42 protein-coding genes and 2 pseudogenes (1 of these 44 running past the window's edge) are annotated in these 57,671 nt (G+C 40.9%); 30 read left to right on the top strand and 14 right to left on the bottom strand.

From position 1 onward, the window contains the following. The 17 genes from E3K36_00220 to E3K36_00140 form a co-directional block, all read left to right on the top strand. Positions 1–1,505, top strand: the 3' portion of a protein-coding gene (locus E3K36_00220) for an acyltransferase domain-containing protein (GenBank protein MCF6153685.1). Its footprint begins 865 nt before the window's first position; only the last 1,505 of its 2,370 coding nucleotides appear in the window; its start codon lies off the left edge, out of view; it ends in the stop codon at positions 1,503–1,505. 46 nt (positions 1,506–1,551) lie between these two features. Then, a complete protein-coding gene (locus E3K36_00215) occupies positions 1,552–2,175 on the top strand; it encodes a hypothetical protein (protein MCF6153684.1) in 624 nt (207 codons plus the stop codon). Further along, the gene (locus E3K36_00210) at positions 2,081–2,848 is read left to right on the top strand and encodes a radical SAM protein (protein ID MCF6153683.1); all 768 of its coding nucleotides are present in this window, start codon (positions 2,081–2,083) and stop codon (positions 2,846–2,848) included. Before E3K36_00215 ends, E3K36_00210 begins: the two co-directional genes overlap by 95 nt. A 227-nt stretch (positions 2,849–3,075) precedes the next feature. Continuing rightward, positions 3,076–3,378 (top strand): acyl carrier protein, encoded by a 303-nt coding sequence (locus E3K36_00205; GenBank protein ID MCF6153682.1) that lies wholly within the window; start codon positions 3,076–3,078, stop codon positions 3,376–3,378. 194 nt (positions 3,379–3,572) lie between these two features. Continuing rightward, positions 3,573–5,033 (top strand): flippase, encoded by a 1,461-nt coding sequence (locus E3K36_00200; GenBank protein ID MCF6153681.1) that lies wholly within the window; start codon positions 3,573–3,575, stop codon positions 5,031–5,033. Positions 5,034–5,084: 51 nt separating this feature from the next. Then, a complete protein-coding gene (locus E3K36_00195) occupies positions 5,085–6,755 on the top strand; it encodes a hypothetical protein (GenBank protein ID MCF6153680.1) in 1,671 nt (556 codons plus the stop codon). Positions 6,756–6,904: 149 nt separating this feature from the next. After that, positions 6,905–8,413 carry a B12-binding domain-containing radical SAM protein gene (locus E3K36_00190; GenBank protein ID MCF6153679.1) on the top strand — a complete coding sequence of 503 codons (1,509 nt, stop codon included), beginning with the start codon at positions 6,905–6,907 and terminating at the stop codon, positions 8,411–8,413. Continuing rightward, the gene (locus tag E3K36_00185) at positions 8,400–10,070 is read left to right on the top strand and encodes a hypothetical protein (protein ID MCF6153678.1); all 1,671 of its coding nucleotides are present in this window, start codon (positions 8,400–8,402) and stop codon (positions 10,068–10,070) included. Before E3K36_00190 ends, E3K36_00185 begins: the two co-directional genes overlap by 14 nt. Positions 10,071–10,117: 47 nt before the next feature. After that, the gene (locus tag E3K36_00180) at positions 10,118–10,870 is read left to right on the top strand and encodes a PIG-L family deacetylase (protein ID MCF6153677.1); all 753 of its coding nucleotides are present in this window, start codon (positions 10,118–10,120) and stop codon (positions 10,868–10,870) included. After that, positions 10,864–11,928: a GNAT family N-acetyltransferase gene (locus tag E3K36_00175; GenBank protein MCF6153676.1), complete on the top strand. Its 1,065-nt coding sequence runs from the start codon at positions 10,864–10,866 to the stop codon at positions 11,926–11,928. The genes E3K36_00180 and E3K36_00175 overlap by 7 nt, the downstream gene beginning before the upstream one ends. Before the next feature lie 2 nt (positions 11,929–11,930). Continuing rightward, the gene (locus E3K36_00170) at positions 11,931–13,142 is read left to right on the top strand and encodes a glycosyltransferase family 1 protein (protein ID MCF6153675.1); all 1,212 of its coding nucleotides are present in this window, start codon (positions 11,931–11,933) and stop codon (positions 13,140–13,142) included. A 367-nt stretch (positions 13,143–13,509) separates the two neighbouring features. Then, the gene (locus tag E3K36_00165; GenBank protein ID MCF6153674.1) at positions 13,510–14,829 is read left to right on the top strand and encodes a glycosyltransferase family 1 protein; all 1,320 of its coding nucleotides are present in this window, start codon (positions 13,510–13,512) and stop codon (positions 14,827–14,829) included. Next, positions 14,826–16,169: an amine oxidase gene (locus tag E3K36_00160; GenBank protein ID MCF6153673.1), complete on the top strand. Its 1,344-nt coding sequence runs from the start codon at positions 14,826–14,828 to the stop codon at positions 16,167–16,169. The genes E3K36_00165 and E3K36_00160 overlap by 4 nt, the downstream gene beginning before the upstream one ends. Positions 16,170–16,178: 9 nt before the next feature. Further along, positions 16,179–17,330: a radical SAM protein gene (locus E3K36_00155; protein MCF6153672.1), complete on the top strand. Its 1,152-nt coding sequence runs from the start codon at positions 16,179–16,181 to the stop codon at positions 17,328–17,330. Further along, a complete protein-coding gene (locus E3K36_00150; GenBank protein ID MCF6153671.1) occupies positions 17,317–18,504 on the top strand; it encodes a glycosyltransferase family 1 protein in 1,188 nt (395 codons plus the stop codon). Before E3K36_00155 ends, E3K36_00150 begins: the two co-directional genes overlap by 14 nt. Before the next feature lie 455 nt (positions 18,505–18,959). Then, positions 18,960–20,141, top strand: coding sequence for a glycosyltransferase family 9 protein (locus tag E3K36_00145; GenBank protein ID MCF6153670.1), 1,182 nt, complete (start codon positions 18,960–18,962; stop codon positions 20,139–20,141). Positions 20,142–20,161: 20 nt separating this feature from the next. Beyond that, the gene (locus E3K36_00140; GenBank protein MCF6153669.1) at positions 20,162–21,301 is read left to right on the top strand and encodes a glycosyltransferase family 1 protein; all 1,140 of its coding nucleotides are present in this window, start codon (positions 20,162–20,164) and stop codon (positions 21,299–21,301) included. Between the two features lie 5 nt (positions 21,302–21,306). Here E3K36_00140 and E3K36_00135 read toward each other — a convergent pair whose 3' ends face one another. The 7 genes and pseudogenes from E3K36_00135 to E3K36_00105 all read right to left on the bottom strand — a co-directional run bounded on the left by E3K36_00135 (position 21,307) and on the right by E3K36_00105 (position 33,343). Continuing rightward, a complete protein-coding gene (locus tag E3K36_00135) occupies positions 21,307–24,093 on the bottom strand; it encodes a type III restriction endonuclease subunit R (GenBank protein ID MCF6153668.1) in 2,787 nt (928 codons plus the stop codon). Positions 24,094–24,127: 34 nt separating this feature from the next. Next, a complete protein-coding gene (locus E3K36_00130; GenBank protein MCF6153667.1) occupies positions 24,128–24,460 on the bottom strand; it encodes a nucleotidyltransferase domain-containing protein in 333 nt (110 codons plus the stop codon). Between the two features lie 95 nt (positions 24,461–24,555). After that, a pseudogene (locus tag E3K36_00125) lies at positions 24,556–25,013 on the bottom strand (endonuclease domain-containing protein). After that, positions 25,010–26,821 carry a site-specific DNA-methyltransferase gene (locus E3K36_00120; protein MCF6153666.1) on the bottom strand — a complete coding sequence of 604 codons (1,812 nt, stop codon included), beginning with the start codon at positions 26,819–26,821 and terminating at the stop codon, positions 25,010–25,012. Before E3K36_00120 ends, E3K36_00125 begins: the two are co-directional and overlap by 4 nt. Positions 26,822–26,834: 13 nt before the next feature. After that, positions 26,835–28,292, bottom strand: a complete 1,458-nt coding sequence (locus E3K36_00115; protein ID MCF6153665.1) for a transcriptional regulator — start codon at positions 28,290–28,292, stop codon at positions 26,835–26,837. A 178-nt stretch (positions 28,293–28,470) separates the two neighbouring features. Beyond that, positions 28,471–30,093 (bottom strand): hypothetical protein, encoded by a 1,623-nt coding sequence (locus E3K36_00110; protein MCF6153664.1) that lies wholly within the window; start codon positions 30,091–30,093, stop codon positions 28,471–28,473. A gap of 156 nt (positions 30,094–30,249) precedes the next feature. Next, positions 30,250–33,343 (bottom strand): annotated as a pseudogene (locus tag E3K36_00105) (DEAD/DEAH box helicase). Between the two features lie 695 nt (positions 33,344–34,038). Between E3K36_00105 and E3K36_00100 the strand changes: the two are divergent. The 9 genes from E3K36_00100 to E3K36_00060 all read left to right on the top strand — a co-directional run bounded on the left by E3K36_00100 (position 34,039) and on the right by E3K36_00060 (position 47,986). Next, positions 34,039–34,842, top strand: coding sequence for a glycosyltransferase family 2 protein (locus tag E3K36_00100; protein MCF6153663.1), 804 nt, complete (start codon positions 34,039–34,041; stop codon positions 34,840–34,842). Continuing rightward, complete coding sequence (locus E3K36_00095) at positions 34,839–37,070, top strand: hypothetical protein (protein MCF6153662.1); 2,232 nt, start codon at positions 34,839–34,841, stop codon at positions 37,068–37,070. The genes E3K36_00100 and E3K36_00095 overlap by 4 nt, the downstream gene beginning before the upstream one ends. 3 nt (positions 37,071–37,073) lie before the next feature. Continuing rightward, positions 37,074–38,555: a hypothetical protein gene (locus E3K36_00090; protein MCF6153661.1), complete on the top strand. Its 1,482-nt coding sequence runs from the start codon at positions 37,074–37,076 to the stop codon at positions 38,553–38,555. Further along, on the top strand, positions 38,552–40,561 hold the full coding sequence (locus E3K36_00085) for a hypothetical protein (protein ID MCF6153660.1): 2,010 nt from the start codon (positions 38,552–38,554) through the stop codon (positions 40,559–40,561). The genes E3K36_00090 and E3K36_00085 overlap by 4 nt, the downstream gene beginning before the upstream one ends. Before the next feature lie 175 nt (positions 40,562–40,736). Then, entirely contained in the window at positions 40,737–43,151 is a 2,415-nt protein-coding gene (locus tag E3K36_00080; protein MCF6153659.1) for a VCBS repeat-containing protein, read from the top strand. A 199-nt stretch (positions 43,152–43,350) separates the two neighbouring features. Beyond that, the gene (locus tag E3K36_00075; protein MCF6153658.1) at positions 43,351–43,902 is read left to right on the top strand and encodes a hypothetical protein; all 552 of its coding nucleotides are present in this window, start codon (positions 43,351–43,353) and stop codon (positions 43,900–43,902) included. Positions 43,903–44,235: 333 nt separating this feature from the next. Further along, a complete protein-coding gene (locus E3K36_00070; GenBank protein ID MCF6153657.1) occupies positions 44,236–45,954 on the top strand; it encodes a carbamoyltransferase in 1,719 nt (572 codons plus the stop codon). An 11-nt stretch (positions 45,955–45,965) separates the two neighbouring features. Beyond that, positions 45,966–47,345, top strand: coding sequence for a hypothetical protein (locus E3K36_00065; GenBank protein ID MCF6153656.1), 1,380 nt, complete (start codon positions 45,966–45,968; stop codon positions 47,343–47,345). A gap of 350 nt (positions 47,346–47,695) precedes the next feature. Continuing rightward, positions 47,696–47,986 (top strand): hypothetical protein, encoded by a 291-nt coding sequence (locus E3K36_00060; protein MCF6153655.1) that lies wholly within the window; start codon positions 47,696–47,698, stop codon positions 47,984–47,986. A gap of 134 nt (positions 47,987–48,120) precedes the next feature. Here E3K36_00060 and E3K36_00055 read toward each other — a convergent pair whose 3' ends face one another. Beyond that, positions 48,121–48,648: a hypothetical protein gene (locus tag E3K36_00055; protein MCF6153654.1), complete on the bottom strand. Its 528-nt coding sequence runs from the start codon at positions 48,646–48,648 to the stop codon at positions 48,121–48,123. 446 nt (positions 48,649–49,094) lie between these two features. On the opposite strand from E3K36_00055, the gene E3K36_00050 reads away from it, so the two are divergent. Genes E3K36_00050 through E3K36_00040 form a run of 3 tightly spaced genes read left to right on the top strand, consistent with a single transcriptional unit; the run spans position 49,095 to position 51,941 of the window. After that, a complete protein-coding gene (locus tag E3K36_00050) occupies positions 49,095–49,964 on the top strand; it encodes a hypothetical protein (protein MCF6153653.1) in 870 nt (289 codons plus the stop codon). Then, positions 49,951–51,477 carry a methionine--tRNA ligase gene (gene metG / locus E3K36_00045; GenBank protein ID MCF6153652.1) on the top strand — a complete coding sequence of 509 codons (1,527 nt, stop codon included), beginning with the start codon at positions 49,951–49,953 and terminating at the stop codon, positions 51,475–51,477. Before E3K36_00050 ends, metG begins: the two co-directional genes overlap by 14 nt. Positions 51,478–51,506: 29 nt before the next feature. Continuing rightward, positions 51,507–51,941 (top strand): hypothetical protein, encoded by a 435-nt coding sequence (locus E3K36_00040; GenBank protein MCF6153651.1) that lies wholly within the window; start codon positions 51,507–51,509, stop codon positions 51,939–51,941. 5 nt (positions 51,942–51,946) lie between these two features. Here E3K36_00040 and E3K36_00035 read toward each other — a convergent pair whose 3' ends face one another. The 3 genes from E3K36_00035 to E3K36_00025 are packed head-to-tail and all read right to left on the bottom strand — an operon-like array spanning position 51,947 to position 53,780. Further along, a complete protein-coding gene (locus E3K36_00035) occupies positions 51,947–52,594 on the bottom strand; it encodes a formylglycine-generating enzyme family protein (protein ID MCF6153650.1) in 648 nt (215 codons plus the stop codon). A 28-nt stretch (positions 52,595–52,622) separates the two neighbouring features. Beyond that, positions 52,623–53,363, bottom strand: a complete 741-nt coding sequence (locus tag E3K36_00030) for a tetratricopeptide repeat protein (GenBank protein MCF6153649.1) — start codon at positions 53,361–53,363, stop codon at positions 52,623–52,625. Between the two features lie 36 nt (positions 53,364–53,399). Continuing rightward, positions 53,400–53,780, bottom strand: coding sequence for a DUF192 domain-containing protein (locus E3K36_00025; GenBank protein MCF6153648.1), 381 nt, complete (start codon positions 53,778–53,780; stop codon positions 53,400–53,402). Between the two features lie 365 nt (positions 53,781–54,145). On the opposite strand from E3K36_00025, the gene tilS reads away from it, so the two are divergent. Continuing rightward, on the top strand, positions 54,146–55,600 hold the full coding sequence (gene tilS, locus E3K36_00020; GenBank protein MCF6153647.1) for a tRNA lysidine(34) synthetase TilS: 1,455 nt from the start codon (positions 54,146–54,148) through the stop codon (positions 55,598–55,600). Positions 55,601–55,698: 98 nt separating this feature from the next. Here tilS and E3K36_00015 read toward each other — a convergent pair whose 3' ends face one another. From E3K36_00015 to E3K36_00005, 3 genes are all read right to left on the bottom strand, one after another. After that, entirely contained in the window at positions 55,699–55,914 is a 216-nt protein-coding gene (locus tag E3K36_00015) for a hypothetical protein (protein MCF6153646.1), read from the bottom strand. A 228-nt stretch (positions 55,915–56,142) separates the two neighbouring features. After that, positions 56,143–56,394 (bottom strand): hypothetical protein, encoded by a 252-nt coding sequence (locus E3K36_00010; protein ID MCF6153645.1) that lies wholly within the window; start codon positions 56,392–56,394, stop codon positions 56,143–56,145. A 451-nt stretch (positions 56,395–56,845) separates the two neighbouring features. Then, positions 56,846–57,457: a hypothetical protein gene (locus E3K36_00005; protein MCF6153644.1), complete on the bottom strand. Its 612-nt coding sequence runs from the start codon at positions 57,455–57,457 to the stop codon at positions 56,846–56,848. Positions 57,458–57,671 lie beyond the last annotated feature (214 nt).

Genomic DNA, 57,671 nt, shown 5'->3' with positions numbered 1-57,671 from the left:
GCGGTTCCGAAGCAACAATAGCCAGCGTAACGAATCGGCTACAATCTCAGGGGGCCATATGTAACCTGTTACCGTTTCATCGCGCCTATCATACCCCTTCATTCAAGCCAGTCTGTGACCAGTTTTTTCCTTTCTTCCAGACACTCAAAATTGTCTCCCCCCGCATCCCTGTTTACTCCTGTGCGACAGCACAATCGCATCAGGATGATCCGGAGGAAATTCGGCGGCTTGCAGTTGAACAGTGGTGCCGGCCGGTACGTTTTCATGAGACAATAAATGCAATGTACGCTGACGGGGTACGAATATTTGTCGAGGTAGGCCCCAGGGGAAATCTGACCAGTTTTGTTGATGATATCCTGCAAAATCGTCGCTACATAGCTGTACCGTCGAATGTCTCACAGCGTTCAGGTATAACACAGATCAATTATATGATTGGTTTGCTGGCTACTCATGGTGTCCGTATGCGTCTTGATTATCTCTACGCACACCGTGTACCAAAAAGATTATCGCTTTTTGAAACGCAATCCCCATACAAGAGAGATACACCGGATCAAGCATCTCTGCCTTTACCCGTAACAAACAACAAACCTTCTGTTCAAACAACGCAGAAGAATGACCTTCAATCACAGCATGGTACCCGATCCAAGGCCATGCTGGATTACCTGCAAACAATGGAACGGTTCCTGACCGCACAGCAGGAAATCATGAGTGCATTCCTGGCCAGACAAGACAAGACCCCAGATGATACCATGATCAGCGTCCCATGGCCTCAGCTCGTCTCCCATTTACCACCCTCATTGGGGTTCCAGTGCTGCCGTGTCTCTGAAACAGGAGATGAGAGACTGCTTCACCCATTGATTCCCGGCATTCTCAGCCACCGGGAACTGGAGGTTTGGCTTCGTCTTTCTGGGCCGGAAAAACGCCGTAAGGAATGGCTGCTTGGCAGACTGGCTGCAAAGGATGCAGTGCGTCTCTTCCTGAAAGATCAGTACCAGCTGAAAGCAAATCCGGCAGACATAGAAATTACCACGGACAGGCATGGACGGCCCCTTGCTGGCGGGGAACTCATCGGGAGGTTAGACTGCCGTTTAACCATTTCCATTACCCATTCGGAAAGAAGCGCAGCAGCCGTAGCCGGTAAGCGTGGTAACCATCTGGGTGTAGGTGTTGATATGGAGCCAGTTGGCCAGAATCACGAGGGGCTGGAAAGAATAGCCTTATCATCGAAGGAACAGACGCTCCTTTCTGCAGTTCCTGTATCAAAAAGAGAACAATGGCTTTTAAGGCTTTGGTGCGCCAAGGAAGCGGTAGCGAAAGCCCTTGGCCGGGGAATGACAGGAAATCCCCTCAATCTGTTCGTTCAGAAGATTGATGCAGAATCAGGTGAAGTATCATTGGCGCTTTCCGGAGAATTAGCGAGGCAATTGAACGATTACAAGGATATGAGTTTTACTGCCTATACACGGCATGATGGCGATTTCATTTTTGCGATTTCAATTGTGTAAAACAATTCATTAGAGAATTTCTCATTTACTGTTAGGGGCTACATGTATGAGAATCGCACTTTTTAATACTACCGGTGCAATATCTTGCGATGGCTCACGCCTAATTTCGTCTTTGCTGAAACGGGCCGGCCATTCGGTAAGGAATATTTTACTTGCTACACGTGAAAATCTTGCCTATGAACCACATGAGATTGACCGGTTGCACGAGATATTGAAAGACTGCGATCTGGTTATGATTGCGGTTTATACGAGTCATGTCATGAAGGCCGTACAAATTACAGAATTTGTTCATAAAAAATATCCCGGCATGAAAGTAATTTGGGGCGGCCCTCACTGCATTTCTGCGCCAGGAATCAGTCTCCGTTACGCCGATGGTGTTTGTTTTGCCGAGGGTGATGTGGCTGTAGTCGATTTCGTAAACAAGATGGAGAGCGGCGCTGATTATTTCAATACACCGAATATGGCTTTTCATGTAAATGGTTCATATAGGAAAAATGATGTATTGCCGCCGTTACACGATCTGGATAGCCTTCCCTACTATGACTATGATTTAGATAATCAATTTTTATTTGACCATGATATCTCTCAAAGTCAATCGGGTACTAAACGAATTGGAATATACAATCAGGCATCTTGGCTTTTTTCAGGGTGTGGCTTTTGGCGACGATGATTTTCTCCTGAGAGACAAAAAACAGTTAGAGGCTTTCGCCAAGCACTATAAAGAGAAGATAGGACTCCCATTCGTATTTTGTGTGAGTGCAAATACCTTTCGCAAGGAAAAGCTGGAAATATTTTTGGATGCGGGTTTGAAAATTATTCAGATGGGTGTGCAATCAGGAAGTCAGCGGGTTATCGATGAGGTGTCCAATCGAAATATTAAAGTGGTAAAAACAAAGGAAGCTATTCATCAACTCCTGCCATATTGTAAAAAGTATGATTTAAAGGTTATGCTCGATTTTATTATTGATAATCCATACGAAACAAAAGACGATATCATTCAAACCTATAAATACATAATTGATCTTCTTTCAAGGTGGGTAAAATTTAGCGTTTTTGTTCTGGTTTTTTTTCCTGGCAGCCCGATCTATGAAAGGGCAGTCAAAGATGGTATTATTGACTCGTCTTTTGAAAAGATAGTTAGGTTTTTCGGTTCAAGAAGTAAAATTCAATATCAGAAGAATTATGAGACTGCTCTAGTTTTGTTTGCTGCTCAGGTACTGAATCGGCGACCACGAATAAGGCGATATATCCCAAAATTTGTCTTGCGCGTTTTGGGAAGTCGTCCGGCCCGAAAAATTGCATCAATTTTGCCTCCAAATTTTCTTTTACGCATCGTTCAATAAATCATTAGGCAGGCAGCGCAAAAAGAAGGAAATGAAAAGACAAAAGCTCTATGATCAGAATGAATCAATTAAGAATACGTACAATACTGAGAAAATAATCCCTTTAAGGAGAAATGGCGGCGCTAACCTTGCAGTTTTCGGACTAACCAAGCCGCAGACTATGCTGGTGGTGCTGATACCCTGTTTTTTATTCAGTCAATTATGAGTTCCGTCCGGAGATATGTAAGATGAAAAATAACCATTGTTTTGATCGGGACACAATCCTTCACGATCTCATCAAAATTATAGAAGAAATGTCTTGCGACTGGGAAAATGGTCTTTCCGGTACCATCGGGAAGGAGACACGACTTGTAGCAGATCTTGCATTAACGTCTATTCAAATGGTTCAGCTCGTCATCGCCATAGAAAAGCACTTTCAAAGGCAGGGCTTGCCCTTCCAAACGCTCTTTCTGTCCGATAACCGCAACGTTGACGATCTGTGTGTATCAGATGTGGTAGAATTTTTATATACGCATCTCAATACACTATAAATTGCTTTTCTCTGCGATCAATATAGAGATTTACATTTTATTACGCGGTTTTTCTGGGTAGCACGAACAAATAACGTTTGTCCGTGTCCTCATGTAAGTGGGCACCGCCCACCGAAAAACAAAGCAACGCTGACACGTGAGCGGTCTTCTGGTGGGCGGTGCCCACCCTACCCATTTAACTTGGGAGGATACCTTTGGGAATTGGTAGCAGACTCATAAAAAATACGGGATTTGTCTTTCTCTCCGGGATAGCGAATAAGCTTTTTTCCTTCTTTTTCATCGCTTACGCTGCAAGAGTTCTTGGACTGCAGGATTTTGGCTTGTATGCCTTTATCGGTACCGTGCTGTTAATCTTTTCCTCGTTTGGCAACTTTGGTATATTCCCAATGGCGGTAAGAGAAATATCCAGAAACAAAACAAACGTAGAAGTACTGTTTAACCACACCCTTTCCCTCAGGGTATGCATTTTTATACTGCTCTATCCTATCCTTGTGCTCGTAATAAACATGCTGGGATATAGCGGAGAAGTTAAATTCCTTATCTATATAACAGGGCTCTCTGCTATATTTTCTGCATTTTCAAACTCCTTTGGTATTTTATATATGGCCTTTGAGAGGTTTAAGATGCCTGCAGTTACCTCTGTTCTCTTATCCTTTTTCATTAATATGTCCAATATTCTTATTCTCTATTTTGGTTATGGCTTAAAAGGTATTGTTTTGGTTTCTTTTTTTGGAAATATATTGGGTGCAGTCATTACCGGTATCTGGGTATGGAAGAGATTCCTTAAATATCGATTCGCCTTCAATCTGTCAGTTTGGAAAGAGTTGTTGTTACAATCCATGCCCTTTGCACTTCTTTCATTTCTCCAGCAGGCCACGAATAATATGAACATCCTCCTTCTTTCCAAACTCCCGGGACCTTTTTCAGGAGAAGCAGCAATGGGATACTACAACCCCCCCTCTTCTGTATGTAAAAGCGCCCTGATGCTTCCTGAAAGTTTCAGACAGGCCGCCGTTCCGACGGTCTCTTCCCATGCAGAAAATCCCGTGATTGTGAGAAACATTATCGCAGAGTCAACAAAATCACTCCTCGTGTTAATCATATTTCCACTGATCCTTGCCACCACATTCTTTCCTGAAGAAATTATCACCCTTATCTTTGGCAAAGAATATCTCCCATCAACCCTGGCCTTAACAATCCTGGGATGGGCCTATGCCTTGCAGGTCTTTAACTCCCCTGTAAACGTGACCCTTTCAGCCTCACGGGAGATAAAGAAATTTATTCCCTGGGCAATACTGGAATTTGTCATAAACATCATCCTTGCTGTACCGCTGATCATGTACTATAGCTTCGTTGGCGCTGCAATAGCCTTTCTCGTGACAAAGGTGTTTGAAACCCTTTTAAGGAGTTATTTGCTGAAGATCATCTGGGGGATAAAGAGATCAGAGACACAAGGCTCCTTACTGAAGGTCTTGTGGCCAGCAGGAATCATATTTGTCATACTAACCTTAGTTCACCGTGGTTCATTAAGCAATGTTGGACTTTTGATTCTTACTTTGGTATTATATTTCTTTTACATCATTTCCTTTAAAGGTATCCGTCAGCGGATTTTTTCGGTCAGTCATGCCCTGAGGAAAAGGTGCGGTATAAAATAGATGGAAAACAGAGGAAAATTTTCATTGTCTTGATTGAGGTCTGAACACGAAATGCATAAAGGAAAGTTAGTAATAATCGGTATCGATAGCGCCACATTCGATATCATAAACCCACTGTTGAAAGAGGGTAAGTTGCCAAATTTATCCCGAATGATGGAGGGAGGAGCGTCAGGACCGTTAAGATCAACTATCCCTCCTGCGACTCCTTCTGCATGGGTTTCTTTTATGACAGGGAAAAACCCCGGTAAACACGGGGTTTTCAATTTTTATGTCTCTCCTTCGTATGGCTATATAAGGCCCGCATTGAATTCAAAATACATTAAGGCAAAGACTATTTGGAGAATACTCTCTGACATTGGACTAAAGATTGGAGTTATCAACCTGCCGATGACTTACCCGCCTGAGACGGTGAATGGTTTCTTAATTCCCGGAATGCAGCAATCTTTTGACGAGGGGAGTGGAAACTTTGCCTACCCCCCGGAGATCATGCAGGAGATACGGGAGCGATTTGGCAATTATCGCGTCTTGTATGCAGATCTTGAAAGTCTTTATACAAACAACCTGGACAGATTCATCGAGGAGTGGAGACAGATATTCGAGATAAGGAAACAGGCGATCCTCTACCTTCTGGAACAGAAGGAATGGGACGTATTTATGCCGGTATTCTATAGTATCGACGTCATACAGCACCATTTCTGGAGATTTTTTGATAAAAAACACCCCCAATATGATCCTGCCATATCGAGAAAATATGAAAATATTATTCCTGAATTTTATGAAATGACAGACGCAGCCATTGGTGAAATATTAGAGAAAATTGGCGATGATGCCACCGTAATTGTCGTTTCAGATCACGGGGCTGGCCCGGAAAAAGGTGCATTTTACGTGAATAATTGGTTGCACGAGCAGGGATTTCTCGCCTTTCGGAAGATTTTCTCCCCCTTACGGCGGATAAGGTTCCCCCATATCTTCTATAAGGTTTTAAGAAGGCTCGGATTTCGTGGCGTGGCATGGACAGTTCCTTTGGATAAACTCAAGACCCTTGGAAAAGTCATTGATCCGAGAGAAGGGTTTAATATTCCGTTCTTCGTTAACTGGAAAAAGACTACGGCATACTCCGGAAGTCAGTTAGAACAGGGCATCTACATTAACCTGAAGGGCAGGGAGCCATTAGGAATAGTTGAAAGAGGTAAAGAGTATGAGGCAGTCCGGGATTCGATCTTAAAAAAATTGAAGGAGATAAAAGACCCGTCGAATGGAAAGCCTTTAGACATTGAGATCTGCAAAAAGGAAGACGTATACTACGGTCCTTTTGTTGATGAAGCCCCTGACATATTTATAAAAATAAAAGGCATTGAATATCTCATGCAAAAAGAATTATATCACAAAGGACTTTTCGGCTTGCCAAACAAAAGCTCAGGCACACACAGGATGGAAGGTATTCTTATCATGAAAGGGAAGGACATTAAAACAAATTATACGGTAAACACCGCTGATATTATCGATATCGCACCTACAATCCTTTACTGTTTAGGAATACCTGTTCCTGAAGACATGGATGGCAGGGTACTCAATGAAGTATTTACGCAAGAATATTTAGGAAACAATCCTGTCACCCATAGTCCAGCGGCTGAGATTAAGATAAAAAGAGGAGAGGGGGTTTTTGATGAGGAGGAGTCAGAAAAAATCAGAAGGTCTTTGCGAGATCTTGGGTATTTCTGATAAAAGTCTTATTCTGCCCGACTCAGTCGTCACAACTCTGCAGCAACACCCTTAAACCATGAAAATACTTTAGTTGTTTGCAGCGAAAGGGTACACCGAAGCATCCAGGTGACTACTCTATTTTCGGAAACGGAGAAAAAAAGAAGAATATGAGGACATTGTTAGTAAATCCACCCGTCTTTGATCATGGGAAATATCGAAGGATACTTGAAGAAAAACCGATAGAGACGTATACCATGCCTATTGGTATTGGATATATCGCTGCGGTATTGGAGAAAGCGGGTTATGAGGTAAAAGCAGTTGATGCCTATCAAACGTCATGGGACAATCTCGGGAAGATACTGAAGGACTATGCTCCTGATATTGTGGGAATATCATGCCTGACAGACCAAAGGGCAAGTATTTACAGATTTATACGCATGGTGAAATCTCTTAATAAAGAGATCAGGATTGTTCTGGGAGGAACTCATGCAACACTGATGCATGAGCAGTTGTTAAATCACTTTCCTGTAGATGCCGTAGTATTGGGAGAGGGCGAGAATCCCTTTCTGCACCTGGTCAGGGCATGGGAAGCAGGCGAAGATATTGAGAATGTAAAAGGCATCGCCTTTCAAAGAGATGGCAACATTGTGAAAACAAAAAATCAGGAATTAATCAAAGATCTTGATACAATTCCCTTTCCCGCCTATCACTTCTTTGACCTGGACATGTATGCGGGCTGGGAACTTCACACAAAGGTTGCTAGTGTCCTGGGTTACCAGCACTATGCCAGCTACAAAAGCGCTGCAATTATAACTTCAAGAGGTTGTCCGTGGAACTGCTCCTTCTGCTCGGTATCAGCAATGTCGGGACAGAAGTGGAGGGACAGGACGGCTATAAACGTCGTGGATGAGATAGAAATGCTCGTAAATAAATATAATTGCAAGATTATAGATTTTGTTGATGATATTTTTTCTGTAGATCAGAAGAGGGTTATTGCTATATCTGAAGAAATACTAAGGAGAAAGTTAGATATACTTTGGGGATTCGAAACAGGGGTGAGATATGTTTCTGAAGAAATGCTGAGGAAGGCGGCGGAAGCGGGTTGTAAATTTATTATGTACGGCGTTGAATCGGCATCCAGGGAAGTAATGAAAAATGTTTCAAAAAAAACTGATACAGAAAAGATCATAAAAGCATTTGAATTGACAAAAAAGGCTGGCATAGCCACCGGCGCTTTTATCATGGTCGGAAACCCCGGGGAGAACGACAGGTCTATTAACGAAACAATGAAGATTTTGCGGGTGATAAAACCCGATGTTATTGTAAATCAAATATTAATGATCTTTCCCGGAACTGCACAATATGCAAAGGCCAAAGGTGAAGGTTTTATCGATGACAGGTATTGGTTATCGGATTTACCGGCTCCGTATTATGAACAGTACCATAGCCTGCAAAAACTTGTCAGATTGCACAGGAAAATTTTCTATTATACCATGAACAGGTTTTCTGTTTTTGTAAGAACAGCACGGGATAAAATCGAAATACATTACGGAATAAAGTTCACAAAAAGAGGCATTAAGATGGTCCCTAAAATTCCGCCAAAATCACTCTGGCGCACACACCCTGTTGATAAGATACAGGAAATAAGAATTGAGCCGCAAAATGAAAAAAGATAAGATTTTTGTAATAGGAATTGATTCCGGAACATTTGATGTCATAACACCTCTTGCAAAAGAGGGGCATCTTCCTAATTTTACAAGACTGGTGAAAGAAGGGTGTTCCGGGGCATTAGAGTCTACAATTCCTCCGGTAACCCCGCCGGCATGGGTATCTTTTATGACAGGGAAGAATCCGGGTAAACATGGAGTATTTGATTTTTACGCATCCCCTTTCTTTGGCTATGAGAGACCTGTTTTACATTCAGGTTATATAAAAGCCAGGACTATCTGGTCTTTGTTGTCTGAAGCGAATAAAAAAATCGGTGTTATAAATGTTCCGATTACTTATCCTCCTGAAAAAGTAAATGGATTTATTATACCCGGATTACAATTTGGTCTTGATGTAAATTGTGGATTTACTCACCCACCGGAACTTATCAAAGAGATTAAAGAGAACTTTGGGGAATACCATGTAGCCTATGGAAATCTAATGGGGGTCTATTCACATGAATTAGATAATTATATCGATCAGTGGGATCGGATACACAAGAAAAGAGAAGAAATCCTCTTCTATCTTATGGACAAGTATTCCTGGGACTTCTTTATGGTTGTGTTTAGTTCTATAGATCTTATTCAGCATCGTTTCTGGAAATATTCTGATAAAACACACCCACGATATGATCCCGATAAGGCAAAGAAATATGCTTCTGTGATTCCGGATTTTTACAAAAAAATCGATACCTCTATCGGCAAGATCCTTGATAGGCTCAACGATTCAACAAAGGTGGTTGTTGTTTCGGATCATGGTATGGGGCCGGAGCATAAGGCATTCTACCTGAATAAGTGGCTTATGGAAGAGGGCTTGCTGCGTTTAAAAAGAGGATTTTTCCCCTTTTTGCGGTTTAAACTTCCGCACGTCGTTTACAAAGTACTGAAAAAATTGAAGCATCCCGGAATAGAATGGACGATTCCCATGAATTCGTATCGTGTTTTGAAAGATCTGGTTGACCCACGGGATGGACTGAAGCTTTCTTACTTTATTGACTGGACAAGAACCAAGGCATATGCAGCCAATTACACAGAACAAGGATTGTATATAAACCTGAAAGGAAGAGAGCCTATGGGTATTGTTGAACCCGGTTATGAATATGAAGAAATTAGAGATTTCATAAGAGACAAAATGTATCAGATTGTAGATCCAGAAACAGGTCAAAAGGTTTTTGATAAAATATATAAAAAGGAAGAAATATACCATGGACCTTATATAAACCATGCTCCAGACTTAAGTTTTGTAATGAAAGGCGGCACATATCTTTCTCACAGGGAGATTCATTACAAGAAGCTTTTCAGGACAGACGACAGGAATTCTGCAACCCATCGCATGAATGGTATATTTATAATAAAAGGAGATGGCATAAAAAAGAATGTAACTTTGGAAGGATGTAAGATTATTGATGCGGCTCCTACTATCCTCTATGCAACAGGTCTTCCGGTACCGGACGATATGGATGGAAAAGTATTAATAGATGCCTTTGAGAAGGAATTTATCAATGAAAATCCAATGCGATATTCCCCAACTTCAGAAATAAGTCCAAGCCATGATAAAGGTATTTACTCCGGCGAAGAATCAGAAAAGATTAAAGAATCCTTACGGGATCTCGGATATATAGGGTAAGCTACTATTGAATTTCTCGATTTTGAACCTTAGAAACAGACGAGAAAATGCTCAGATTCATCTATAAAAACTTCCTCCCCGCGAGGATACGCCAGTTCATAGATATCTTTCCCTACCTGAGAATGCCGAAAGTCGATGGCCTGAAAGAAAAGAGAGTCCTCGTGCTTTCCCCTCATCCCGATGATGACATTATCGGATGCGGGGGAACTCTCCATCGGTACCACCAGATGGGCGCGGAGATCACCGTGGTATACATGACCGATGGCAGGAAAGGAAATATCCGGCACAGGGAAGATAAATTGGTATCTATAAGAAAAGAAGAGGCAAGGAGAGCAGGGGCGATTATTGGTATTAATAGACTTCTATTCCTCGAGAACAGAGACTCTGAGCTCCGCACTTCTCCTGGAACCATCAAAGAGCTTTCTGAAATACTCGGAGACCTTAAGCCAGAGGCGGTCTTCCTTCCGTTTTTTCTCGATAACCATCACGACCATATTGCAACCAGTCAGATATTCTTTTCGACATCAAAATCGGTTGCTTCCTGTATGTGCTATTCGTACGGGATATGGACACCGCTGCCCGCATTTAATGTAGTCTCAGACATAACCACCTGTTTACACACAAAAATTCTGGCCTTACATGAACATAAATCACAACTGGAAGTCGTTGATTTTACTGAAGCTGTTAAGGGAATCTCGAGGTACCATTCGGCGATGAATGGCGAAAATGGATATGCTGAACTATTTATCGCCTGCCCATCGCGTGAATACCGAAGACTTGGAGTGACAATAGGATGGTAGATACACCGGTAACAATCAGGCCATACAGACAAGGAGACGAAAAAGCCATTAATAACCTATTTAACCATGTATTTCATAAATCGAGGACACCTGAGGAATGGAATTGGAAATTTCGTGATAATCCCGCCGGCAAAGACCCGGAAGGCTGGATCGTTGTTGCTGAGAGAAATGGCATGATAATCGGTCAGTATGCCAGTCTGGCAACGGAGTTGATGTATGGCAACCGCATGGTTACGTCAGCACAACCAGTAGATACTATGATAGACCCCTCAGCAAAAGCCGGTATAAATCTTATCGGCAAACTCTGCGACCTGCACGCTAAATACCTTAATGGAATAGCCTTATTTGGCTTTGGTTTTCCCAATGAAGCGGCATACATGGTCGGGAAGAGATTTCTCGGGTATAAAGACCTGGGAGAAATGGTTCAATTGTTTAAAAGATTGAGTCTGAGGAATGCATTGAAAAGAAACATTGCATGGTGCCCTGACTGGATAATAAATCTATTTCACCATCTCAGTAAAACATTTTACCGCTTCGAGATTTTTATGAGAAGGCTGGATAAAGGCACTGTTGTAAAAGCAGTTGATGCATTTGATGAAAGAATAGACACGTTCTGGAACAGTATCAAGGAAAGATACAAAATTATGACTGCGAGAAACATGTCATATTTAAACTGGAGATACAGGGACAAACGATACCGGATTTTTATAAAAGAAGACGGAGATGAGGTAACTGGATATGCGGTCGCCAGAATAGAGAATTACAAGGATGTAAGGATAGGTTATATAATGGACATCTTCTGCCGTAATGATAAAATTGCACCTCTCGCGGCAAGTTGCTTGAAATTTTTTATTAAGCAGGGTGTTGATTATGTCTTGTGTGGTCTTTTGAGGCAGGACCCGCTGAGTATACACCTCAAAAGGATAGGTTTCAGGGAACACCAAGATATCAGACCTATCCGGGTAGTGGTTACACCCCTGACAGGCGAGATTGATATGGAATACCTCCTGAATCAGAAAAACTGGCATCTCACCTATGGTGATACGGATGGGTTTTAAGGTTGAAGATCGCGCACATCAATGAGTACTATGGCGACTTTGGCGGAACAGAACAATATCTGTTTACTATTTGTAAAGCCCTCGAAGAAATGGGCCATGAAATCATTATCATTTCTTCTGAAAAAGAGTCAATACATGTTCCGGGAAGGAAGGAATATTTTATAAAATGCTCGTATGGGTTACGAAGCAGTTTACAAACACAGGGTTTACTGAAAGAAATACTGAAAAAGGAAAATCCTGATATTGTGCATCTCCATAATACCCAATTTTTTCTCAGTCCGTTCATCTTAAAATATCTTCTGAGAGCAAAACCTGTTGTCAAAACTGTTCATGACGTTCGCCTTATTTGTCCCGGGTTCAAATGGAAGGTGATACCAGACTCCGGCGAAATCTGTAATTATCCAATGGGGTTGAAATGTTTTAAAAACGGCTGTTATCCCTTTTATCCTGAGAAGAGAAATCCTTTCTGGAATCTTTATAAGTTCTTACTGATGATTTATGAACTCAGGATTTCAAAAAGTATCGATAAAATTATAGTTCCCAGTTCTTATATGAAAGAACAACTGGTCAGGAACGGTTTTTTGAAAGACAACATTGCAGTAATACCCCACTTTATCGATAAAGTCCCAATTCAAGAAAAAGAGATCAAGGATAGCAGGAGCAAAAAGATCCTCTTTGTTGGAAAATTTTACAGGATTAAAGGTATTCTGCACTTTATAGAATGTCTTAGCCTTTTAAAAGAACGGAATTGGATGGCAGAGATTATTGGAGAAGGCTACATGCGGGAAGAGGCGACTATCCTTGTTCATAAACTGGGACTGAATGATCGGATTCATTTCCCTGGCAATTTATCAAAAGAGGAATTGAATAAACACTATGCAGCCTGCACGGTGGTTGTTATACCGTCAATAGTTCCCGAATCATTTGGTCTTGTGGGAATTGAGGCCATGTCTTTCGGGAAACCCGTGGTTGCCTTTGACTCGGGGGGGATAAGGGAGTGGCTTATCCATAACGAAACGGGTTTTCTTGTTCGGAGGGGCGATGTGAGAGAATTGTCCGATAGGATTTCTCAATTGCTGGAAGACGCTTCCCTGGCAAAGAAGATGGGACTTGAAGGTCAGCAACGGGTAAACAAACTTTACCGCAAAGAGATACACGTTACAAGGCTCCTCACGGTTTATGAAGAAGCAATTAAAGGCAAATGTGGATATTAAATTAGGCCTGCGGCAGCGGCTTTTAAGCGCCCCTCTAAAAAGAGGGGTGGGGAGTGTTTTTACGGAGTCAGGAGTTAACTCCTGACTCCGCATCAATTGGGCATTTGGCGACTTTAAATACAAATTCTCCAGACAGGAGTCCCTCCCCTTCACCCCAACCAGCGGGGAACAGGGGGAGGAAATTTTTGTTTGAAATTCCTTAGCTTTGAAGTAGGCCTTGGCAGCATTTTTTCACTGATTCAATGCAAGGGTGAACCGGCCATGTCTTATAGCTTATAATTTATTTGACACAAATAACACTGTGCATGTTCAACACGGCAAAGAGTCTGTCCGTGCCACCCCCGAATAGTAAAATTTCCTGGACAATATGGCCCCTTTAAAAATTACGTATGTGTTACCGGTATACTGGCCGGCAGTAGGCGGGTGTGAACTGCATACCCACGAACTTGTCAGGAGGCTATCCGAGAGGCATGACATACGGGTCATAACCTTAATTGATAACCAGGAGGATAAGCTTTCTCACGAACTCTGGGTGGCATGTATACGGAATGCTTCCGCACATGCAACGGAATACCATGATAACAAGGCAAAGGTAACCAGATTGCCATTAAGTCTGATAGAAAAATCCATGAACTTGCCTCTCGTCAGAATACAAAGCCCAAAACTGCCTGACATGATTATCAGGTTGGCAATGGAAATGCTGTCAAATTTTTATATGAAGAAATTAATCGGGCTGATAACGGGTTCTGATATTTTGCACTGCATTCACGGAGGCGTCTCCTACTTTGGCTACGCAGCATTTAAGGCTGCAAGAAGGCTTGGGATACCCTTTGTTTATACCCCCGTACTTCACCTGTATCACAAAGACTGGCTTAAAGAAATGAAAGAAAGCAGAGCCGGCAATAAGCCATTTCTGTACAACCCGCAACTTTATCTCAGCCCGAGAGGCTGGACAGATTATTTCTGGTACAAAGTATCCTTCGCAGCAGATGTTCTTATTGCCATGACCGATTTTGAAAAGAATTTTTTTGTCCAGCATGGCATATCTGCCGAAAAAGTACATAAAGTCGGTGTAGGGCCATTAGTTGCCAATGATTCCACATCAGACTTTCAGCAAAAGTATGATCTTAAAAATAAAAAGATGGTACTATTTCTTGGACGCAACGTGGAATATAAAGGAATAGAAGAGCTTTTAATGGCGGCCCGCCTCGTGTGGAAGAAACTGCCTGACACGTATTTCTTCTTTGCCGGACCAAAAGAGGGTAACTCAGAAGAGATATTCAACCGGTATAACGACCGGAGAATCAAAGTCCTGGGTTTTGTATCAGAAAGCCAAAAAACCGCCTTATTAAAGGCATGCGACGTCTTCTGCATGCCGTCAATGGAGGAAAGCCTGGGGGGGACGTTTCTTGAGGCATGGATGTTTGAAAAACCGGTTATCGGGGCAAGGATACCTCCTTTAATAGAACTTACCAATAACGGAGAGGGAGGATTTCTGGTAAATCCGGACCCTGAAGAGATAGCGGAAAAGGTATTACTTCTGCTCCAGGACCGGGAACTCAGTAACCGTATGGGACAATGGGGAAAAAGGAAGATGCTTGATCATTATACGTGGGACATCATTACACACAAAATGGAAGATATTTATCGTAAATCTGCGGAAATAAATATCCTGAGAAGAATATGAAAAAAATTGTCATTTTAGGAGCCGGGCCTACCGGCCTTGGGGCTGCATACAGACTCCATGAAACCGGCTATAAAAACTGGACTATCTATGAAAAAAACAACTATGTCGGCGGCCTTTCTGCCAGTTTTAGAGATAAACAGGGTTTTACCTGGGACATCGGAGGGCATATACTCTTTTCAAACATCGACCGGTTTAATCGGTTAGTAGATGATTTATTACACAATGATGTACTCACTTTCAAGAGAGAGAGCTGGATATGGCTTAAGGACAATTTTATCAAGTATCCTTTTCAAAATAATTTTCATATGCACCCGGATAAGGAACTTGTGTTTGAATGCGTTTCGGGACTTTTTGATGTCCTTCAGAGAAAAGGCTCTTACAAAAACTTCGAGGAATGGATTTACCATTTCTTTGGAGAAGGCATTGCCAGACACTTTATGATTCCCTATAATCATAAGGTATGGGCATGTCCTTTAAACTCGATGGATTATAATTGGATAGCCGAAAGAGTGAGTATTATCGATATCAAGAAGGTTCTGAAAAATATTATCTCTCTGAGAGATGACAGTGAATGGGGGCCTAATAATACATTCCGGTATCCACTCTTCGGGGGCACTGGTGGTTTGTTCAATAAGTTTTTACCGTATACCAGAGATCACCTTTATTTGAGCAAAAATGCCGTACAAATCGCCACTGACAGAAAAGAAGTTATTTTTGAAGATGGAGAAAAGGCTTCTTACGACGTATTAATCTCCACAATACCTCTCACTGAGCTCCTGGACAAAATAGAAGACAAACCCGAATGGTTAGGAAGGTCTGCGGAGGAATTCCTCTGGAGTGGAGGCTACATGGTAGGCATTGGCATCAGGAAACCCTGCCCCAGCAATAAAAACTGGATGTATTTTCCCGAAAATAATTCACCTTTTTACAGAGTCACCTATCTCTCCAATTATTCACCCAATGTGACGCCAACAGGGGAGTTTTTTTCTTTTCTGGCTGAGACCTCTTACTCAAGGTTTAAGACCGTGTCAAAAGAAACCATCATAGAAAAAACCATTCAGGGATTGATCAACTCAAAACTCTTAAAAGAGGAGGACCGGTCTCTGATCGTTTCAACCTTTCTCGTTGATATACCATATTCTTTTCCAGTCCCTTTCCTCGGAAGAGACCATATAATAAAACATATTCAATCATATCTTTCAGAACAGAACATTTATTCCCGGGGACGGTTTGGGGGATGGAAATATGAGGTTGGCAACATGGATCATTCGGTAATGCAAGGGATGGAAGTTGTAAACAGAATAGTATCCAACAAAGAAGAAACTCTTTATAAAATCTGACTTTTGTCTATGGGAAAGTTAATTAGGAAAATAAAAAGAAACCTTCCGTACAATTTAGGACTGGGATACGCTTCACCTCCGGAATCGGTCACCATAGAGGTTAACTATAGCTGTATCTTCCGATGCGTGATGTGCAGGATGTGGACTAAAGATTTTAAAACTTCACGAATAGAGGACAACACTATCCTGTCAAAATCCGAAATAGAAGGACTTATTGAGGAACTTTATACTATAGGGGTTAAATCCATATACTTTTGCGGAGGAGAACCATTTTTAAGGAAAGATTTTTTAGACATTGTTAAATATTGTAAATCGAAGGGGCTGTACTGTTCTACGATTTCAAATGGATATTTAATCAACTCTGATTTGGCTAAACAAATAGTCACCTCCGGAATAGATTCCATTGGCATTTCAATCGATAGCGCTAATAAGGAACTCCATGATGAGATTAGAGGGTTTGAGGGAGCATTTGATCATGCCATTGAAGGAATACGTTTAATCAAACAAAGGCAGAAGGAGTACAATACTGATTTTCCCGAGGTCTTTATAAACACTACAATTTCTTCAAAGAATTTTTTTTTCTTACCCGCGATAACAGATCTTGCAAAATCTCTTACCGTTCGAAGGATAAATTTCAATTATCTTTCGATTGTAGATCATAATACGGTAGAACGTACGAATCAGGTAATGGGAGAAAAAATTATTGGTTTTCATACCTTTTCAGATATTAGCCCTGAGTATTTGCTCCAGAAAGAGCACATTGACCAATTGGAGTCTGTCATAGAAAATATAAAGAAAAGGGGGGGCTCAGAAATCAAGTGTGATTTAGACCCGGCACTGCTCAGCGGAAACAAAGATCATTTATTGAAAGGGAAATTCTCTGTCCTTCGATGTAATATCCCATGGCTGTCTGCTATGATCACTCCATTGGGTGATGTCGTACCATGTGCCATGTTTACAGAATACAAAATGGGCAATGTAAGAGAAATACCCTTTCGTAAAATTTGGAACAACAGGCGTGCTATGAATATACGAAGGCTCCTTCGCAAGAACCTTCCTCCTCTCTGTCAAAAATGCTGCATGGTGCACAGTGGTACACTTCCTTTATGGAAAAGGTTTTACAAAAAATTTCTAAAAAGGGATTCACATGATCAACGATGAAAACATTATCTGCATCTCGTGGCTGGTGTGGGATTCGATCCCCCTCGTAATGCACCAGATGATGACCAGGCTGGCAAGGCACAACAGGGTCTTGTTTGTAGACCCTCCCGTGGCATATAGCAACCTGATCATCCGCCCTTCACTGTGGAAAGACCGCCTGAAAAAAACATTTCTGTGGTTGCGCGGAGTGCACCAAATAAATGACAACATGTATGTTTATTATCCACCCCCGCTGTTATTACAGTATGGACACTACAAAAATGCCGATAGCCTAAATCAGTCACTCATCACATCCGCAATTGCAAAAACGGCCAGGCGCCTGGGTTTTACAGACCCAATCGTATGGATCTATCATCCCTATGCCATCAACCCCAGGGGAGAGTTTGGTGAAAAATTGGTTTGTTATGATTGCAATGATGACGTGGGTTTTTTCTTTTGTTATCACTTTAATAAGAGGAACCGATTGTCAGATATGGAGGAGAGACTGGCAAAAAGGGCAGATGTCGTCTTTACCACGTCCAAATATCTCTATCAAATCCGAAAAGGACAGAATCCCAATACCCATTATCTTCCTTCCGGTGTTGATAGTGAACTTTTTCAGCAAGCCCAATCCCCTGCCTGTAAGATTGCACCAAAACTGGAAGATATTCCCAGTCCGGTTATCGGTTTTGTTGGTGGCATGGTCAACTCCAAGATGAATTGGGAATGGATACGGGAGGCCGCTGTTGCTAAGTCGAACTGGAATTTTGTCTTCGTTGGACCATGCGTCGAGAACCCCCCTGCTTACATTACACAGCAAAAAAATATTCTCTTTGTGGGAACCAGGTCACAAGATCTTTTACCTTCTTATATCAAAGGTTTTGATGTGTGCCTGATTCCTTACCAGGGAGAGGATTTTTTAAAGGCATGCCAGCCAACCAAGGCATTCGAGTATCTGGCTTCCGGTAAACCGGTAGTTTCCTCATGGATTCCTGAGCTGGAAGATTATCAGGAAATCATTCGTTTATCAAGGACTTCCGGAGAATTTATCCAGAATATTGAAGCCGCCTTAGAGGATGGCAAAAAAGAAGAAATGGTACGAAAATATATTCAGGCATCACAAGGATGGACATGGGAAGGTAGATTAGAAAAGGCTTCTGAGATTATTATCAGCGCTCTTGAAAACACAACCTAACAAAAGATAGCCTTAACGCCACAGAGAAGTAACCAATCCCTGTTCAAGACATAACACATACAAGGATCGTAGGGACACGGTGCTCCGTGTCCCTACGATTTATGATGATTCCAACATCGAACAAAGAACAATGAATGTCGAAGGATAATAGCCATAGGGGCGTATTGCAATACCCCCTTCATGGCTGGTTCAATCTTGTAGATTGAACCATCTATTTTGCACCGTGCTATAATCGCCGAAATGCTATCAGCAACGAAAAATGCCAACTATTCCGGTTCAATCGAGGACGATTGAACCAGCAAAGATTATTATCAACGCATTTAAAAACAACCTAACAAAAGGCAGCTTTAACGCTGCATAGCCATACCTAAATCCCCCTTAAAAAAGGGGGGTGAAGGGGGTTGTAAAAAAATTATCGAAAAACGAGGTTTTTATAAAGGAATACCATAGACCACATGAGCAGTGCTTTAAGTCTAAAGGCGAGCCTAAAAAACATTTTTTTCTCCATTTTTGAAAAATTTGCACCTTGCCCCGGCAATAACAATAAGCCCATAGCTCATTCACAGATAAGAAAGATACTCGTTGCCGAAGGCGGTGGCATAGGAGACCTTATACGGGTATTCCCGGCCATAGAATGCCTGAAAAACAATTTCCCTGCCGCCTCTATTTCTGTTCTGGCATCTCCGGAGGCAAAAGAGATTTTGTCACTCTTTTCTAAAAATGACATCATATCCGAGGTAATTGATTACGACCTTAAAAGCAGGCACAAGGGATTTTTCAGAAAGTTCCCGCTTATTTTTTCTTTAAGAAAAAGGCATTTCGGCCTTGTCTATGCCCCTGACAGGGGAGAAGGCATGAGAGAAGAAGTCCTGATGAATTTTCTCACAGGGGTACCTCACCGGATTGGTTTTCAGAAAGGCAGAGCAGGTTCATTAAATACCATAACGATTGAACTCAGAGAAGACATTCCGATAGTAAAGCAAAACCTGGACATTTTACGAAATGCCGGATTACAGGTAACAAAGGAAGAAATAGACCTCAGCATACCTGAAAAGGATATTCATGAAGCAAAGCTTCTGATAAAACAACTTACCCGGGAAATCCCATCCCCTGTAATTACTGTCCACCCGGGAGCATCGTGGAAAGCGGGATACCGGTGTTGGCCACTTGAAAAATATATATCTCTTATTCAGAGACTGATAAAAGAACTACAATTAAAAATTATCATAATCGGAAATAGGGGAGATATTGAAACAGGCAAAAGAATCCTCAAAGAAGTTGAAAGCCCTGATATTATCAGTGTAATGGGCAGGACTACCCTTGCACAGATGGTCGCTATTATCAAGGTTTCCAGCCTGTTTTTAGGTAACGACTCAGGTCCGCTGCACATTGCACTGGCTTTAAAAATACCTTCTGTGGCCATCTTCGGCTCAACTTCACCGGAGCAGGTTATTGGCCCACAGGAAGGCTGTATTGTGATAAGAAAAAATCTGGCGTGTTCACCTTGTTATGTACACCAGCACGACTATACGCCGGACTGTAAGGATTTCCCGTGCTTAAGTGAAATTTCTGTAGACGAAGTATTCAATGCGGTAAAGAAGGTATTGTCAACAATTTTCACAAAAATACCCGGTTAGTATGGTTAGCAGGATCAACATTGAAGAATAGAATAAACATCGGTATCAATATGATAACCTCGAACGAAACCTTAAGAGGCACAGACAGGTATATCACAGAGATACTCTATCAATTCTCCCAAATGGATACTACAAATCAGTACTTCATCTTCTATGCACACTGGCAAAGATTTGTAAAGCCACTCACAGCACCCAACTTTCAGTTTATACAAATGTCTCCGCCAAAAGGCACCCTGTTAAAGGCATTCTGGCAGGCACTGATATTCCCCAAAGTGGTAAAAACGTATAACCTCAACGTGCTTCATTATACAAACCCCATACCGATTTTAAAACGGCACTGTCCCATAGTGGTAACAATCCACGACCTTGCGGAATTTATTCAGTCGGAAAAATATGGGAGACTCAAAAGTTATGCAAAACGACTTTTCGTGCTCCTCAGTGTAAAGAAAGCCAATTTCATAATAACCGTATCGGATACCACGAGAAAGGCAATTCTTGATCTATTGGACTATACCCCTGAATCCATTGGTGTAACCCTGGAAGGTTTTTCAGGGAATTTATCCGTAGATAATGATGATAACGATGGTGAATATATTTTCAAAAAGTATCATATACCCGGGAATTATATACTCTATGTAGGTGTTATCGAAAAAACAAAGCAGGTTGAATCTATTGTAAGGGCGTTTTCCCTCCTTGACGATTCCTTACAAAGGAATTATGCAATTGTGATTGCTGGCAATAAAGGAAATGCTTATGAAGATGTAAAGTCAGCTGTTCATGATTGTAAATTAGAGGAAAAGGTTTTTTTCCTGGGATACGTTCAGGACTGCGATTTAAAATATCTTTATAAAAAAGCGAAGGTGTTTGTTTTTCCGTCTCTTATTGAAGGATTCGGCTTGCCTGTCCTGGAGGCGATGGGGCATGGAATACCGATCATTGCCTCTGATATTCCCGTAATATCAGAGGTTGCGGGGGATGCAGCCGTACTTGTCAATCCGCACGATGTTACTGCTCTCCGGGACGCAATAAACAAGGTGCTGCTGGACGAGGAGTTGAGAAACAGCTTAATCACGAAATCTTTAGAACGGATTAAGGATTTTTCGTGGGAGAATACTGCCCGGAAAACGTTGGAAATATACAAAAAATTATCCCTAAAGTAAAGAAATTATTCACTTTGATATTCATAACTCCTTACCAAGTTCTCAAAGCCCATATTTACCATAACTGCATTATGCGGTATTAAAATATATTTCCAGGGTTTCCCTCTATTTTGAATGGTAAAATCAGTAGCATACTTGCAATATTCTACGGCTGCCTGGGCTTTTTCCTGAACATCTGTGGTTCCAATATCACCTTCTTTTTTGGTTTCCACCATATAAATAGCATCTTTCATTTCCACTACAAAATCAGAATTGTATTGCCTTGAATTGTGCTTCCAGTATATGTGGAATTGACTCGATGCGGGTCTTAGCCACTTAAGAACTGCCTTGTCCTGCTCTAAAATGACCGCAAAATCTTTTTCTGTCTTGGAATCAAATTTATACAAATTGTGGCATGCCTTCCTGAAACCACTAAATACCTTATTGGGAATGGCATTGGTCGGTGTGATTGTCTCTGTAAAATGATGAATACTGTCTTTCGTGTATTTTGAAAGATTATGTTCTTCGATTTTTGTAAAAGGCCTTACCATGGGTTTTTCATAGCTTGGTGCTTCAAGGTAAAAATGTTGCATTAATTGCGAATGAATATATCCCGCAATTTCTCTCTTATTATAGAGAACGACATTCATCAATTTATCATCATCAAGGTACGTCCTGAATTTTTCAATTGCCTGATCAGCTACTTTGAATAACAAATCAGACTGTCCGTCATAGTCTATTTCCGGATAATTCATGAGTTCGTTAACAATGATATTTTCCGGACTGTCATGTATACCTCTGCCCTTCCCGCTTATAATATCAACACTGTTTTCCTGTTCACGAAGCTTTTTTACCAAAATTTCTTCCGATACCGGTTGGTAATTCAGATTTTTCGTATCAAGGTCAAAATCCTTAAAGCCCGACCGTACTTCATTACTTTGCTGAATAGTAATCCTTGGAATTTCGATAATGTTCTGTACAAAATCAAGTACCACCGCTTCATACGCTTCTTCAACTTCCTTTATCATTTCTGCGGCAAATAAACTTTTCTGAAGGGTACTGCAAATCATTTGTTTTATTTTTTCTACTGCTATTTGCTTGATTTCAGACTTTGTCAATTCATTGACGTTCGCCACCGCATTGTTGAGTTCCGGAAGTGTCGAAAGGATCGTCTTTCTGAGTTCAAAATTAATCTGTGCCTTTTGCCTTTGTTCAGGTTCGGCAATACGTTCAATCCTTTTTTGTTCTTCCTCAAATTGCTGTTCAATGTTTGAAGCAGAGGTAATTACCTCTTTTTGCCCGGAAATTTCCTGTGGGTCAATTTCGATTATATTTTGTCTTTTAATAATGGAATCGGGTTGATTGGCTGCGTCAATTATTTCCTGAAATTTATCGTGGGCAACAATAGTTAATTTGTCCACCTTGTCATTTCCCGTTCTTTTCCCATACGGCAAGCGTAAGCCCCTGCCAATAGTCTGTTCTCTTAAGGTCATAGACGTAGCCGTTCTTAAGGGGATAATTGTATAAAGATTAGTTACGTCCCAACCTTCTTTCAGCATATTAACATGGATGACAATTTCTATATTATTTTCTGGCCTTTCCAAAGAAATCAACTGTGCAACATTTTCTTCTTTTTCCGTACCCGTCTGGCTGGAGTGGATTTCCATTACCTTATCGGCATAATTACCTTCAAAGAATGCCTTTGAAATGATCAAATGCTTTAATTTGCCGGCATGGGTTGTATCCTGGGCGACAACCAGCACAAAAGGCTTTACCGGTTTTACTCTATTATCCCGCGCATATATATCCAAAGCCACTTTCGTGTCTTCGTGGATACGAATGCCGTCTTCCAGTTTTATCCTGTCCAGTTCATCACTAGAATATTTGGAAGGGTCAAAGTCTTTGCGGGTAGCCACTGCCGGTTCCTTCACAAAACCGTCCTGAATAGCCTTAGCTAATGAATATTCAAACACGACATTTTTAAACTTAATAGCCCCTCCACTTCGTTCTACTTGTGGAGTCGCTGTAAGTTCTAAACCCAAAATTGGGTTTAGTTCATTAATAACCTGCATTCCCCTATCTGCTCTATAATGATGTGACTCATCCATCAACAGGACAAGATCATCGAGGTTTGAAAGGTAATTAAAATAAGAAACGCCTAAATACTCCGAAAGCCTTTTAATGCGCGGAAGTTTTCCGCCCTTTGTTTCGGCATTTATCTTGGAAATATTAAATACGTTAATATGTGCGTCTGACTCAAAAAAGGAAGTTTGGGCAATGGCATTGTAATTATCCCCGGTAACAATCCGTGGTTGTCTGTGAACAAACTCACCAATCCCCTGAAATACATATTTTGGGCTGGTGGGATTGGAGAAATCTTCAATGAGTTTGTTATAAATGGTAATATTAGGAGCCAAAATAAAAAAGTTTTTTATACCTTTTGACAGATACAGATAAGCCACAAATGCCCCCATTAACCGTGTCTTTCCAACACCCGTAGCCAAAGCAAAACAGAGAGAAGGAAAGTTTCTTTCAAAATCGGTGCAGGTAGGGTAACTGGTTTTTACCTTTTCAAGTTCTTGTTGAAGGAAAAAACCCACCCCTGAATCCCCTCCCGTATTACCCACCCCTAAATCCCCTCCCAAGAGGGGACTTTTAAGCTCCCCTCTCGAGAGGGGGTTGGGGGTGTGTTTCTTTAACGTTAACTTGTCTGTAAGCTCTGCCAGTATATTCAGACTATCTGCTTGCGGTGGGCGAAGGCTCAAGCGATTTTTAATTGCAATGGCAATGCGGTTCATTTTCTCATTTTTCAAAGATTATAACTTTTAAATATCAATACCCTTTTGCTTAAGATACCGTAATACTTTCATTTTCTATATTTTTAACAAACTGAAAATTGTTTTGTCTGAGATAATCAAAATGTCCCTTAGAAATAACCTGAATTGATAGCTTATAATCTATTTCACTATCCAGTCCATAACCAATCTCTCTGATTTCATCACCTTTTTCCCAATTATTTGATGAAGTAATGACCAAAACATCGATATCCGATTCTTTTGTAGCATCTCCCTTGGCTTTAGAGCCAAATACCATTACATCAATAATTTCACCAGGAAATTTGTCGTTTATTACTTGTCTAAATCTTTCAACGATCTCTCGTTCTTTTATAGAAAGCTTCATACGTATAATTCCTTATTTATTTTTGTTTTAAGAACTATGTGAAAAATAGGGTTATGAGAAATTGCTTGACAAGAATAATGTCAGAGCAATCACCGTTACGGAATTACTTTATCTCTCTTCATACTCCCTCCTGGTAAGCCATCTCTCTTCATATTCCCCTCCTGGGAGGGGCCAGGGGTGGGTCCGTCTTTATGTTTTCGAATCCAATTTTCGATAGCCCACAAAACACCTTGCATATTCTTCTTAACGTCTGAATCATAAAACCTCAGAAACCTTACTCCGAGAGATTCCAATTTTGATTGCCTTATTTTATCTTCTTCACTCTTGTTTTCATGACTGATACCGTCAATCTCGATTGCTAACATCAATTCATTACAGAAAAAATCTACAATATAATTATCAATTGGTTTTTGACGATCAAAGTCATATCCCAGTACTTGCTTCCCTTTTAAATATCTCCACAAAAGTACCTCGGATAAAGTGCCGCTTTTCTCAAACGCCGTGCAACTTCTTTTAACTTTGGATTATATGGTAAAATAACTTTTCGTTTCACTGGAATAATTTTCTTTGTTTATATGGGCTTTTGGAGTTAGTATTTTTTATTGACTTTTTTCTTTTGCCTGACATACCCACCTCTGCATCCCCGCCGTGATTACCCACCCCTGAATCCCCTCCCAGGAGGGGAATACCGAAAGTCCCCTCCTGGGAGGGGTCAGGGGTGGGTTCGGGCAAATTGACTATATTCAAGCTATAATCTTCTTTCCCAAATTCACACCTGCCGAGCAACATCCTGGGAATTTTTTTAATGGTAATAGTAGCGTAACGATTTTCGCAAGCTTCCTGGAAAGATTTACAACAAATCAGAAGACTCTCGTCCGGTTTCATTTCTTCGTGAATCTTATCCAAAAACTGTACCGTGACAAACTGCGTAGTGATAAAAATATAATCCTTTTCAGTGGAACGTCCCTGTTTCCAGTAAATATGCTCATCCGGGCAGTATCTAAAACCTTCGTGTTTTGCCATAGCTGCGGCAAGCATATCGGCATTATAACGTTCATCGATAATCCAGTTATCATGTTTATCCTTTTTCAGCAGACTTGGGGCTAAGTAGTAATACTTAAAACCACCGCCGCCCTGCCAATTCACAGCTTTGGATATGCCGCCCTGATCCGTGCCGTCAACAACCTTTCTCAACCGTGGCAGGCAGTGCGTATGACAATGCTCGCCAAGCTCAATGCCAATCCACCTTCGGTTCATTTTGTGAGCAACTGCAGCGGTAGTACCGGAACCAAGGAAGGAGTCAAGAACAAGGTCTCCTTCATTGGTGGCTAAAGTGAGAATGCGTTGGATTAAACGTTCTGGCTTGGGAGTAGTAAAAACATCCTCGCTATGAAATGCCTTGATTTCTTTCTTCGCCTCCTGATTATCACCAACCTCGGTTCTAAACCAAATGGTTTTGGATACTGTGCCTTCTTGAACTTCGGATAGAAATCTTTTTAACCTTGGCATATTATTTCCTGATTCTCCAAACCAAATTCGATTGTCTTCAACCAATTCTCGAAATTTTTCTTTTGATACAGCCCAACATCGCGACTCAGTTGGATTTACTACTCTTCCAGAAGGAAGGGTTATTGGATAATCAGTATTTGGAGTGTACGTCTTAACAGATAAATCTGACGATGTCCACAGTCCTCTTGGATCACTATCAGGATTCTTATATCGGGAATCCATTTCTGCTGTTCTTGGCAACAGATTCGGTCTCCACAAATCTTTGTTTCTGGCATAGACCAAGATATGGTCGTGACTATCAGAAAGCCATTTTGCGTCATTTTGCGGAGAAAACTTCTTTTCCCAGATAACATTATTTACAAAATTCTTTCTTCCAAAAATCTCGTCACAGAGTACCTTCAAATAATGGCATTCATCGTCATCAATAGAAATCCAGAGTGATCCGTCGTCACGCAACAGTCTGTGCAATATCTCCATCCTCGGCTTCATCAGACTCAGCCAGATAGAATGCTCAAGTCCATCATCATAATGCTCAAAGGCATTGCCTGTATTATATGGCGGATCAATATAGATACATTTTATTTTTCCGGCAAAGTCCTGTTCAAGCGCCTTCAGGGCAAGGAGATTGTCGCCATAGATAAGCATGTTACCCACCCCTTCTCCCCTCCCTGGAGGGGACTGAGGGGTGGGTGACCCTCCCAAGAGGGGACTTTTATACTCCCCTCTCGAGAGGGGGTTGGGGGTGTGTCCATAAGACTTTTCAGGGTCTTCAATCAATATGCGCGGTTCCAGCTTCGGCTGGTTATCCTTGCCTATCCATGTGAGTTCAAGTTTTTGACGGTTATTGACCATATTTGCTCCGGTCTTATACCCAATACGGAATGTATTCAGCGAACTTAACAGATGTCGATGTCGGATCTTTGCGCTTAATACGTCCTGCGTCTATTGCATCCCGTATCAGGTTAGAAACCTGAGTGCGTTGTTTTTCGTGCATCTTGAGCCGCTCACGTAACGAAGTATTGGTCATGGCGCTACTGCTGAGATATTTAAGCACCGCATGTTGATAACATGCCTCGATCCGTTCCATCTGAGACATCTCTGAAAACTTTCGTGGCGCAAATAATGTAACCTTGAAATAATTTTCTCCCTCTTCGAACGCGACCGGAGGAAGTCCATATAACTCGACGGCGGTTACTACCTTCATGAAGCCGGTTCCTCGTTCCTCGCAAATCCTGTATCGCCTGAATGCTGAGGCGAGTTTTTCATTTCGTGACTCAGGAGTGGTGCCAATCAGGCGGTCTAACTTCTTTGACGGAGGGAGAGCACCAGGATTAATGAATTCAATCCTATTATCGAAAATTTCAATCATGGGGCCGGTACCTGAAATGTTGAAATCCTGATGAATGAGGGCATTGGCGATGAGTTCACGCAGGGCAATTTCCGGATATACGATAACTTCTCTGCGCAAAGCCTTTTCAATGACTTCGCTGTGGGGAAGAATACGCCTAAGGTAGGCTATTAGCTCTTCAAAACCAATTGCGTAACCCTTGTGTCCGACAACCTCATCTATTGTCTCAACCTTGTTGAATCCCTTATAGCGTATAATGCGGATACGTTTTCGTTCTAAACCCTCGAATTCTTTAAGCTGATGTGCGGCTGCAATTGCACCAAAGTTAGTGATGTGGTATCCATCACCATCCTGCTCAATGAATTTTTCATCCACCAGCCAGCGCAGTAATTCTTCATTTGTTTGCACAACTGGTCGCTGGAGCAGTCGATGAATACCTTCTGAATCCAGTCTGGTTATCACCTCATCGGAACGAAGTAATGTTGTAGCTCGTAGTTCTTCCCAGAATGGATTTTGGCTATTGAGGAGCATCGAACCGACTTCCAGTCGTGAAGCAAGGCGCGTAGTCCCCCCAGACCGGATATAGCAATGATCCAGTGGCTTACCCCGCAGATGTGCAGGCTTTGTCTTGCTCTCCTTTATACGTACAAACAGCAGGGATGCGTTGTGAAACTCGACAATGGCGTGATCTATCGCAACAGGCTGTTCTAAAGCATCTCGTCCAAGATTGGCAATCTGTCCAACTATAATCGTAGCTTCGTCTTGCTGAATACTCTTTGGCATAGCGTTTTGGGCGTCAATGCCAAATACAAGAACCCCGCCGCCTGGATAGTTGGCAAAAGCCGAAAGGTGTTGTACCAGACGCTCTTTCTTGGGTGAAAGACTTTGTTTCCAGTCAAGTTCGTTAATCTCGTGGGACACCGGCCCAAGACAGGCTTCCAGTGTTTCCCTCGTAGATGCTATCCATTTCTTCATTGGTTCATCGTCTAATCAAGTAATGAAGTAGTAACATATTGATATTTAAGATGTTTTGAAAGTTTTCCGTTTTCTAATGAAGTAAAAAATGGCATTTAAAAAAGTTACATTCCCTTGACTTATATCCGAAAAAGCTTTTCGGTGCCGTATGTTGACTACAAAAACATCTATTTTCAATTTATAATGGATAAGTATCCACGGCCTCTTCAGTCCAATCTTTTTGCAATTTATAAACGTAGCCAAAATATTTGCCATTTAAAGACTTAAGAAATTTCTTTGTGTACGTCTTATCAATATATTCGTCGTATATCTTATCCTTATGGCTTTTGTGTAATCCCTGTATTGCAACAGCAGCATTTCTTTTTTGTTCATCATTTAAGGATAAAGTCTTCATAACATTGATAATCTGTTCTATGTCGTCACTTTCTCCTTCTCTACCTAATATCAATCTTTTCTGGCATTCAGCAAGAAAATGCTTTGGCTTTAATTTGCGTATTTGCTTAATAAAATTTAAGTCACCTTTTTTGAGTAATTGCCTAACAGTATCCAACACCATCAACTCCTGCCATTCATACAAATTCTTCTTTTTGTCTTTCAAGAATTCAATTAATTTTTTTAAAATAAATTCTCTAAGAGTCTTGTCATACTGAGCAGCAGCTTGAAAAAACCAGCAAATCTTATTTGTTATATGCGGTTTATTTTCTAACATAGACATAAATTCATTGTATAACTTTCTTATGTCAGATTTATTAATCATTTCAAATTTCATTAAGTCAACAGCATGAGAGACGAAAAAGTTCATATATCTTTCGCTAAAAGCGACATTATTCTCGTTGGCCATCTCATAGAGTGCAAATAAACTATCATATACAAGCTTTATTTCGCCTTCTTGTTTTGATTTGAATGCCTTATCAATCAAATTGAGGGTGTTTTTCTGAGAATCAATTACACTTTTTAATAATTCCCTGTCTCTTGTTTCATATATTTTTGTTTTTTTGGCATTTAGGTTCAATTTTAATTCTCTCAATTCTTTGACTAAATCTATCAAAGCAAGCTTTAGGTCATGCTTGGTGTTGGCAAAAAGTCGAATGTCATCCATATATCGGTAATAATTGATCTTTCTATTACTTTTCATTTTCTTATCAACAGGATAAAGATATATATCTGCAAGTATTCTTGAGGCATCGGGTCCCTGAGGCAATGAGAAATTCTTGATATTCTCAGTTTGTGACCATTTACTGAGCAACTTATTCACAAGAAAATTTACAGCACTTGAATAATTATCAGAAGTGTTAAGCAATATGAGACGTTCCTTTAATACGTCATGACAGATATGTTCAAAAAATGAAGCAATGTCCGAAGTTAACAAATAGTCATATTGCTTGCTAAATTGTAAAGTTCTTTCTTCAAATGCAAGCCAATGGTCAATCTCTCTTTTTTTGTCCTTTTTAAATTTATCTTTAAATTTGTTAAAACTGTAACTTATGTCATTTGGAATTTTACGATATATTTTCGAGCCAATAAATTTGACAATCGCTTGATAAATTACGAGGTCTTTTAAGACTGGTCGAGCACATGGACGTAAAATAAAATTGGATTTTGGATAATCGATAAAGAGAAGTTTCTTGGCAGTATATGTTCCCAATTCAGCCTTTATTTCTTCAATGAAAAGCTTCCTGATTTCTGCATTCTTAAAATCCTCGAATCTAAAGGGGTCTAAGATAAAATCATTCCCCGTTCGCTGATTTTTAATAATTTCATCTAAAGCTTCATTTATCTCTAATTCGTCTATCCAACCCATAGTATTAAAAATATATAACTTTGAGTGACTGATTTACACTATCTCCCTTACCACCATTACCTCATTCCTCTGTGATCAACGACTTTGACGGCAATCTGATTCTCCTTGCCTATCCATGTGAGTTCTAACCATTTATTGTTTTGCATTATTGGCATTTTAAATAAGTTTCCATCTAATTGTAAATAACTCTGATTTTTCAACCTTTTGTTTTAAGCGTGCCGCTATCTCATCTATCAATCCTTCCTTCCTTTTATCTATGTCATCCTGTGTCTGATACAAATTCAAACGCATGGTATTCCGTTTCTTTTCCATTTCTTTGATCTGCCGGTGTGCCTGCACCTTTTCTTCAAGATTCAGGATTTTTTTCGCTTCTGTTTTACGGTATTTTATCTCTTTATCTAATTCTTTCAATTCAATTTCCATACTGCTTTTTACATCTTCTGCCCACCTGTCTAATTTTTCCATCTCGGTATCGAAGAAACCTGTATTACGTTCAGCATTCATCTGCAGGATTTCTGCTTGCTGCCTCTGGGTTATTTGATTTATAAGATTTTTGACATGGGAACCCACCCTTGAATCCCCTTCCGTATTACCCACCCCTAAATCCCCTCCCAAGAGGGGACTTTTATGCTCCCCTCTCGAGAGGGTGTTGGGGGTGTGTTTATTCCCCTCTTGAGAGGGGCAAGGGGTGTGTTCATCCCCTTCTTGAGATATTCCCATCTTATTCCCCTTCTGGGGGGAGGGGTTAGGGGTGGGTTCCTTTTCCAGAAAAGAGTTTATTGTAGCAGGTAGGGAAAATAGCCTTTTGCATTGCTCAATATCCAATTCTGTACCTTCACCAGTAATTCCACATAATAAGATATGATCTTCGGTTTCAAACGAATGAATAGTTAAGTTGATTACTGATAAAAAACCGGATTTCCCAACAAGTGGCTCAAGTATGGAAATTTTTGCGGGTGTATCTGAATAATTGAAAATAAGCCCGTTTTGGCTATCTGGAGCTGTTTCACACGTAAAAGATTTGCATTGTTCAATAATACGCTGTGCTAAAGGATGGCCGATCCTGTAAATATTGACATCGTCGATGCTCCTTCCAAGTCTATAAGGGCCTGGATGTATCTTTTCTTCTGTGAATGGATTTTCCCGCAGGGTGAAAGAATACTCATCTGCTACAAAATCAGCATAAGGTTCAAGATAGTATTTGGTAATCTGCCATAGCCAGTTTTCGTATCGTGTCAGGTATTCTTTGCTTTCACGCAGGCTTACCTTTAATTTCTCATGCACTTCCTCATCAAAATTTTCCAGGAGCTTTTGTCTGGCAGTTTTCAGGCGATCTTCAATGTGTTCCTCTAATTCCTTTTGTAGCCGGTCAAATGAGGACTGTATCTCTTCCGGAGCCCTGCAATTTTGGTAAATCTGTGCAATGCGCTTTTCAAAATCAACCCCCGACTCGATGCTTCCCAACACTTCATCGCTTGCGCCAAAGACACCACTAAAGAGCCTGAATTTCTCATCCAATAGCTGGTAAACCCTTTGGTCTGCTGCATTGTTTTTTGTTTAAAAAATTCACCACAACCACGTCAAACTTTTGTCCATAGCGGTGGCATCTCCCAATTCTCTGTTCGATACGCTGTGGATTCCATGGCAGGTCGTAATTTACCACCAAAGAGCAAAATTGCAGGTTGATACCTTCGGCGGCTGCTTCGGTTGCTATCATAACTACCGCTTCATCTTTAAAGTAATCAACTATTGCAGCACGCAAATTCGCTGTCTTTGAGTCTGTTATTGTATCTGTATCTTTATACTTTTCCAGCCATTGCCAATAGATTTCACGTGATTTTGGATCGCTGCTAGAACCGTTGAATAGGACGATCTTCCCCTTAAATTCTGTATTTTCGAGAATGTTTTTCAGGTATTCCTGCGTTCTTGTTGACTCTGTGAAGATGATAGCCTTCTTGTTACCACCCAGACGCTCAGTTTCCGCAAAGCCTTTTTGGAGCGCCGTCAGCAGGACTTCACCTTTTGAATTTCGGGTAATAGACTTTGCAAGCCGCTCAAATTCCCTGAGATCATGAACCTCTTTTTTTATATTCTTGATTTCCTCAGGAGAATATTGCTTCTCCTGCTCAGTGGAAAGTGGTTGTGGTGCTTCTTCGTCTTCCAGCCACTCATCCTTTAATTCATCAAAGGTTTCAAAATTCTGTGCTATTGATTTTTCTACCTCTTCGTCTAATTGTCTTTGCCTTTTCACAACATTTTCAAGCTTATTTGCCAGGGCTTCCAGTGTCCCCGATATTGCAAAGGTAGATGATGCCAGTAATTTTCTGAGAATCAGAGTCATTAATTGTCGTTGACCCGGAAGAAGTGCAAAAAGGTCTTCTCTTTGCAGATATAATGAAACCAAATCATATAATTTTTGTTCGTCAAAAGAGGGAATAAACTCCTGTGTTATTGCTATTCTATTCGTGTATTTAACGTATTCCAGTACCTGGCGGCGTAGCGTTCTTATACAAACAGGCTTCAATCGTTCTTTCAGGCTGTAAAAATCGTTCTCATCGGCCAATCTGGAAAACTGGCTCTTAAAACTCTTTAAATCACCAAAGGTATAATCATCAATGACACTCACCAGACCGTAAAGTTCTAAGAGGGAATTTTGGAGCGGTGTTGCCGTAAGGAGGATTTTTGGAGCGTGAGCTACGGCATTTTTGACGGCATTAGCAATCTTGTTTTGCGGTTTGTAAACGTTTCTCAGACGGTGGGCTTCATCAATAACCACCAAGTCCCAGTTGATGTTTCTGATATAGGCATCTTTTGCCCTGGCAAAATGGTATGAGCAAATGATTATTTCATGCTGTTCAAAGGGATTCAAATTCCCTTTTTTAATTTCCTGATTAAAAGAAGATGTTTCCAATATGAGTGACGAAAGGAAAAATTTATCCAGTAATTCCTGATTCCATTGTTTACGTAAGCTTGAAGGTACTATGACCAATATTTTTCTTTTTCTTTCAGCCCATTTTTGTGAGATAACCAGACCCGCCTCGATGGTTTTTCCCAACCCTACTTCATCTGCCAGTATAGCACCCTTAGAAAGCGGGGAATGGAAGACGAACAAAGCTGCCTCTACTTGATGTGGATTTAAATCTACCTGGGCATCTAAAAGAGAAGATGCCAGCTTTTGCAAGCTATCCGACGAACTGCGTTTTGTGAGTTCATATGCAAAATATTTGGCGTGATAAGGTGTTATTTGCATCAATTTGCAGTATACATAAATGTGTCTAATGATCTTAGAAAATAATTAAAGCCTAAGACTTTTATGAAAAAGTATTTATATTGTCAACGTACTTTTCCCCGGTTGCCTAATGTATCACAAAAAATGGACAGGTATATAAGGTAAAATATTCTAGGCAACAGATTAATTCTCAAAGTAGATAGCGAGGGAACTTCTGAAATTGCACTTGGAGAGAAAGGTGCCGAGCGGCTATTAGGCAAGGGGCATCTTGCAGCTAAACTGGAAGGAGAAGACAATATAACTATTGCACAAGTTCCATTTGTTAATTCGGATGAATTGGAGAATGTTGTACTACAAATAAGTTCCTGAAGAATCACCGGTTAAAACATCTTGAGAATTTTATAGCAAGAGGTATAATGTTAATGGTTTATAAATATTAATCTCCTTTATACAACAAATTGTTGTATCTTTTTTTGATTCCGTTTGCATGATCCCGTTCCGCCATTTAGCCAATCAGATCATTGCTCAAAAACGCTTTCGCATGAACTTTCTCACTTCTTTTGCTCCTGTGGGAGTTCCAGTATTTGATACCTCACCTATGGTCGACTTTACCTTGAGGAATTTTTTTCGTCTATTCAGGAAATTGACGAGTTCTTTGAGTTTTGGTAATTGATCTCGCGTAAAGCCAATATTAGCTCATTTTTCATGCAGCATCTATGGATCTATCGATTAATATCTGTACCTATAATAACAGAGACTTTCTCAAAAAGTGTCTCATTTCAATTTACAAGAAGATAAAGGATGTACAATTCGAGATTATCGTAGTTGACAATGCCTCTCAGGATGGAACTGCCGATATGATAAAAAAAGGGTTTCCAGATGTCCTGTTGATAGAAAATGCCAGAAATGCAGGCGTCGCACCAGCTCGGAACCAGTCTATCAGGCGTTCTGCAGGACGTTATGTTCTCCTCCTCGATGCTGATACAGAATTCGTTTCAAAAAACTTTATTGATATTATAAAATACATGGACGCATCCCCTCAGATTGCCTTGCTGGGTGTACAACAGATAACATTTAATAATCAACCGTATCCTGCATCGAGGACATTTCCCCTTATCCGGGATATCGTGTTGAGAAGACTGGCGTTTCTTGGTTTCATAAGAAATAGCAGGCTCATGAAAGCACATCATGTATTGCTTCATGACTCCGATAAGCCTATGGAAGTTGACTACGTTATTGGCGCCTTTCAGCTCATCAGAAGAGATATATTTAACCGTATAGGTCTTCTGGACGAAAACATGTTCTATGGTTTCGAAGATGCTGATTATTGTGCAAGGGTAAAGAAAGCCGGTTACAAGGTAATCTACTATCCCTCTTATACCATTAAACATTATGTCAGCGGAATAACGCGAAAGAAACCCCTGAGTAAGATAGGCATTCAATTGCTCTTTTCTCATTTTAAATCGTATACAAAGTTTTATAGAAAACACCATGATCTCTTGAAAAGGAGGACACAATGAAGATATTTTTATCTTTATTAACCATTCTGATCGTCCTGATAGTAAAACCATTCTATATTTTTTCAGAAACGATAGAAATGAAAGTGGATGCCGCAAAGGGATTGGGACCGGTTCCTGACCTCTTCAGCAGCAGCATATGGATTGTTAAGGCAAACAACCGGCATAATATAGAACGTTTCTTTAAAGACAATCATCCAAAGGCGATACAATTTACCTTCGACCTCTTCCTGCCGAAGACCAAGAGCCTTGAGGATTATAAGCAGAAATTCAAGAACGAGTTCTTTCACCCATCAGGTATACCCTATCTCGTTGTCCAAAAGGCAAAAGAGGCGGATGCAGAATTAATCGTAGGTTTCGATCCCTTCACGATACCTGCCTGGCTTTCCTTAAGACAAGGAGACAAAAGGCCGGCATTTACCCATGAAAGCTGGTGGACAATCGAGCAATTATCACCTCCGCGAGATTTCAAACTCTGGGGGGAGGTGGTGGGTTTTGCGCTCAGTTTCTTACGAAACGAACTTGGAGTAAAAAAGCTGGGGTTTTTTGTAGGTCACGAACCAAACTGGCTCTGGATGGGAACGGAGGAAAGCCTCTTTCAATATTATGAAGCCGCTGCAAGATCTGCAAAAAACGTGAGCAGCGAGATAAAGGTTGGCGGCCTCGGCCCCTGGAGTTTAATGGCTAAAAAGGAAGGTGCTGATTTTGAAGGCATTACCCCCGCCATCGGCGACTTAGCAAAAAAGGAAGGCGGCTGGAAAAACCCGAAAGGGGATCCTCTTCTCAAAAGTTTCATCGAATATGTCTCAAAAAATAATGTCCCGCTGGATTTTATCAATTGGCATTCTTTCACCCACAATTCGCGCCAGCTTGTAAGCGACGGCAAAACGGTTTCCCAGTGGTTAAAGGAAAAGAACCTTGATAATGTCAGGATCTATATTTCTGATTGGGCTTATTGGGCCGGATGGCCTTATCCTGACGATTATCTTGATACGGAAGAAACTGCTTCTGAAGCCATAACCGCACTTTTCCATATGTGGGAGGGCGGTGTTGACTGGCATGGACATGATTTTGATATCCAGGTTGACGCGCATGAAAATAGCCGCCGGAAAGAGAGGCGGAATGCAGAATTTATCGGTGATTGGCCACTGTTTACCAAACATGGCATAATCAAACCGGTGTATAACTCGTTTAAGGCTTTAACTATGGCTACAAAACCAGACGGTGAGAAGATCCCTGAGCTGTTACGTGTAGAATCTTCTGCGGATGACATTGTAGCAATCTCCACAATGAAAGATGATGGCATTTATGTACTCTTAAGCAATTTCTCCCCAAGACAAGCAAGATTACGCTCCTCTGTTACGAAGTTGCTCCTGGAAAAATCAGGATTTTCTCCTGAAGAAATCAACTGGCTGAAGGAATGCATCCAGGAAGGAAAGAAGAGTAAGAGAAAAGACACCTTGCTTTCCTGTAAAGATCAGTTTATTGCCCGGGTAAAAGATGATCAAAAAATAGAAGTAGTTGAATTCCTTGCCAATATATATTCTCATTTACAAAAAAAACCATCCATGGAGAGGATTTTAACATATCTTGGTGAAGTTTCATCAAATGCAAAATACCCTCAAACAAAGATAATTGCTTCTGAGCTTTCAGATACGCTAAAAAGAACCTCTTCCAATAAATCACTGAAGATTGATTTCGCCAACCTTTCGTTTTCACCATCTGCCCAGGCAATCGTATACACCATTGACAGCAATAATAGTAATGCCTGCAAACTGAACAAAAAAACCGAGCCTTCTTCCACAGACACGCTGTGCGGCATCGGTGGAATGGTCGATAAGGCTGTGTGGCAGGCAAATGCCGATGCCAATAAATATGCCCAAAAAAGCCTGGAAGATTTCCTTTTATCGAAAGGTTACAGCACAAAACACTTAGAAATTCTCAGGGAAAAAATTCGAACTGCTAAAAACAAAGGGAATTTGAAAGAACTTTTCGATCAGCTCACAAAAAAAGGTTTTCAAAAAAAAGATATAGCATTGGGGTTTAGGAAATTGAAAACAATTAGACAAAATTACCTCCGGGAGCAGATTGACGAAATCAACGAATGGAAAGAAATATCTCTGGAGGGATCGAAGGAGACAACAGCCGTTAATGTAACAAAAGATACAGCGACACTCAACATAAGTATGGAGCCCAATTCGGTGTGTCTGATTATTCTCGGCAAAAAATAGAAAATGAGAGTTTCTGCACTTCCCCTTTCCCGCAGTATCCTCTTCTTCCCGGTATTGTGGGGGGTATTCGCTGGTGCATTTTTAGTTTTGGACCCTCTGTTGGCAAATCTTCTTGCAAAAATGCTTGATATCTCAATAGAGGGTACCAGCATTTTTAAACTTTACCCGTACGAAATCTCCTCCCTGCTTTTTTTCTTTTCCCTTTTTTTGCCTTTTATAAAGAAGTTCATTCTCCTGACGAAGCGGCATACGGAAAAGGTATTTATCACGCTTTTCTTTGGTGGTATGCATATTACCAGTTTGACTACCCTCGTCAAAATAGACCTGACCGAGTTCGTAATGATGGTCTCTTTATTCGCACTGTTTTTCCAATCCGCCGTGAAAGACAAAAGGCTTTGTATATCACTTCTGGATATTTTCAATATCGCCTTTGTTGCCTCAGCGCTTGTTTCATTCATGAATGCCAGAATTGTTCCTTTTGTCATATATGCCCCTACGTTGGTAAAATTCATCCTCATTCTGTTCCTGCTCTTAAACTGCATTCACAGCAGAGAGCTATTTGTTTTTGCATTAAAATGCATTATAGTTCTCACCTGTATTTCTTCTCTGATCGGGATTGGGCAAGGAATACTCTTTAAAACAACGGGGTTGCTTTTTATTGGCCCTGTTGACAAAAAAAATCTTTCACTGATGTTTGAAATGACCTCTCAAGGACCTTTTCTGAGAATCCCGGCCTTTTTTGGAACATATAAGCCCTTTACCTTTTTTCTCAATACTTCAATTCTTATCGTCTTTAATTACTTCATTTATAACGGGCCTTTCGCTCTGAAAAAACGGTTAACGCTTATTTCTTCTTTTTTGCTCATGACAACCGCACTCTTACTGACCTTTTCCAAAGACGGATTTCTCTCCCTCTTCATCGGATTGATCTTTTCGATCGCTATGAGATGGCCAAAATTCATAATACATGGTTTTTTTTATGCTTTGATAGCAGGCAGCGCCATTTATCTTATGGGTTTTCTGGATGATATTTTCAGGGCAATCTCCGCAGATTATCATTGGGGGGAATACAGAATCAGGTTACAGTTGGCCAGAGAAGGGATTCACGGATTCATACACAGACATCCTTTTATTGGCGTAGGGGTAGGCGATGTCTATAGATATACCTCACATTACTTACACTGGGCTGTTCACAATGCCTTTATTGAAGCTGCAGATGCTGTAGGCATATTTGGTTTATTTTTTTATATTGTATTATTATCGTATACATTCTACAATCTTATCAAGGTCAACCTGACGGATAAATCGCTCACAAATACCTGGATAAACCGTGGATTATTCTCAGGTTTTATTGCCTATATGGTCACCATACAATTTCACCCGTTTTTCTACGAAAGATTTACCTGGTTATACATGGGCATTGTCAATGCTTATGTAATAATCGTCAGAAAGAAATTCCAGAGACCTGATATAGTATTGACATGAAAAAAATATTATCCTTAGCCATAGGAATAACAGCTATTCTGATACCAGCGACGATTTTTCTCTGTACAAAAACAGGAGAGGCGTCAAGCACCGCAGAAATAACCGCGGACGTTTCCCAGAATCTCGGTCAAATGCCAGGTATCGCAGCTGTGGGAGTAGAACTTTCTCAATGGGGGAATGATTTTTATAAATTTTATTTCCGAAAAAAATACGAAGACGATATTGAAAATGAAGGGAGTATCTATCGAACGGGATTGAACCTGAGATATCATGTTTCCGATCTGTCCAATAATATTGAGAAATATCTGGATTACCTCCATGATTTTGATAGCGCAACGTTATCATATGAGAAAGAGGGCGTGGATCTTATCTTAACTATTTATGGTATGCCTAAATGGCTGAGTAAAAGATGTGTAAAAAACAGGTGTGGGGAATATGTCTGTGGACCGAATTGGGGAGCAACACCACCGACAGATTACGATGCCTGGGCAGAACATGTTAAGGGTATCGTGAGTTATTATAAATATAAATTAGGCCTGGATTTGTGGTATGAAATATGGAATGAACCAGACCAGGGATATCTCTTTTCTAATACTGATTTCTGGTTCGGAAGTCAGGAAGAGTACTTTACCTTATATAAATACAGCGTTAAAGGGGCTCTTGCAGCAGACCCTCATGTAAAAATAGGAGGCCCTGGCGGTTCTATCTGGGATAAAGGGGTAATTGAGGAGTTTATAAAATATGCAGCCACAAATAACCTGCCCATCGATTTTATAACCTGGCATATGTATGTGGGATGGAATAATTTCTGGGGGACAAAATCAGAATATAGAGAAATAGCAAGTACTATTAAACAATGGCTGAAACAGTATGGCTATGATGAAAACACACCCCTTATTATTGATGAGTGGAACTATGACGCAAATCTCAATGATTTAGAAGACCATACCACAGAACGGAATAGTGCATACGCAGTGTATGCCATTTATAATATGCTTGATACTGGTATTGATAAACAAGCCTTCTTTAATTTCGTTGATTTTGAACATAATCCATTATTTTCCGGCAGTACAGGTACAATGAGCAATGAAGGTGTCATCAAATCGGTTTATAACGCATTTAAGGCACTTGCTATTTTACAAGGTGAACCAGAAAATGAAATCACCAATAGACTGAAAGCAGATGTTAATGATGATAATTTTCTTGCAGCAATTGCCTCTCAAACACAAGATAATCGCACAATACGAATTCTGATTTCTAACTATATTCCTACCGCAGCAATGCTCAAAAATGTGTTTCCTCCGGAAGTCTACCCAAGCGCCTTAAAATATAGAAAAAACCCGAGGGAGATAACTTTGAATCTTAAAAACATCCCTTTCTCAGGGGACGCAACCATGACAACGTACCTCATAGATAAGGATCATGCAAACTCCTGCAGATATAACAAGAAAACAGAAGAAGTACAAACAGATTCTCCCTGCGGTAAGAATGGAATAATAGATAAGTTGGTTATGCAAGCAGAGAGAGAGTCTCAGAAAAAGGCCTTTCTGGAAGCCGTTTATTACTTAAAATACAAGGGATATACCGAAAGCCAGATAGCAATAATTACAAAACAACTCGGCAACTGTTTTAAAATAGACCGGGAGTCTCTTTTTAAAGACTGTATTAGCGCCTCGTTAGAACCAACCTGTGCTCAGGTCATGGGTCTGGGAAGTTATCCACCGGATTGCAATGTATTTGAACAGGACGTCATAGACTCCAATAACGTGTATCACAACACCTACGATGACCTCTATTTCTCCGGTGATCATACCAGTCTGTCAGGTCAGACAATTACTGCTTCGACGTGGATTGATAAGATAAACAACGATCCAAATATCTCCCTGGAAGGTTCAAAACAAACGAAGCAGATTAATATAATCAATGGCTCATATCAGGAAGTAATAACCTTGCAGCCATATGCGGTTTTCCTGATTGAAATAACCTTGCCGCAGACAACAGATTAATAATATTTACTGAGGCCCGTGAATGGCAAGTTTTGGTTATCGCGCGGAGACTGCCTGTTCTGACACCGCCGTATTATATTAGTTGAATGATACCGAAAGATTTTTACACTCACTTTTATTTCCTTAAAATGCCCTTATTTTTGTCCGTAACAGATGTTTCGGAGAATACAAAAAAATGCTGAAGTATACAATGCAATTTATCATGTTTTTCATCTTTTTCGAAAGCAGTATATTTGTATCTTCTGGTAAAATTAGCTATTCATACAACCTCAAAAACCACACTTCACTTCATCTGGCAGAGACAGAAAGAACTCAGGATGAATACCTTTTTCCATTTTTAAATCCTAAATTTGATCAAGATCAAATAGTGGAAAACCCCTTTCCTGGCAAACGTGAAAACAAGTTTGACAGAGTCATTCATATTGATCAGTTATCAAGTGTCAACGGGGCGGATATTGATAAAGGTTTTACTGCTATACCTGCTTACACCACAGGCCTCCAACCAACCGCTGTTGTTATAGAAGATTTCAATGGCGATGGGAGAAAAGACTTAGCAGTATCACATTTTGGTACTATGAATCCTCAGGATTCCTCTGGTGAAATTAGTATTTTGCTGGGAAATAGTAATAATACATTTACCAACTCAAAGAGTTTCCTTGCCGGGATTCACCCTGTTTCTCTTGTAACGGGCGATTTCAACAGGGATAAAAATGCGGATTTAGCCATCTCAAATTTTGGTAGTAATACCGTTTCTGTTTTTTTGGGAAATGGTGACGGGTCCTTTGGGATAGCAACACATTTTCAGGTGGGATTGAAACCATTCCGTTTGGCAACCGGTGATTTTAATAAGGATGATGTTGGCGATTTAGCAGTACCAAATTTTGGCAGCAATACTATTTCTATTCTCATTGGAAATGGAACAGGAGCTTTTAGCAATTCAGTCAGCGTAAAGACCGGAGATGGTCCTATTTCGATTGCTGTTGAAGACTTTAATCTCGACACAAAAGAAGACATTGTAGTAGCTAATTTTTATGATAATACCGTATCCATACTTTTGGGAAACGGAGACGACACCTTTATGAAAAAATTTGATCTTCCGGTGGGTACCGCTCCATCTATGGTAATCGCAGAAAATCTTAATGGGGATAGCATTCCGGATCTGGCAATTGTTAATATGGGCAGTAATAGCATTTCCATCTTATTAGGAAAACTGGAAGAAACATCTCTTATAAGCTATGAGATTATTACAATAGATACGGTGGTATCCAATCCAAGCGCTTTGACTGTAAGGGATTTTAACGGTGATGGCCAAAAAGATCTGGCTGTTACAAATTTTGGTGGTTTCGGAGTTAAAAGACGAGGCGAAGACCTTTCCATTCTTCTCGGAAATGGTGAGGGTGGATTTCGTCAAACCACAGAAGATATTGTCGTTGGAGTAAGCCCAATTTCAGTAACTCCAGGAGATCTTGATAATAATCAGACAATCGATTTGGTTGCCGCAAACTTTGAAAGCAATAATATAACCGTATTATCAGGTAATGGAGACGGAACATTTGGGCCTTTAAATAATTACCCGGCTGGGAAAGGCGCGCATTGGATTGCATCAGGCGATTTCAACCTTGATGGAAATAGTGATCTGGTTACAGCAAATATTGATGCGACAAATATAAGCAGTTTATTGGGAAACGGTGATGGCAGTTTTAAATTACCTGGGATATATGAGATCCAGGCCACCGTCCATGCCGTAACGCCAGGGAATTTAGATAACGACGGAGTTCCTGATCTTGTCACTGCCAATATCAGCTCGAACACCATCACCCTGTTACGTGGTAACGGAGACGGGACATTCTCAATATATGATCAATATGTAGTTGGACCAAGTCCGCATCTTGTTCGTATCAATGATTTGAATAATGACGGAATAAATGATTTAGTCGTTCCCATCTTCGGGAGAAATTTTACTACAATTTTGCTTGGAGATAAAAATGGTTCTTTCGTGGAGAGGAGAATTCTTTTTTCTGGTGATACACCTTCCGATGCTGCAATTGACGACATCGATATGGACGGCAACAAGGATTTGGTTATCTCGCATTTTGATGTAAGTTATATAACGGTTTTTCTTGGGGATGGGAATGGTTCTTTTATAAAAAAAGAAAATATTGATGTTGCTGGCGGTCAGCACTCGGTATTAATGAAAGACATAAACTTTGATGGGAAAGCTGATATCGTGGGAAGTCTTTTTTATGCTGACAAAATATTTTCTTTGTTTGGCTCCGGCAACGGTTCTTTCCATAATTTGAACACTTATAACGTAGGGAAATTGCCTTCAACAATCGCCCTTGATGATTTCAACCATGATGAACTATATGATATTGCAGTAGTTTGTGAATTTGATAATATAATATCCATTTTGTCAGGAAATGATGATTTTAGTTTTTCATTTAGTGCTAACTTTATTGCAGGTAACAGACCTGCCGCCCTGGTATCTGACGATATTAATAACGATGGTAAAACTGATGTTGCAGTTGCCAATTGGTACACAAACAATGTCAGCATAATGCTCAATAATCTCGAATTGGAAAACAACTAATTCACACAGTATTTTTTCAGGCATTCCCGTCTGAACAAGCGCTGATGCTAATAAAAGATGGATTTATAACAAACAGCGAACCAAGAAACAAAGATGAAAAGAAATTGGAAGGAGGGGATATCGATCAAAAATGTGAAGCCGTATGTGTTAATTTTGTCAGTATATTTTGAAATCGGAAACTAAGAAAAGGAGGAAAATTATGAAAATAAAAGGATTATTAACGGCGGCATTACTTTTACCCTTTTTTGTAACCCTGTCTTATGCAGAGGAGCAGACACTAACTCCACCGGCAGAAACTGCAAGTGCTCCGGAAACATCTGTGCAAGCTGAGGCCCCGGCACCACCTCAGGCTGAAATCCCGGCATTACCGCCAAAACTTGCCGCCATTGATGCAGACCAGGACCGAAAAGTCTCCAGGGAAGAGTTAGTTTCCTTTATTACAAAAAAGGCGAAAGAAAGGATCACTGAAAAAGCCAGAAGATTAGATACCGATGGAGATAAGTGCCTATCAAAGGAAGAACTCAAGGGGAAAAACAAGTTGAAGGTTCGTTTTGACAACGTTGACGCAGACAAAGACGGAAAGATTTCAAAGGATGAGGCAGTTACCTTTGTTCAGACAAAAGCAGATGAAAGGGCCGCTAAACTTTTCCAAAAGATAGATTCAAATAAAGATGGATTTATAACTGCAGACGAAGTCAAAAAGAAGACAGAAAATAAAGTGGAAGAAACTGCGGAAGAAGAAGATTTATAATAATCCGAAACACTTGCACCCACAGCGGCCATCCACGACGATGGCCGCTGTGAGGAAAACAAATTCGTTTACCCTGACCCGAAAGAGTCAGAAAGGATAAAATCCCAAGCACGAAATTGGTGAATCAACCCTGACAGGGTTAGTTTTATTCATATTTTTGCAAAAAAGGTCAAAATATTTTTATAAGCGCCTAACCTCCCACCACTAGGTGGTGAATGCTTATTACTGCCATATTTCCTTCCTCTCTATCACCCTCAGTGAGGGGGACTGGGGAGGCGGGGGCAAGGCGGATAACCTGTTACGGAAAAAGATTAAGGAGGAAGAAAAGTATCTGTGATCGTTCTTGGTATAAATAATATGCATGACGCGTCAGCAGCTATTGTCGTGGATGGTAACGTGTTAGCTGCCGCAGAGGAAGAGAGATTCAGTAGACGTAAACACCATATCGGCTTTCCTGTAAATGCCATTCAATACTGCCTTGACGAAGCGGGTATAACCACGAAGGACATTGACGCCGTGGCTTTGTCATGGAGGCCATGGGTATTGGGCACGAGGCTCTTGAATGCACTGAAATCAGTTTCTTTTTCAAAAAAAGCCTTCCAGGCAAAAACGAGTCGTGGTATGGGTCAAATGGGAAACGAATGGTATCAACTCTTTTCCATGAAATGGCTCATCGAAAGACACTTTGGCAAGGGAAACTTCAGGCTCCATTATATTGACCACCATCTCTGTCATGCAGTCAGCGCTTTCTATGTTTCCCCATTTGAAAAAGCTGCTGCGCTTACCGTGGATGGTGCAGGGGAGAAGGATACGACGGTCTTTTGGGTTTGTGAAGGTACAGAAATAAAACGACTGGCTTCAATAAAACTTCCTCATTCCCTTGGCCAGTTTTATGCAAGTATCACCGGGTTTCTCGGTTTTAAGGTACAGTCAGACGAGTATAAGGTAATGGGAATGGCTCCATACGGTAAACCTGCATTTGCTGATTTCTTCAGAAACAAGATATTCGATATACGGAAAGATGGTACTTTTCAACTGAAAAGCCGTTTCCTTGATTATCACCTTGCCAGACAAGGTATATTTCTGGAGGAAATTGTACACGTGTTAGGAAAGAACCGTTTGCCAGATGAAGAGGTTACAAATCATCATATGGATATTGCCAGAAGTGCCCAGGTAGTCCTTGAAGAGGTTCTTTTCCATATGGCGAATCATCTGTATGGCAAAACAAATGCCGATAAGCTTTGCCTGGCCGGAGGGGTTGCATTGAACTGTGTGGCAAATGGGAAACTGCTTGACAATACGCCCTTTCGTCAGATTTTTGTCCAGCCGGCTGCGGGGGATGCAGGAACATCCATTGGCGCCGCACTTCATGTTTATCACAGGTATACCCGTGAACCCAGGAAATATCAGATGAAAGATGCCTATTTGGGTCCATCCTATTCTAATCAACGGTGTATTGAGACACTCAATGAGTTCGGTCTTTCCTATAAAGAATTGACAAAAGAAGAGTTATGCAGTAGAATTGCCACTTTCTTGTCAGAGGGCAAGCTTGTTTGCTGGTTTCAGGGTCGTATGGAATGGGGGCCTAGGGCATTAGGAAATCGGAGTCTCCTGGCTGATCCCCGCAGGTTGGAGATGAGGGATATTATAAACCTCAAGGTAAAACACCGGGAACCATTCAGACCATTTGCCCCATCTGTTTTGGAAGAAAAGAGCTATGATTATTTCGGAAACCCTATCTCATCTCCCTTTATGCTCTTTGCCTTCAAAGTAAACCCAAGCAAACAGAAGGATATCCCCGCAGTAACCCATGTGGATGGAACAGCGAGACCTCAAACCGTAAGGAAAGAGGTAAACCCGCTGTATTGGAATCTCATTAAGGAATTTGAAAATCGCACCAAAGTACCGGTATTATTGAATACCTCCTTTAATGTACAGGAACCCATCGTATGTTCCCCAAAGGATGCAATCGTGTGTTTCCTGAAAACAAAGGTGGACTATCTGGTCTTAAATAATCTTCTCATAGAACAACCCTACAAGGCACCCTCATAGATCAAGAACTCATGGCAGAAAAGACCTTATTAGAGTACTGGTTTATATTATATAACAGAAAGGTGATAATATTCGTTATAACCCTTTCAACCATGATAACTGCCGGGGTGCTTTCAAAGATACTTTCACCTGTCTATGAAGCAAAGGCCGTGTTCTTTGTCCCGAAAGAACCAGATGTTACAACCTTTTTCGCATCCCCGGGAGAGATTATGGCCAGGTCTCCCCTCATGCCTGCAAGTAACGAAGAGCCGCACGGGCCGTACATTGGTATCCTGAAAAGTAAAACTATCGCTGCTCTTGTCCAGAAAGAGTTTCCTCACAAAACGGTCGAAAATTTAATGAGAAGGGATATGGACTTTGTCTTAAGTGACGAGTACCTGCTCGAAGTCTACGCCAGGGATAAGAACCCCAGCCTGTCGGCTGATATTGCCAATGCCTACGTAAAATATTTCAAGCAACTTATGGGAGAATACTCTCAGACGTCGCAATCAGAAAGGCAGGCGACAATAGAAGAAGAGATAACAAAGAATAAAAAGAGGCTTTCAAGGGCAAAGGGGATATTAAAGACCTTTCAGCAAAAAAACCGGACCGCTAACCTTGATGAAGAAATAAAGCAGCTCATCTCCATGAAGACTACTTTTGAATCTCAGTTAGAGAATGCCCATGTTGAATACAATGAAAATAAGAATAAAATCCTGGCAGCGAAAAGGAAGCTGAAAGACGAGGTTCGTGCATTCAAGACCTCCGAACTCGTAATTACAAGTCCGCTCCTGGAAAAGTTAAGGGCACAACTGGTAGATATTGAGGCCAAAATGGCTACTCTCAGGGTGGAAATAAAAGAAGCTCACCCTGAGTATATGACTTTGAAAGGGAATTACGACGAAATTAAAAAAAATATCGATAAAGAAATTGAGATTATCATAAAGAGCCAGGTAAAGGCCCCCGATACCTTTTACGAAAATTTGAGAAGACAGCTCATTAATCTCTCTATAGAAAAAGAGGGGATAGAAGCAAACATCAAGGGTATTAGGCGGGTTCTCTCCGGAATGGAGGAAAGAATACGCGAAATCCCCAAACTCAAGAACCAGCTCGACACCTTCACTTCGGAAGTGGACAGATATAAAAGGCTCATTGATACGTTGAAAGTAAATCTGGAAGAAGTTAAGGCCCAGATGAGAAGGGCGCCTCAGGTGGCAGTCCTGGTGGAAGAAGCAACTTCCCCGAGAAGACCATCCTTTCCTATTCTGTGGTTGAATATGCTAGTAGCCTGCCTGGCCGGTCTTGCTGGCGGAGTATTGTATTGCTTCTTTGTGAATTACCTGGAAGAGACCCGGGAGAAAAGGATTTACAGATTGTGGAAGACCTTAGAATCCATAAAGAGCGAGACATAATGGTAGATGAAGAGATATTGACCATACTTGAAAAAAGGGAACACAAAAGATTTTTCAACCAGATACAATCCCAGGCTGAAGAAGAAGGACATATCCCACCAATGCCCTTTCTTTTCTTAAAGGAATTGTCTCACCCTTTACAATATATGGGTGGTATCCTTCTCGGTATATTTTTGGGAGTCTCCATTTTGGCTTTTAATTTTCTACTTTTTGTTTTCCTATTGCACCTGCAGTTTTAATGGAAGTATGGGGATACAATCTCATCCAAAAAACTCCTCCTTGAATCTAATACCCGGAGAAATACTTTTTGTGCATACTCGGTTCATTATTATACACTGCACTTACTATCTATGGCCAAAACGAAAAAAGATGACCCCCTTACCCTGAAGATCAGGGAGTTAAAAGAGAAAACAAGGGAAAAGGTAAAGGAGGGTCTTTTAAAGGAATTTGAAGAGCAGAAGAGGAAGGGATTATACCCCTGGGAAGGAATTTGGCTTAGTCCACAGGATATAAGAAAAGTTCAGGAAAAGATGAAGAGACGGGATAAGATCGCCTTTTTAGAAATTATTCTCCTTTTCTTCATATTCGGCTTTTTTTCTTATGTACTTTATCGGTTGATGAAAATATTTCTCCTGCCGTGATTAACCAACAACTAAAAACAGAACCCGCAGATTGCACATATTTTGTATTGTATAATGCCGCAGATTAACAGATTATTGTTATTTTTATCTGGGTAATCTGTAAAATCTGTGCTCATGGTCGCCTCGCCAGGAAATTAATCAACCAAACGAATCACATATCTGTGAATAAGACCGGCTTCTACCCCCGCAAGCATGGCTTCAAAGGATTTTATACTATCTTTAGGAATATCCGGTATAGTAAATTCTTCTTTTTTCACGAGCAAATCACGGTCATCATATATTTCTAATTTAAATTTTGCGAAACGATAATTCTTTTCCGATCTGTTCGCTATCTCACCGGTAAAAAGTACGTTATCACCAAACGGATTGAACCGCACATTTCTTACAAAAAATCCGCTCCCGATATCTTCAAACCCATCTGTCATAAAAGTTTTTAAAGGCTCCTTACCAGGAACTTCTTTTTTGGGCACTTTTGAGATACCCGACGAGAGATTTTTTTCTAATACATTCACCCGTTTTTCCAGGGCCTCAACCCGTGCTATAAGATTTGAAATAACAATCTCCAACATATTTAATTTATCAGATAAATCCTGCGCACATACCGTATTTCCCAGTAAAAAAAGAATTATTGGTACTGCCACACCAACAAAAAACTTTCTCATCGCTATCCTCATATCCCAAATCCTAACCTGAACAAATCGGAAAAGACAAAATCCGAAGCATGAAACTTGTGAGTCAACCCTGTCAGGGTTTTAAACCCTGACAGGGTTAATTTTATTCATAATTATTGCTAAAAATATCAAATTTTTTTAGAAAATACTAAATACTGTACCTGCAGTTGGCTAAATTGCCAGGGACTTCAGTTCGCGTATCCAAGGGATTTTAATCTTTCTTCTTCCAATACGAGAAGGCCGCCTTTTGCCGGATGATAATATCATATTCTCAATTGGCAGTGCAAGTGTAATCCATTGAAACTATTACACATAATCACATGATGGTCAGAAAGCTGTGAAACTTGACAAGATATAACGCAATTTGTTATTATATGAATTATTAATTCATAAAAACAATATGCATTTCTTTGTGCATCTCTTTACACAATACCTTCATGAAACACATTTTTACAATTCGATACGGCGTTCTCAAGAATACATCAGACTTCTACGCAATGTTTAACTCGCTGAAAAAAGATGATCCGGTTATCATTCGTTCTCATCGGGGTGTAGAGTTTGGCGAGGTCGTTACAAAGGTAAAAGAAATAGCAGATGATGACTCGATTGAAAGTCTTGGAGAAATTTTGCGAAAAGCCACCCCCGATGATAAAGAAAAACAAAAGAAAATACATAACGAATCGATTCCTGACGAGTTCAAATTTTGTCAGAAAAAGATAAAAGAACACAGACTCCTTATGAAACTGGCCAGCGTTGAACACCTGTTTGGGACAAAAAAAATCATCTTTTATTACCTCGCCAATGGCCGTGTAGATTTCCGGGAACTGGTAAAAGATCTGGCAAAAGAATACCAGGCCCGCATAGAGATGAAACAAATCGGTGTTCGGGATGAGGCGAGACTTCTGGCCGATTATGAACACTGCGGGCGAGAGTTGTGCTGCAGGTCCTTTCTCAAAAATCTTGAACCCGTCACCATGAAAATGGCAAAAAATCAGAAGGCGACCCTGGATCCCTCCAAGATTTCAGGAAGATGCGGCCGTCTCATGTGTTGTTTACGTTACGAAGATAAGGTCTATGAAGATTTAAAATACGCTCTTCCAAGAAAAGGTTCTATCGTCAAAACTGCAAAAGGAATTGGGGAAGTCGTTAATTACGATGTATTACAACAGCAGGTTACCATTGAGCTGAATAACGGAAGCAGGATCCACGCATCTGTCCATGACATTATAGACAAAGTAAGGGAACCCCTGCGACAAAAAGAAACGATGTGCGATCATCCCTGCGAAAAGGATTGTGGTCTTGAGTAAACGCACTTTTTATCTTACAACACCCATTTACTATGTCAATGATATACCACACATCGGTCATTCTTATACCACCATCGCTGCCGACGTGCTGGCTCGATATAAAAGAGCGAAAAACTTCGATGTGTTCTTCCTGACGGGAACGGACGAACATGGGCAAAAGATCCAAAAGGCGGCACAATCCTGTAATAAAACACCGGAAGAATTTGTTAATGCAGTGGTAGATAAATTCAAGATCTTGTGGAACAAACTCGACATCTCCAATGATGATTTCATACGGACAACCGATGAGAGGCATTGCCGCCGTGTTAAAAAAATCTTTCAACAAATCTCGGAGAACGGGGATATCTATCTGGGAGAATACGAAGGATGGTATTGTATCCCTTGTGAAAGTTTCTGGATTGAATCACAACTCAGGGAAAGGAGATGCCCTGAATGTAATCGAGCCGTCGAAAAAGTAAAGGAAAAAAATTATTTCTTCAGATTATCAAAATACCAGAACCTTCTCCTCGAATATTACGAAAAGCATCCCCGTTTTATCCAACCCGAATCGAGAAGAAATGAATTACTGCAGAGAATTAAATCTCCGGTAGAAGACGTCAGCATCAGTCGCTCCGCTGTAGAATGGGGTATTCAAGTCCCCTCGGATCAAACCCACACTATTTATGTCTGGATTGATGCGCTTCTGAACTATATTACCGCATTAGGTTACGATGATGATATGCAAACATTCCAAAAATACTGGCCTGCAGGCGTTCACATTATCGGGAAAGAAATCCTGTGGTTTCATGGTGTTATCTGGCCTGCAATACTTATGTCCTTGAAAATAGATTTACCCTTTAAAATCTTTGCACACGGCTGGTGGACAATTGAAGGACAAAAGATATCGAAATCCCTGGGAAATGCAATAGACCCGCTTAGTATCATTCAATCGTATGGCACAGACGCTTATAGATACTTTTTACTTAGAGAAGTCCCTTTTGGTCTGGATGGAAATTTTTCTTATACCGCCCTTATTCACAGAATAAATTCGGATCTCGGCAACGACCTCGGCAATTTATTACAACGGACATTAACCATGATCGAAAAATACTTTCATGGGATCATCCCGTTGGTCACTGACACAGATGATGAACTGAGAATCGCATCACAAGATGCCCTTGATAGAATGGATCAGGAAATGGATAAACTCCAGTTTAGCAGGGCGCTTGAGATTATTTGGGAATTTATAGGCCGTACCAATAAATTCATAGAAGACAAGAAACCCTGGATGTTTGCAAAAACAGATGCCACACGGCCACAGCTTGCTACAGTCATCGGCACATTAGCCAGGGCTATCAAAGACATTTCTGTTCTTATTTATCCCTTTATGCCAAAAATTGCTGCTGAAATCCAACGACAACTTGGCATTCTGGAAGACAACCATCCCCCTTGTCTGGAGTTCCATCAGGGATTTAAGGAAGGTACCGTCTCACGGAAGGGTAAACCATTATTCCCAAGAATCGAAACGACTTAACCTCTTATCAACAGTTGGAGATGCTGTGTATGACAAAAACATGGAACAAGGTAAAAGAAATTATGAAAAAAGACCCGCGCTACTCAATACAAGCCTATCAATTTGTATTTGAGGCCCTCGACTACACCACAAACATGCTCGGCAAAAACCGGCAGAAAACGAGCGACGTAGACCGTCATGTAACGGGGAAACAGCTGATGGAGGGCATTAGAAGATATGCATTGAAGCAGTTTGGTTTTATGGCATTAACCGTGTTTGAACAATGGGGTATAAAGCACGATGAAGATTTCGGAAATATCGTCTTTAATCTGGTTGAAAGTGGGCTTATGGGCAAAACCGAAACTGACTCTCGCGATGATTTTAAAAATACTTATGATTTCAAGAAGGTCTTTGATGAGGGATTTAAGTTCGACGGAAAATTTGACATCCACCTTTCGCTCAATGCCCTGGGCATCAAGAAATAATAAAATCACTGACTTTCTTTTACACAACGGAAACCAACATTATTGTCCTTACCCTCCGGATAACTGCAACTCCGATAAGCGCTTCTCAGAATATAATGATGGTTTACCCATGATCCTCCTCTAACTACGCGAAACTTTCCCTCCTCATACCAATCTTCGCACCATTCCCAGATGTTTCCGGCCATGTCAAAGCAACCAAAAGGGCTTACTCCCTCCTTTCGATTGCCAACTGGTGCCGGGGCGCCGATGTTTGGATCCAGATTGTAAACCGCCTTTGAATTATCTGGTTGAGTATTCCCCCATGGATATTCTCTTCCATCGACTCCCCGTGCCGCTTTTTCCCATTCCGTTTCTCTGGGGAGCCGTTTACCAGCCCATTTTGCATAGGCAACAGCATCTTTCCATCTGACACCCACGACAGGTTGCGATGGCTTATTAAATCGTTCATTATCCCAGAACGAAGGTTCCTGAGCTCCCGTCTCGTCAATATACTTTTTATATTGAAAATTAGTGATGGGAAATATGTCAATATAAAAAGCATCGACATACACAACTTTCCTTTCCTCACCCATAATAAATTCACCAGGCGGCACAAAAACCATTTCAGAACCGTCTTTCTCGTTAATAATGCGAACCACCCCTGTTTTACTCATATCTCCTATCTTCACCGTTAAGGATTATTTATTTTGTATCTTTCGTATTTTTAACTGTACCTGCTCTTTTGACACCTTTCTTCTTTATAGTTAACTGTTTTAATATCTTTTTTGCGGCCCGGTCCCTGGGATTGATCTCAAGCGCTTTTTCCAATTCAGATATCGCGGGATTCAGTTGCCCCTTGTCGCGGTAAGCAACACCAAGATTATAATGAAGAATACTATCTTCGGGATTTTCCTTTAGCAGCGTTTTCCATATCTCTATCGCATCGTCTATTTTTTTACAATCGTAATAAGCATCCCCCAGGGTATATGTGATATCTTCATATTTCGGGTCTATCTCTAACACCTTTTTTAACTCATGAATCCCTTCCTCACACGACCCCTCGTCTATAAGGATAAGACCCAGATTGTAACGCGCCCCGATATGATTTGGGTCAATTTCAATAGCCTTTTTATACATACTTATTGCATCATGTACCATCTCCTCTTCATAATAAGCAGACGCGAGCTTGTAATACACCTCAACATCTGCTGTATTATCTGCAATAGCTTTTTTAAATTCGTCAATAGCCTCCGAGCTTTTCCCTTTTTCATAAAGCGTTAAACCAAGCTCTTTGTGCCCTTTCTGTATTCCACGATCTGATATTACAGACTTCTCTGCACCTGCTGGTGGCGATTCTTTCTTGCACCCCTGCAAACTAAATGAAGCAATGCATAGGAAAAACAAGCCGCTTATACCCAACATTCTTAATCGCTTTGTATTCACGTAATATGCCCCTTGTCATAAAGAAGTATAGTAAATTTATTTTTCAATCTCGTCCGGCTGTTTCCTTGTTTTACCTGCCAGCGGTATTTTTACCATATCGCCCTCTTTTACCTTATGTTTCTTAAACCAGCCCTCTTTCATCTCCAATGCATATTTGACTTTTTTCCTCGAAACATGGATATCCAAACTGTATGGTTTCATTGATTCGATTTGTACGATTCGGCCATTGGCTTTAATAAAGGCTATAGAAAGAGGGATACGGGTGTCCTTCATCCAAAAAGACAAGACTTTCTCTTCAGGAAAAATAAATAGCATACCCCCGTTATCTTCCAATGTATCGCGATACATTAACCCCAACATGTGCTCTTTAGGAGTAATTGCTACTTCTACTTCCAATTCAATTCCAGCAATATGGATGGGCAATATGTCCTTTCTTTTTGGTTCACCATAACACACGCCCAAAAAATTATTATACACCACACACGCACAAACGAAAAGTATTATGGGGAAAAAACGCCTCAATTTCCTATTCACAATCATATCATCATTCTCTGTAAAACCCTGGCACAGCTATGCCGCAACCCAATTAACCCTCTTTTTACCCTCTTGCGATGGGAAGATGAAGTAAGGCAAGCTTAAGTTCGCTTTCCAGCGTAATGTAAACTTGCTAAAAATGTTGTACAAAGTGATACTATAACTAGGGATATTTTACGACCACAAAAACTAAAGTCAACCTATTTCTAAACTTGACTTACTCAAACGAACCAGATATAGTTCCGATTATGCGATTAGACAAACTCCCTTTCGAAGTCTTCAACACCATAAACAAATACCATCTCATAAAACCCCATGATTCAATCATCGTTGCGGTATCCGGAGGACCTGATTCCGTCGCTCTCCTCAAAATCCTTCGTACTATTAATTCGGTCAAAAATCTCCATCTCCGCTTATCCATCGCACATCTTAACCATCAACTTCGCGGAATCTCGTCGGAAGAAGATGCACAATTTGTCCGGAATCTATCAAAAGACCTTTCCCTGCCCTTTATTTTTAAAAGTGTAAATATTCAAAAAATTGCAGATCAAACGAAATGTTCAATTGAAGAAACAGCCCGCAGGGAAAGATACAACTTTTTCCTGGAATCAGCGCAGGAATATACCGCCTCTACTATAGCTATCGGGCATACCGCAGATGACAACATAGAAACCCTTCTTCATCGTATAATCAGGGGTACGGGAATGGCGGGGCTGGCAGGAATACCTATAAAACGTCCATTAGCCGCCGGTTCCACGATACAGCTAATCCGCCCCCTCCTCTTCTCCTGGAGAAAGGAAATTATGGAATATCTTGGCAAAGAACACGACAACTATAGAACGGATGCCACCAATTACGAACCACTTTACCTCCGAAATAAGATTCGTCTCGAATTAATTCCCTTATTAGAAAACCAATATAACCCCAACATCAAAAACCTGCTCATGCAGGTATGCCAAATCCTCAATTTAAACAATGAATATTTAGCCTCAGAAACAAAAAGAATAGTAAAAGACTCAACGGTAGAAGGAAGGGAAGACGTATATACCATCGATACACATTTTTTGACAAAGCAACCAAAGATATTACAATACCTGGTATTAAGAGAAATACTAATGAGCATGCACATACCATTAAAAGAAATTACCTATGAGCACTATACAAAGATCCTTGATGAAATAATAAGGAAAGGAAAAGGGCGGCATTTCCAATTGCCCGGAAAACTTTATTTGTGGCATGAACACGGCATGCTCCATTTTACAAAAAAGTCCCTTTACAAAGCATGCACGCCATTATCCGAGATCGCTGTCCAAATACCAGGAACAACGCCCGTTTATCCTTTGGGACAACTTGTATCTGAAATCCTGGACATTCAAGACTTTTCCCTGGAGGCATACAAAAAAACCAAGACAAAATACGAAGAAGTCTTCGACCTGCAAAGGATAACCATGCCCATTTTCGCAAGGGGACGCAAAGATGGGGATACGATCTCACCTTTAGGTATCCATGGTCATAAAAAACTGAAAGACCTCTTTATTGATAAAAAAATCCCGGTAAAAGAACGTGATGTTACCCCAATCGTCGTAATGAACAATCAGCCTATCTGGGTTATTGGAGTATGTATAGATAACGATGTAAAAGTTACCCCCAGGACGAAAAAGGTTTTAAAACTAACCTTCATGCGAAACAGAAAAACCGGATAGGTCTGAACAGATTGCACCAAACATAACCGGGGAAATGCCAAACGTATACCAGTTATCGTATCCGTTGCATTAAGGGGTCATAGGGCCTTTTCTTGCGGCTATGTCATCACATGTGTAACCAGCGTAATTCTGCATCTGGGGCTTTCAAACTGCGTTGAGATGCCGCCAAAGAACATAACTGATGCAAGGAATAACGTGAGCATAATGTAATTATCAGAATTCTGATTGGCCTGTCTGGCCTCCTCAAACTTTTGTGCAGTCTCTTCGCTCAGGCGTTTTGCATCTTGTTCCGGTTCAAGGCTATATTCCTGCAAGACTCAAGATATAACCCGTCTGCTGATCACCTGAAGCGGTTGTCTGGGACTGATTGACAGAGGTTGTTTGTGCAATTGATGGAACATAAAGCTGAGGAAGAGGATAATGATTGCAACCGGAAAAAACCCACCTATTTTATGGAGAATGTCCTTCTTTTTACCGTTTTCATGTTTGAGCCTTTTTAGATTAGTTTTTTAATATCATTTTACCACGCTTAGCTTCCTTCCCTAGGAAATGGAGGTAACCTCTGATCTGGAACTCCTGTAGAGAACCGTGAATGCTGACAGAGCTACGAGGATTCCCACAAGCGATATCGCCAAAACCGCAAGCGTTCCCGCTGACTCCGCTCTGGGATATGCGCCAAACAGAAACCCCTGAAAAACCAACAACCACAGGAGGCGATGATTTGTCATATCGTTTTCGTTCCTGATCATTTCACGAATGACGGTTACATACTGTTCCTTTCGGACATCGTACATAGCTCGTACTCCTTTTTCAGCTACTCATTCTTGCTCAACTGATTGACCAGGGGGCAATAAATTAAGCTGTCTTTGGCAGCAGCTTTTAACGCTCCCCGCTAAAAAGAGGGTCCGGGGGTGTGTAATCATGCCCTTACACACCCCTTATCGGTGAGGGGATAGCTTCCCCCTGAATCCTCCTTACTTAGGGGATTCAGGGAGTTGTACTTTTTCTTCTTGAGTAATACAACCCCCCTTTTCTAAGGGAGATTTTTAAGCTTTACACCGCCCAAAAACCCGCATAAATAAAATGTAGCAACCCTGAAGGGTTGCCCTACAAACCGCAAAACAGTATTAATAAAACAAAAATTCCTATACTATTTAACTAGGCCTTCGGCAATTTTTACCGCGTATAGTGGCAATTCATGAATTGCCACTATACGATGGGTTTGAAGTTCATTGTATCCTTCCGCTAAAGTTTCTTATTTACTCCTGCTGCAGTCGAGGGCAACAGTCCGGGATTTAAACTTTGCTGTAATCTGATCATGCTATGCTGGCTGACTTTGATGAAACCCTCACGGGGCCGGTCGAAATCCATAATCACCAGAATGATCACCACCAGAACGACTGACATCATTGCAGCGGGGACGAAATTACGCTGGTTACCCAAGCCGCATCCGTAACCCGTGACCAGTATCGTCATGGCCCCACATATGAACAAAAGCAGCAAAACGATTTGGGGAACACAGTTCTCGAAGGCATCCAGGCGTTTGGCGTGAAGGTCGATCATTTCATTCAAAGAATTCAGAAACAACGAGACAATCATTGGTGAGGATACCTTTTTGCTGATGTCAACGGCACGCAGCCAAAGTTGATTGTGTAATCGTTCTGACTTGACGATCGCATCATGGAACTTCCCCGGCTGTATACCTTCTATCCGCGCATCGATGTATTGGCGCAACAGTCCGGATATTTCCGTCCTGTGCGGTTCCGGTAGCAGTTGCGCCCGCAGATATGTTGTACCGATGGCATTGGCCTCTTCGAGAACCAGTTGCTTACGGAGATCATAACGTGACAGAGACATGAAAAAAGTAAACCCCAAAAGGAGGCCGAGTACACCGAGAATACCAGCATCAATAGTACCAATCCACGTTTTTGACGTTTCATCAACCAGACTGGGTCAAATGAAAAAATTTGTCTATATACAGTATTTATTGATGAAACGAGGCTCAAATACGGTATAATTTCCTACGAATCAAATATCTTCAATAGAACCAAAATAGAACCAAGGAGGTATA

The organism is Candidatus Brocadia sp. (assembly GCA_021646415.1).
Classification (GTDB): Bacteria; Planctomycetota; Brocadiia; order Brocadiales; family Brocadiaceae; genus Brocadia.
The sequence above is the reverse complement of the archived record's forward strand: the minus strand, read 5'-3'. Positions and strand labels throughout refer to the sequence as shown.

What these genes read in the sequence shown, in the direction of transcription:
- E3K36_00065 (MCF6153656.1), top strand. Translation starts at nt 45,966, where the DNA reads ATGGCAGAAAAGACCTTATTAGAGTACTGGTTTATATTATATAACAGA.
- E3K36_00210 (MCF6153683.1), top strand. Translation starts at nt 2,081, where the DNA reads ATGATATCTCTCAAAGTCAATCGGGTACTAAACGAATTGGAATATACA.
- tilS (MCF6153647.1), top strand. Translation starts at nt 54,146, where the DNA reads ATGCGATTAGACAAACTCCCTTTCGAAGTCTTCAACACCATAAACAAA.
- E3K36_00205 (MCF6153682.1), top strand. Translation starts at nt 3,076, where the DNA reads ATGAAAAATAACCATTGTTTTGATCGGGACACAATCCTTCACGATCTC.
- E3K36_00175 (MCF6153676.1), top strand. Translation starts at nt 10,864, where the DNA reads ATGGTAGATACACCGGTAACAATCAGGCCATACAGACAAGGAGACGAA.
- E3K36_00130 (MCF6153667.1), bottom strand. Translation starts at nt 24,460, where the DNA reads ATGAAGCTTTCTATAAAAGAACGAGAGATCGTTGAAAGATTTAGACAA.
- E3K36_00060 (MCF6153655.1), top strand. Translation starts at nt 47,696, where the DNA reads ATGGCCAAAACGAAAAAAGATGACCCCCTTACCCTGAAGATCAGGGAG.
- E3K36_00195 (MCF6153680.1), top strand. Translation starts at nt 5,085, where the DNA reads ATGCATAAAGGAAAGTTAGTAATAATCGGTATCGATAGCGCCACATTC.
- E3K36_00080 (MCF6153659.1), top strand. Translation starts at nt 40,737, where the DNA reads ATGCTGAAGTATACAATGCAATTTATCATGTTTTTCATCTTTTTCGAA.
- E3K36_00120 (MCF6153666.1), bottom strand. Translation starts at nt 26,821, where the DNA reads ATGGTCAATAACCGTCAAAAACTTGAACTCACATGGATAGGCAAGGAT.
- E3K36_00110 (MCF6153664.1), bottom strand. Translation starts at nt 30,093, where the DNA reads ATGGGTTGGATAGACGAATTAGAGATAAATGAAGCTTTAGATGAAATT.
- E3K36_00090 (MCF6153661.1), top strand. Translation starts at nt 37,074, where the DNA reads ATGAGAGTTTCTGCACTTCCCCTTTCCCGCAGTATCCTCTTCTTCCCG.
- E3K36_00035 (MCF6153650.1), bottom strand. Translation starts at nt 52,594, where the DNA reads ATGAGTAAAACAGGGGTGGTTCGCATTATTAACGAGAAAGACGGTTCT.
- E3K36_00055 (MCF6153654.1), bottom strand. Translation starts at nt 48,648, where the DNA reads ATGAGAAAGTTTTTTGTTGGTGTGGCAGTACCAATAATTCTTTTTTTA.
- E3K36_00155 (MCF6153672.1), top strand. Translation starts at nt 16,179, where the DNA reads ATGGGAAAGTTAATTAGGAAAATAAAAAGAAACCTTCCGTACAATTTA.
- E3K36_00040 (MCF6153651.1), top strand. Translation starts at nt 51,507, where the DNA reads ATGACAAAAACATGGAACAAGGTAAAAGAAATTATGAAAAAAGACCCG.
- E3K36_00190 (MCF6153679.1), top strand. Translation starts at nt 6,905, where the DNA reads ATGAGGACATTGTTAGTAAATCCACCCGTCTTTGATCATGGGAAATAT.
- E3K36_00085 (MCF6153660.1), top strand. Translation starts at nt 38,552, where the DNA reads ATGAAAAAAATATTATCCTTAGCCATAGGAATAACAGCTATTCTGATA.
- E3K36_00005 (MCF6153644.1), bottom strand. Translation starts at nt 57,457, where the DNA reads ATGTCTCTGTCACGTTATGATCTCCGTAAGCAACTGGTTCTCGAAGAG.
- E3K36_00100 (MCF6153663.1), top strand. Translation starts at nt 34,039, where the DNA reads ATGGATCTATCGATTAATATCTGTACCTATAATAACAGAGACTTTCTC.
- E3K36_00185 (MCF6153678.1), top strand. Translation starts at nt 8,400, where the DNA reads ATGAAAAAAGATAAGATTTTTGTAATAGGAATTGATTCCGGAACATTT.
- E3K36_00145 (MCF6153670.1), top strand. Translation starts at nt 18,960, where the DNA reads ATGAGCAGTGCTTTAAGTCTAAAGGCGAGCCTAAAAAACATTTTTTTC.
- E3K36_00095 (MCF6153662.1), top strand. Translation starts at nt 34,839, where the DNA reads ATGAAGATATTTTTATCTTTATTAACCATTCTGATCGTCCTGATAGTA.
- E3K36_00010 (MCF6153645.1), bottom strand. Translation starts at nt 56,394, where the DNA reads ATGTACGATGTCCGAAAGGAACAGTATGTAACCGTCATTCGTGAAATG.
- E3K36_00160 (MCF6153673.1), top strand. Translation starts at nt 14,826, where the DNA reads ATGAAAAAAATTGTCATTTTAGGAGCCGGGCCTACCGGCCTTGGGGCT.
- E3K36_00075 (MCF6153658.1), top strand. Translation starts at nt 43,351, where the DNA reads ATGAAAATAAAAGGATTATTAACGGCGGCATTACTTTTACCCTTTTTT.
- E3K36_00115 (MCF6153665.1), bottom strand. Translation starts at nt 28,292, where the DNA reads ATGAAGAAATGGATAGCATCTACGAGGGAAACACTGGAAGCCTGTCTT.
- E3K36_00165 (MCF6153674.1), top strand. Translation starts at nt 13,510, where the DNA reads ATGGCCCCTTTAAAAATTACGTATGTGTTACCGGTATACTGGCCGGCA.
- E3K36_00215 (MCF6153684.1), top strand. Translation starts at nt 1,552, where the DNA reads ATGAGAATCGCACTTTTTAATACTACCGGTGCAATATCTTGCGATGGC.
- E3K36_00050 (MCF6153653.1), top strand. Translation starts at nt 49,095, where the DNA reads ATGAAACACATTTTTACAATTCGATACGGCGTTCTCAAGAATACATCA.
- E3K36_00150 (MCF6153671.1), top strand. Translation starts at nt 17,317, where the DNA reads ATGATCAACGATGAAAACATTATCTGCATCTCGTGGCTGGTGTGGGAT.
- E3K36_00180 (MCF6153677.1), top strand. Translation starts at nt 10,118, where the DNA reads ATGCTCAGATTCATCTATAAAAACTTCCTCCCCGCGAGGATACGCCAG.